The sequence below is a fragment of the Paenibacillus fonticola DSM 21315 genome, assembly GCF_000381905.1.
In the GTDB taxonomy this organism is placed as follows: Bacteria; Bacillota; Bacilli; order Paenibacillales; family Paenibacillaceae; genus Fontibacillus; species Fontibacillus fonticola.
The window spans coordinates 1-57,671 of record NZ_KB907277.1; the positions used below are offsets into that span (position 1 = coordinate 1).

Annotated in this window: 57 protein-coding genes, 1 rRNA gene and 1 riboswitch; of the genes, 3 read left to right on the top strand and 55 right to left on the bottom strand. The window is 49.7% G+C overall.

The features are described 5' to 3' along the window. From G358_RS0124940 to G358_RS0125095, 31 genes are all read right to left on the bottom strand, one after another. Positions 1–110: ribosomal RNA gene (locus G358_RS0124940) — 16S ribosomal RNA — on the bottom strand; the annotation flags it as partial. A 577-nt stretch (positions 111–687) separates the two neighbouring features. After that, positions 688–2,196 (bottom strand): lysine--tRNA ligase, encoded by a 1,509-nt coding sequence (gene lysS / locus G358_RS0124945; RefSeq protein ID WP_019639990.1) that lies wholly within the window; start codon positions 2,194–2,196, stop codon positions 688–690. 176 nt (positions 2,197–2,372) lie between these two features. Continuing rightward, the gene (gene greA, locus G358_RS0124950; RefSeq protein ID WP_019639991.1) at positions 2,373–2,849 is read right to left on the bottom strand and encodes a transcription elongation factor GreA; all 477 of its coding nucleotides are present in this window, start codon (positions 2,847–2,849) and stop codon (positions 2,373–2,375) included. A gap of 416 nt (positions 2,850–3,265) precedes the next feature. Then, on the bottom strand, positions 3,266–4,267 hold the full coding sequence (gene dusB, locus G358_RS0124955) for a tRNA dihydrouridine synthase DusB (protein ID WP_019639992.1): 1,002 nt from the start codon (positions 4,265–4,267) through the stop codon (positions 3,266–3,268). A 92-nt stretch (positions 4,268–4,359) separates the two neighbouring features. Next, positions 4,360–4,566: a helix-turn-helix domain-containing protein gene (locus G358_RS32665; RefSeq protein ID WP_026342451.1), complete on the bottom strand. Its 207-nt coding sequence runs from the start codon at positions 4,564–4,566 to the stop codon at positions 4,360–4,362. Beyond that, entirely contained in the window at positions 4,518–5,066 is a 549-nt protein-coding gene (gene folK / locus G358_RS0124965; protein ID WP_019639993.1) for a 2-amino-4-hydroxy-6-hydroxymethyldihydropteridine diphosphokinase, read from the bottom strand. Before folK ends, G358_RS32665 begins: the two co-directional genes overlap by 49 nt. Positions 5,067–5,074: 8 nt before the next feature. Then, positions 5,075–5,437 (bottom strand): dihydroneopterin aldolase, encoded by a 363-nt coding sequence (gene folB, locus G358_RS0124970; protein ID WP_019639994.1) that lies wholly within the window; start codon positions 5,435–5,437, stop codon positions 5,075–5,077. A 68-nt stretch (positions 5,438–5,505) separates the two neighbouring features. Then, complete coding sequence (folP, locus tag G358_RS0124975; RefSeq protein WP_019639995.1) at positions 5,506–6,342, bottom strand: dihydropteroate synthase; 837 nt, start codon at positions 6,340–6,342, stop codon at positions 5,506–5,508. A gap of 32 nt (positions 6,343–6,374) precedes the next feature. Continuing rightward, the gene (locus G358_RS0124980; protein ID WP_019639996.1) at positions 6,375–7,298 is read right to left on the bottom strand and encodes an aminotransferase class IV; all 924 of its coding nucleotides are present in this window, start codon (positions 7,296–7,298) and stop codon (positions 6,375–6,377) included. Next, on the bottom strand, positions 7,295–7,876 hold the full coding sequence (gene pabA, locus G358_RS0124985; RefSeq protein ID WP_019639997.1) for an aminodeoxychorismate/anthranilate synthase component II: 582 nt from the start codon (positions 7,874–7,876) through the stop codon (positions 7,295–7,297). The genes G358_RS0124980 and pabA overlap by 4 nt, the downstream gene beginning before the upstream one ends. Next, positions 7,876–9,459, bottom strand: a complete 1,584-nt coding sequence (locus G358_RS0124990; RefSeq protein ID WP_019639998.1) for an anthranilate synthase component I — start codon at positions 9,457–9,459, stop codon at positions 7,876–7,878. The genes pabA and G358_RS0124990 overlap by 1 nt, the downstream gene beginning before the upstream one ends. Before the next feature lie 159 nt (positions 9,460–9,618). Then, positions 9,619–10,557 carry a cysteine synthase A gene (gene cysK / locus G358_RS0124995; protein ID WP_019639999.1) on the bottom strand — a complete coding sequence of 313 codons (939 nt, stop codon included), beginning with the start codon at positions 10,555–10,557 and terminating at the stop codon, positions 9,619–9,621. Positions 10,558–10,806: 249 nt separating this feature from the next. Continuing rightward, positions 10,807–11,691 (bottom strand): Hsp33 family molecular chaperone HslO, encoded by an 885-nt coding sequence (hslO, locus tag G358_RS0125000; RefSeq protein WP_026342453.1) that lies wholly within the window; start codon positions 11,689–11,691, stop codon positions 10,807–10,809. A gap of 24 nt (positions 11,692–11,715) precedes the next feature. Next, entirely contained in the window at positions 11,716–12,486 is a 771-nt protein-coding gene (locus G358_RS0125005) for a type III pantothenate kinase (RefSeq protein ID WP_019640001.1), read from the bottom strand. Positions 12,487–12,492: 6 nt separating this feature from the next. Beyond that, complete coding sequence (nadC, locus tag G358_RS0125010) at positions 12,493–13,359, bottom strand: carboxylating nicotinate-nucleotide diphosphorylase (RefSeq protein ID WP_019640002.1); 867 nt, start codon at positions 13,357–13,359, stop codon at positions 12,493–12,495. Beyond that, positions 13,349–14,965 (bottom strand): L-aspartate oxidase, encoded by a 1,617-nt coding sequence (gene nadB / locus G358_RS0125015; RefSeq protein ID WP_019640003.1) that lies wholly within the window; start codon positions 14,963–14,965, stop codon positions 13,349–13,351. Before nadB ends, nadC begins: the two co-directional genes overlap by 11 nt. Before the next feature lie 39 nt (positions 14,966–15,004). Continuing rightward, positions 15,005–15,943 (bottom strand): quinolinate synthase NadA, encoded by a 939-nt coding sequence (gene nadA, locus G358_RS0125020; RefSeq protein WP_019640004.1) that lies wholly within the window; start codon positions 15,941–15,943, stop codon positions 15,005–15,007. A 431-nt stretch (positions 15,944–16,374) separates the two neighbouring features. Further along, positions 16,375–18,525, bottom strand: a complete 2,151-nt coding sequence (ftsH, locus tag G358_RS0125030) for an ATP-dependent zinc metalloprotease FtsH (RefSeq protein ID WP_019640006.1) — start codon at positions 18,523–18,525, stop codon at positions 16,375–16,377. Positions 18,526–18,627: 102 nt separating this feature from the next. Then, the gene (hpt, locus tag G358_RS0125035) at positions 18,628–19,167 is read right to left on the bottom strand and encodes a hypoxanthine phosphoribosyltransferase (protein ID WP_019640007.1); all 540 of its coding nucleotides are present in this window, start codon (positions 19,165–19,167) and stop codon (positions 18,628–18,630) included. A gap of 60 nt (positions 19,168–19,227) precedes the next feature. Further along, positions 19,228–20,664: a tRNA lysidine(34) synthetase TilS gene (tilS, locus tag G358_RS0125040; RefSeq protein ID WP_033404478.1), complete on the bottom strand. Its 1,437-nt coding sequence runs from the start codon at positions 20,662–20,664 to the stop codon at positions 19,228–19,230. Between the two features lie 84 nt (positions 20,665–20,748). Then, positions 20,749–21,687, bottom strand: a complete 939-nt coding sequence (locus G358_RS0125045) for a serine/threonine protein kinase (RefSeq protein WP_019640009.1) — start codon at positions 21,685–21,687, stop codon at positions 20,749–20,751. Further along, on the bottom strand, positions 21,671–22,414 hold the full coding sequence (locus tag G358_RS0125050; protein ID WP_019640010.1) for a vWA domain-containing protein: 744 nt from the start codon (positions 22,412–22,414) through the stop codon (positions 21,671–21,673). Before G358_RS0125050 ends, G358_RS0125045 begins: the two co-directional genes overlap by 17 nt. 93 nt (positions 22,415–22,507) lie before the next feature. Continuing rightward, positions 22,508–25,009 (bottom strand): stage II sporulation protein E, encoded by a 2,502-nt coding sequence (gene spoIIE / locus G358_RS0125055; protein ID WP_019640011.1) that lies wholly within the window; start codon positions 25,007–25,009, stop codon positions 22,508–22,510. A gap of 432 nt (positions 25,010–25,441) precedes the next feature. After that, a complete protein-coding gene (locus tag G358_RS0125060; RefSeq protein ID WP_019640012.1) occupies positions 25,442–25,921 on the bottom strand; it encodes a S1 domain-containing RNA-binding protein in 480 nt (159 codons plus the stop codon). A 116-nt stretch (positions 25,922–26,037) separates the two neighbouring features. Then, the gene (locus tag G358_RS0125065) at positions 26,038–26,385 is read right to left on the bottom strand and encodes an FtsB family cell division protein (RefSeq protein WP_019640013.1); all 348 of its coding nucleotides are present in this window, start codon (positions 26,383–26,385) and stop codon (positions 26,038–26,040) included. 17 nt (positions 26,386–26,402) lie between these two features. Further along, a complete protein-coding gene (yabQ, locus tag G358_RS0125070) occupies positions 26,403–26,972 on the bottom strand; it encodes a spore cortex biosynthesis protein YabQ (protein ID WP_019640014.1) in 570 nt (189 codons plus the stop codon). Then, on the bottom strand, positions 26,969–27,250 hold the full coding sequence (gene yabP / locus G358_RS0125075; RefSeq protein ID WP_019640015.1) for a sporulation protein YabP: 282 nt from the start codon (positions 27,248–27,250) through the stop codon (positions 26,969–26,971). The genes yabQ and yabP overlap by 4 nt, the downstream gene beginning before the upstream one ends. A gap of 190 nt (positions 27,251–27,440) precedes the next feature. Continuing rightward, positions 27,441–27,716, bottom strand: coding sequence for an RNA-binding S4 domain-containing protein (locus tag G358_RS0125080; protein WP_019640016.1), 276 nt, complete (start codon positions 27,714–27,716; stop codon positions 27,441–27,443). Beyond that, positions 27,716–27,988 (bottom strand): HU family DNA-binding protein, encoded by a 273-nt coding sequence (locus G358_RS0125085; RefSeq protein ID WP_019640017.1) that lies wholly within the window; start codon positions 27,986–27,988, stop codon positions 27,716–27,718. Before G358_RS0125085 ends, G358_RS0125080 begins: the two co-directional genes overlap by 1 nt. A 182-nt stretch (positions 27,989–28,170) precedes the next feature. After that, positions 28,171–29,673 (bottom strand): bifunctional methyltransferase/pyrophosphohydrolase YabN, encoded by a 1,503-nt coding sequence (yabN, locus tag G358_RS0125090; protein ID WP_019640018.1) that lies wholly within the window; start codon positions 29,671–29,673, stop codon positions 28,171–28,173. Between the two features lie 405 nt (positions 29,674–30,078). After that, positions 30,079–31,743, bottom strand: a complete 1,665-nt coding sequence (locus G358_RS0125095; protein ID WP_019640019.1) for a putative polysaccharide biosynthesis protein — start codon at positions 31,741–31,743, stop codon at positions 30,079–30,081. A 45-nt stretch (positions 31,744–31,788) separates the two neighbouring features. Between G358_RS0125095 and G358_RS33240 the strand changes: the two genes are divergently transcribed. Then, positions 31,789–32,016, top strand: coding sequence for a hypothetical protein (locus G358_RS33240; RefSeq protein ID WP_157274484.1), 228 nt, complete (start codon positions 31,789–31,791; stop codon positions 32,014–32,016). Between the two features lie 107 nt (positions 32,017–32,123). On the opposite strand, the gene spoVT is transcribed toward G358_RS33240, so the two are convergent. From spoVT to pth, 5 genes are all read right to left on the bottom strand, one after another. Further along, positions 32,124–32,666 carry a stage V sporulation protein T gene (gene spoVT / locus G358_RS0125105; RefSeq protein ID WP_019640021.1) on the bottom strand — a complete coding sequence of 181 codons (543 nt, stop codon included), beginning with the start codon at positions 32,664–32,666 and terminating at the stop codon, positions 32,124–32,126. Between the two features lie 341 nt (positions 32,667–33,007). Continuing rightward, positions 33,008–34,159: a peptidylprolyl isomerase gene (locus G358_RS0125110; protein ID WP_019640022.1), complete on the bottom strand. Its 1,152-nt coding sequence runs from the start codon at positions 34,157–34,159 to the stop codon at positions 33,008–33,010. Then, positions 34,146–37,670 carry a transcription-repair coupling factor gene (gene mfd / locus G358_RS0125115; protein ID WP_019640023.1) on the bottom strand — a complete coding sequence of 1,175 codons (3,525 nt, stop codon included), beginning with the start codon at positions 37,668–37,670 and terminating at the stop codon, positions 34,146–34,148. The genes G358_RS0125110 and mfd overlap by 14 nt, the downstream gene beginning before the upstream one ends. A gap of 159 nt (positions 37,671–37,829) precedes the next feature. After that, complete coding sequence (locus G358_RS0125120) at positions 37,830–38,060, bottom strand: anti-sigma-F factor Fin (RefSeq protein ID WP_019640024.1); 231 nt, start codon at positions 38,058–38,060, stop codon at positions 37,830–37,832. A gap of 209 nt (positions 38,061–38,269) precedes the next feature. Next, positions 38,270–38,830 carry an aminoacyl-tRNA hydrolase gene (gene pth, locus G358_RS0125125; protein ID WP_019640025.1) on the bottom strand — a complete coding sequence of 187 codons (561 nt, stop codon included), beginning with the start codon at positions 38,828–38,830 and terminating at the stop codon, positions 38,270–38,272. A gap of 332 nt (positions 38,831–39,162) precedes the next feature. On the opposite strand from pth, the gene G358_RS0125130 reads away from it, so the two are divergent. Then, complete coding sequence (locus G358_RS0125130) at positions 39,163–39,417, top strand: hypothetical protein (RefSeq protein WP_019640026.1); 255 nt, start codon at positions 39,163–39,165, stop codon at positions 39,415–39,417. Between the two features lie 233 nt (positions 39,418–39,650). Here the strand turns inward: G358_RS0125130 and G358_RS0125135 are convergent, their stop codons facing one another. From G358_RS0125135 to G358_RS0125195, 13 genes are all read right to left on the bottom strand, one after another. Further along, on the bottom strand, positions 39,651–40,604 hold the full coding sequence (locus tag G358_RS0125135) for a ribose-phosphate diphosphokinase (protein ID WP_019640027.1): 954 nt from the start codon (positions 40,602–40,604) through the stop codon (positions 39,651–39,653). 211 nt (positions 40,605–40,815) lie between these two features. Continuing rightward, positions 40,816–42,216 carry a bifunctional UDP-N-acetylglucosamine diphosphorylase/glucosamine-1-phosphate N-acetyltransferase GlmU gene (gene glmU / locus G358_RS0125140; protein WP_019640028.1) on the bottom strand — a complete coding sequence of 467 codons (1,401 nt, stop codon included), beginning with the start codon at positions 42,214–42,216 and terminating at the stop codon, positions 40,816–40,818. 122 nt (positions 42,217–42,338) lie between these two features. After that, the gene (gene spoVG, locus G358_RS0125145) at positions 42,339–42,623 is read right to left on the bottom strand and encodes a septation regulator SpoVG (RefSeq protein WP_019640029.1); all 285 of its coding nucleotides are present in this window, start codon (positions 42,621–42,623) and stop codon (positions 42,339–42,341) included. 183 nt (positions 42,624–42,806) lie between these two features. Then, positions 42,807–43,637 (bottom strand): pur operon repressor, encoded by an 831-nt coding sequence (purR, locus tag G358_RS0125150; RefSeq protein WP_026342455.1) that lies wholly within the window; start codon positions 43,635–43,637, stop codon positions 42,807–42,809. A gap of 91 nt (positions 43,638–43,728) precedes the next feature. After that, positions 43,729–44,583, bottom strand: a complete 855-nt coding sequence (ispE, locus tag G358_RS0125155; protein WP_019640031.1) for a 4-(cytidine 5'-diphospho)-2-C-methyl-D-erythritol kinase — start codon at positions 44,581–44,583, stop codon at positions 43,729–43,731. Between the two features lie 309 nt (positions 44,584–44,892). Then, positions 44,893–45,072 (bottom strand): small, acid-soluble spore protein, alpha/beta type, encoded by a 180-nt coding sequence (locus G358_RS0125160; protein WP_019640032.1) that lies wholly within the window; start codon positions 45,070–45,072, stop codon positions 44,893–44,895. A 190-nt stretch (positions 45,073–45,262) separates the two neighbouring features. Further along, complete coding sequence (veg, locus tag G358_RS0125165; protein ID WP_019640033.1) at positions 45,263–45,541, bottom strand: biofilm formation stimulator Veg; 279 nt, start codon at positions 45,539–45,541, stop codon at positions 45,263–45,265. A gap of 198 nt (positions 45,542–45,739) precedes the next feature. Beyond that, positions 45,740–46,636 carry a sporulation peptidase YabG gene (gene yabG / locus G358_RS0125170; RefSeq protein WP_019640034.1) on the bottom strand — a complete coding sequence of 299 codons (897 nt, stop codon included), beginning with the start codon at positions 46,634–46,636 and terminating at the stop codon, positions 45,740–45,742. Positions 46,637–46,753: 117 nt separating this feature from the next. Further along, entirely contained in the window at positions 46,754–47,638 is an 885-nt protein-coding gene (gene rsmA, locus G358_RS0125175) for a 16S rRNA (adenine(1518)-N(6)/adenine(1519)-N(6))-dimethyltransferase RsmA (RefSeq protein ID WP_026342457.1), read from the bottom strand. Between the two features lie 6 nt (positions 47,639–47,644). Next, positions 47,645–48,199 (bottom strand): ribonuclease M5, encoded by a 555-nt coding sequence (gene rnmV, locus G358_RS0125180; RefSeq protein ID WP_019640036.1) that lies wholly within the window; start codon positions 48,197–48,199, stop codon positions 47,645–47,647. A gap of 116 nt (positions 48,200–48,315) precedes the next feature. After that, a complete protein-coding gene (locus tag G358_RS0125185; protein ID WP_019640037.1) occupies positions 48,316–49,452 on the bottom strand; it encodes a 3D domain-containing protein in 1,137 nt (378 codons plus the stop codon). A 259-nt stretch (positions 49,453–49,711) separates the two neighbouring features. Then, positions 49,712–49,945: riboswitch (cyclic di-AMP (ydaO/yuaA leader) on the bottom strand. A 221-nt stretch (positions 49,946–50,166) separates the two neighbouring features. Next, positions 50,167–50,937, bottom strand: coding sequence for a TatD family hydrolase (locus G358_RS0125190; RefSeq protein ID WP_019640038.1), 771 nt, complete (start codon positions 50,935–50,937; stop codon positions 50,167–50,169). A 15-nt stretch (positions 50,938–50,952) separates the two neighbouring features. Further along, the gene (locus G358_RS0125195) at positions 50,953–52,239 is read right to left on the bottom strand and encodes an HD domain-containing protein (RefSeq protein WP_019640039.1); all 1,287 of its coding nucleotides are present in this window, start codon (positions 52,237–52,239) and stop codon (positions 50,953–50,955) included. A gap of 350 nt (positions 52,240–52,589) precedes the next feature. Here G358_RS0125195 and G358_RS0125200 point away from each other — a divergent pair, with 350 nt between their 5' ends. Next, positions 52,590–52,844 (top strand): AbrB/MazE/SpoVT family DNA-binding domain-containing protein, encoded by a 255-nt coding sequence (locus G358_RS0125200; RefSeq protein WP_019640040.1) that lies wholly within the window; start codon positions 52,590–52,592, stop codon positions 52,842–52,844. Positions 52,845–52,994: 150 nt separating this feature from the next. Here the strand turns inward: G358_RS0125200 and rsmI are convergent, their stop codons facing one another. The 6 genes from rsmI to G358_RS0125235 form a co-directional block, all read right to left on the bottom strand. After that, positions 52,995–53,885, bottom strand: a complete 891-nt coding sequence (gene rsmI, locus G358_RS0125205; protein ID WP_019640041.1) for a 16S rRNA (cytidine(1402)-2'-O)-methyltransferase — start codon at positions 53,883–53,885, stop codon at positions 52,995–52,997. A gap of 17 nt (positions 53,886–53,902) precedes the next feature. Then, positions 53,903–54,658 carry a tRNA1(Val) (adenine(37)-N6)-methyltransferase gene (locus G358_RS0125210; protein WP_019640042.1) on the bottom strand — a complete coding sequence of 252 codons (756 nt, stop codon included), beginning with the start codon at positions 54,656–54,658 and terminating at the stop codon, positions 53,903–53,905. Between the two features lie 76 nt (positions 54,659–54,734). Then, positions 54,735–55,112 carry an initiation-control protein YabA gene (locus G358_RS0125220; protein WP_019640043.1) on the bottom strand — a complete coding sequence of 126 codons (378 nt, stop codon included), beginning with the start codon at positions 55,110–55,112 and terminating at the stop codon, positions 54,735–54,737. Between the two features lie 45 nt (positions 55,113–55,157). Further along, on the bottom strand, positions 55,158–55,958 hold the full coding sequence (locus tag G358_RS0125225; protein WP_019640044.1) for a PSP1 domain-containing protein: 801 nt from the start codon (positions 55,956–55,958) through the stop codon (positions 55,158–55,160). A gap of 115 nt (positions 55,959–56,073) precedes the next feature. Next, a complete protein-coding gene (gene holB / locus G358_RS0125230) occupies positions 56,074–57,054 on the bottom strand; it encodes a DNA polymerase III subunit delta' (protein WP_019640045.1) in 981 nt (326 codons plus the stop codon). A gap of 61 nt (positions 57,055–57,115) precedes the next feature. Continuing rightward, a complete protein-coding gene (locus G358_RS0125235) occupies positions 57,116–57,559 on the bottom strand; it encodes a YaaR family protein (protein ID WP_019640046.1) in 444 nt (147 codons plus the stop codon). Positions 57,560–57,671: the final 112 nt, after the last annotated feature.

Below are 57,671 nucleotides of genomic sequence, written 5' to 3' on the forward strand. Positions count from 1 at the left end.
CCGCCGCTAGGTTATTTCGGAAGCAAGCTTCCAAAATAACCTCGCTCGACTTGCATGTATTAGGCACGCCGCCAGCGTTCGTCCTGAGCCAGGATCAAACTCTCCAATAAAGTTCGGATAAGTGCTCTTGCCCGAAAGCAAGAGGCCCTCCATCCGATTATCGAATAAGCTGATAGCTCATTTTGAATCTGACGAGATCAGATTTGCATCTGACTCTATTATTTAGATTTCACTTGCGTGAAACCCGCTCACTCGTTGTTCAGTTTTCAAAGATCAATTTCGTTTCTTGTGTGTCGCCGTTGTTTCATCGGCAACTTTCTTATCATATAACATCCGGTGTAGAAATGCAAGCTTTATTTTTAAAACTTTTTTTCAAACTGTTTAAAGTTTTTCGAAAAGCTTGTAGTTAACGACCGGAAATATAATATAACATCTTTTATAAACTTTCGCAAGCATTTGTACTAGTTTTTCTTCTTCCAAATTCCACCTGATTCCATAATAACAATTCCACACCTTCTACTCACATAATCCCGCACTAATTTATCGTACCCCGTTCTGCCATCTGCATCACGAAACTGCAAATAAAAAAACCGAGCCCGGCTGCCGGACAGCTGTCAAGCGACACCCTCCTGCGGCTCGACACCGCGCGCATCTCCCAGCGCGCAGTGCAGGCTCGGTTCTTCAATGCTATTCGTTGCGCATATGCGGGAACAGCAATACGTCACGGATCGAGGCGGAATCGGTCAACAGCATAACGAGACGATCGATGCCGATGCCCAGTCCGCCAGTTGGCGGCATGCCATATTCGAGCGCATGAATGAAATCATTGTCCATCTCATGGGCTTCATCATTGCCATGCTCTCGCTCCAGAAGCTGTGCTTCAAATCGCTGGCGCTGATCGATTGGATCATTTAACTCGGTAAACGCATTGGCATGCTCCCGGGCAACGATGAACAACTCGAAGCGATCGGTAAAGCGCGGATCCTCTTCGTTCTTCTTGGCGAGCGGCGAAATTTCTACCGGATGTCCGTATACAAAGGTAGGCTGAATGAGCGTCTCTTCTACAAACTCCTCGAAAAATGCGTTCAAAATATGTCCAAATGTCATATGAGGCTCGACCGGCACTTTATGCTCTTTCGCAAGGCGGTGCGCTTCTTCGTTGCTCATCTGTACACCAAAGTCGACTCCGGTAACCTCTTTAACCGCATCGACCATTGAAACGCGCCGCCATTGCGGCGTCAAGTCTACCTCATGGCCCTGATAATTCACTACCTTTGTGCCCAGTACCTCTTCAGCAATATGAGCGATCATATTCTCGGTGAGCGCCATGATGTCTTTATAGTCTGCATAAGCCTCATATAATTCAATCATAGTAAATTCCGGATTATGCCGAGTAGATACACCTTCATTCCGATAAACCCGCCCGATCTCATACACCTTCTCCAAGCCGCCTACAATTAGACGCTTTAGATGAAGCTCAATCGCAATACGCATAAACAACTCCATATCGAGCGCATTGTGATGAGTAATGAATGGGCGTGCCGCAGCACCTCCAGCAATACTATGCAGCGTCGGCGTCTCCACTTCCAAATATCCAAGCGAATCCAAATAACGGCGCATCGATTGGATAATGCGGGAACGCTTAATAAATGTCTGCTGCACCTCCGGGTTGACGATCAAGTCAACATACCGCTGGCGGTAGCGAAGCTCAACATCCTTTAGACCATGATATTTATCCGGCAATGGATAGAGCGATTTAGACAAAACCTCGAGGTCGGCAACCTTAATGGTCGTCTCGCCCGTTTTCGTCTTGAACACCTCTCCAGTAACACCGACGATATCCCCGAGATCAAGAAGACTGAATGCCTCATATTTCACTTCAGGCACACTATCCTGACGTACGTAAATCTGAATTTTACCGCTTAAATCCTGAATATGGGCGAAGCTCGCTTTACCCATCCCCCGCTTGGCCATAATGCGTCCGGCGATCGAAACTTGGATCTTCTTCTCCTCGAGCTCTTCCTTCGTCAGACTGTCATATTGCTGCAGAATCCCCCCTGCCGTGTGGGTACGGACATATTTTTTTCCGAAAGGATCAATGCCGAGCCCACGGAGCTCGTCCAATTTATCACGCCGGATTTGCAGCAGCTCACTTATTTCTACTTCTTGTTCCTGAGAGTTATGCTCCTCGCTCATTCTGCTCCACTCCTTCACTAACTTAATTTATCTGGATGTTGCCTCTACACACCTTTGAAAAAGCACTGATCAAATATAACAATGTAAAACAATTGAATACCATTAAACTAACACTGAAATAACAGTGAAAAAAGCCTCCCCAGGGGAAGCTCCTTCCATCAAAATCAAATACCGCCCTATTTCTTAATATCTACAATTTTATATTGAATCACACCAGCTGGTACAGTTACGTCTACAACGGCGCCCTTTTGCTTACCAAGAATCGCCTTACCTACTGGGCTTTCGTTCGAAATTTTATTCTGAAGCGGATCGGATTCAGCCGTTCCAACAATCGCGTATTCCATTGTATCACCGAATTCCAAATCCTCCACAGTTACCGTTGAGCCGATGCTGACCGTATCCGTGTCGATTTCATCATTGTTAATGATACGTGCATTGCGCAGCATTTTCTCGAGAGTAATAATTCGGCCTTCAATGAATGCCTGTTCATTTTTAGCATCCTCGTACTCCGAGTTCTCGCTAATATCGCCATAACCGATAGCAACCTTAATCCGTTCGGCCACCTCACGGCGCTTTACAGATTTCAAATTCTCAAGCTCTTCTTCCAGCTTCTTAAGACCATCTTGTGTAAGAATAACCTCTTTATCGCTCATCTCAACCGATTCTCCTGTCATGGAAATAATTTCCGCACTATGCGCGCGGTCATGGGCTCCTTCATATTAAATACCTTCCGCAACGGAGGGATCCAATTAGGTCATGGAATTATACCCACGAGGGCCCGAGTTGCCGTTATTTATCACGGCCGTGAAAATTCACGCATCATTTGAGAATATCATATGCAATCTCATGGAGCTCAGACCACCCCATGTTGTGGAAGTTATCTCCTGAGGCGAATTTATACTGAAAAATTATAGGTGAACCCTTTCGAAATGTCAATGACAGTACATTTTTCAAATGTAAACGTTTCATGACGGCTGTCTGATTTGAAAAAATACAGCTTACGCCACCACAAAATTTCATTTTGCTTTATGCAGTTCTCATTTTGAACCTTATGCAATTCAATGTAAGCTTATGCAGATTCCACTTCGTTAGAAGGCTCGCCGGAAACATTAGCGACAAAATTCTCGAGGATTCGAACCATCTCGTCTCGCTTGGTCTCCTCCATAATGACGTCTTTGATCCTCGCTGCCCCTTGCATCCCTTTCAAATACCAGGCCAAATGCTTGCGCATTTCACGGACAGCCACGTTCTCGCCTTTAAGGGCGGCAAGCCGGTCCATATGAAGAATGGCAATACGGATTTTCTCTTCCGCTTCAGGCTCAGGCAGCAGCTCCCCTGTCTTAAGATACTCCACAGTCCGATACAGCATCCACGGATTTCCTAGCGCCCCCCGGCCGATCATGACTCCGTCACATCCGGTTTGCTCCAGCATCCGTTTTGCATCCTCCGGCGTTGCTACGTCTCCGTTGCCGATGACCGGAATGGATACCGCTTCTTTAACCTGCTTTATATAGCTCCAGTCCGCCTTCCCAGTATAGAGCTGCTCCCGCGTCCGGCCGTGTACGCTGACTGCTTTACCCCCAGCCTGCTCCACCGCTTTGGCATTATCGACTACATAAATATGCTCAGAATCCCAGCCGATGCGCATCTTTACCGTAACCGGCTTGCTGACCGCCCCGACGACAGCAGAAACCATTTCATAAATTTTGTTTGGTTCAAGCAGCCAGCGCGCTCCTGCATCACACTTCGTCACCTTGGGCACAGGGCAGCCCATATTAATATCGATAATGTCTGCATTCGTCTCCTGATCAACTACTTTAGCTGCTTCTACTAAGGTTTCACGATCCCCGCCGAAAATTTGCAGGCTAAGCGGCTTCTCCCGCTCATCCACAAACAGCATTTCCTTCGTACGCTTATTGCCGTGAATGATCGCTTTATCGCTAACCATCTCCGCACAGACAAGACCGGTGCCAAACTCCTTGGCAATAAGCCGGAAGGCCGGATTACACACGCCCGCCATCGGCGCTAGCACGACCTGATTTTTCATTTCAATATCGCCGATTTTCAGCATAAGTTCTCCTCCTATAACGTAAATTTGTTGAATTTACGCGTTGCGGGCAAGTCACGATATAGTAAACTAGAGCACTTTTCCCGTTCAGCGATTTATTTTGATGATTTCAGTTCGGACATTGTTATGCCCAGAACATCCACAATTTTAGTTAAAATTTGATCTTCAGCACGTCGGTTCCCACGCTCTATAGCGCCAAGGACGGCCAGTGATACGCCGGTTTGCTCCGCAAGCTGCTGCTGCGTAAACCCCTTTAGTTTTCGAAATGCCCGGATTCGCTGCGCCAGTTGCAAGTTTTCCAAAAACGGACGCCTTCCTTTCCATCCATGATGTTCAATGCTTGCTGAATTTCCCGGTATAACCCGGAGATCTCCCCTTCAGGAACGATATCTGCCAAGGGAACAAGGACAAATGCCCTCTCCATCATCCGCGGATGCGGTAAGGTTAATAGCGGAGTATCGATTTGCTGGCCTTCTACCCATAGCAGATCCAAATCCACCGTTCGCGGTCCAAAACGGATTTTGCGCTCCCTTCCCAACTCCAGCTCAATGCGCTGCATCACGGTTAGCAGTTGTTCTGGACTCCATGTCGTTTGCAGCACGGCAGCCATATTTACAAAGCAAGGCTGATCCACATATCCGACCGGGTCTGTCTCATACATTCGGGAGCAGCGGAGAACCTTAATCTCCGGATAGACATCAAGCCGGCGCAGCGCCTCCAACAATGTCGCTTCCCGGTTGCCGAGGTTAGCCCCTAAAGCAATATAAGCCTCTGAGGTTCCAGAGGTTGCATGTGTCATCATCGCACGTCTCACTTTCTAGTCCGGTAGATTTCCACCGTCACACCTTCAAAATGAATATCAAATGGCGGATGCGGTTTTGTGACATGAACCGTTAACGCATCTACCATAGTATAAGTGTCCAGTAAGGAGGATGCAATATGCTCAGCAAGCGCCTCAATCAGCTTAAAACTCTTGCCTTCGACAATTCCTCGTACTAACTCATGTATTTCGGCATAATTTACCGTCTTTTGTAAATCATCGCTCTCCCCGGCTGCCCGTAGATCAAGCTCCAGCTCCAGGCTGATATAGAACCGCTGGCCCAATTTCCGCTCTTCTTCAAAAACGCCATGGTATCCGTAGTATTCCATGCGCCGCAGTACCATTTTATCCATGGATTTCTCACCCTTCCAGCATTATTACAGCACAAAACTTTAATTCATCAACTCTAAATTACGACCCGTTAAGCGTAAACGATAGCATCGCACATTTTAGCCAAACGCTTCATTTCCTTCACATCATGCACCCGCACAATCTGACAGCCTTGAGCGATGCCAAGCGCAACCGTCGCAGCGGTTCCCATTACCAGCTCATCCACCGGCAAATCCAATGTGGAGCGGATAAACCTCTTACGGGAGGTGCCCAGCAACAGCGGGAAGCCGAGCTCTGCCAGCTGGTCTAAAGACTTCATTACGCGCAAATTCTCATTATAATCTTTGGCGAAGCCGATTCCCGGATCAAGTATAATTTGCTCGTCCTTCACTCCGGCACGCCGGGCAATCTCCACACTGTTCAAAAGATCAGACACAACGTCCTGCATCAAATCTACATAATTCGGGTCACGCCGGTTATGCATTAAAATAACGGGGCATCCGTACTCGGCAGCAACGCCTGCCATTAACGGATCTGCCTGACAGCCCCAAATATCATTAATAATATGCGCGCCAGCCGCGAGCGACTGCCGTGCTACTTCTGATTTATAAGTGTCCACAGATATCGGGATATAAGGCGCCTCGCGATGGATCGCTTCCACGATCGGGATCACCCGCTCCAACTCGTCCTCTAAGGAGACGGGCTCATGTCCCGGACGGGTGGACTCCCCGCCAATATCAATGATATCGGCTCCATTCTGAACCATTTCCAGCGCATGGGCAATCGCCCGGTCAGTACGATTATATCGTCCGCCATCGGAGAACGAATCCGGGGTCACGTTCAAAATTCCCATAATTAGCGTGCGCTCGCCAAGCCTTAGCTCCACATCTCCCCATGTGTAAGCACGTTGATACAACTTAGGCTGCATATTAATTCCTTGTCCCCTTTCCGGGCATTTTTCTAATCCTGCTTAGTATAGCCTCTATACCTATCCAAAAGCATTTTCGTCATGGGACCTATCGTCCCGTTCCCTACGGAGTACCTCTTTCCCCCTGGCTTCGTTCCCCCAGGCTCGGCCAAAACAGTCGCGGGAACCAATTCCTGAATCGAATTCGTCAAAAACACCTCGTCCGCGGTCAGAAGCTCATCCCAAGTATAGCTCCCTTCCGCATACTGCAGTCCCTGCCCCGCAGCAAGCTCCAGCACAAACGCCCGGGTAATCCCCGGAAGAATGCCTGTTTCGATCGAGGGCGTGTATAGTTTGCCACCAAGTACAAAAAACAAATTACTGACGATCCCTTCGGCCAAATATCCTTCTGACGTTAATAGCAGCCCTTCAGGCGTTGCCGCCGAGCTTGAGGCCGGGGCAAGCGGGGCAAGTGGGGCAAGCGTCTCCAACTCCCGTTTTGCCAATATATTGTTCATATAGTGAAGCGATTTTTGTCTGACTTTGCCTTCAGGCGTATTGCGCGGTGTCACAAGACGCCATAGCTCCTTGCCTTGGGCATACAGCTTTGGATCGTGCTTTGGTAAAGGTTTAACGTATATAATAACGGACGGCTCCGCATAATCTCCCGAAGATAAGCCAAGGGGGCCGACTCCCGCCGAGACCGTAAGCCGGACATAGCCGTCCAGCAATTCATTCGCTGCCAGCAATTGCTTTATTTCATTGCGCAGCAGCTCTTCGCGAACGTCATAGCGTATGCCCAGCTCCAGGCATCCTTGCCGAAGCCGTTCTAAATGTCTGGACAGCAGGAATGGCTCTCCCTGATAAGTCCGGAACGTCTCGAACAGCCCCATTCCGTACATAAAGCCGTGATCCATTACGGATATCACGGCTTCAGCGGATGGGGTAATTATGCCATTTACCCCGATATAATTCATACCCCAACCCCCGCCTTGCGGCTTAAAAAGTTGCGGAGCAAATGATGGCCGTGCTCGGTAGTGATCGATTCTGGATGGAACTGAACCCCTTCCACGGCATATGTTTTATGACGAAGGCCCATGATTTCGCCTTCTTCCGTCTCGGCGGTAATCTCCAGGCAATCGGGAAGACTTTCCCGTTCTACGATCAATGAGTGATAGCGGGTTGCCGTAAACGGTGAAGGAAGCCCCGCAAATACAGACTCTCCCTTGTGATGGATCGGCGAGGTCTTGCCATGCATCAGCCGTTCCGCTCTAACTACCTTCCCGCCAAATGCCTGGCCGATGGCCTGATGGCCTAAACATACGCCAAAGATCGGAATGGACCCTTTGAAACGATCAATCACACCCAGTGTAATTCCAGCCTCATTCGGCGTGCACGGTCCTGGTGACAGCAAAATGTGGTCCGGTGACAGTTCCTCGATGCCCTGTAAATCAATTTCATCATTGCGGCGTACTACAATTTCTTCTCCAAGCTCACCTAAATACTGCACGAGGTTGTACGTAAATGAATCGTAATTGTCAATAACCAGTATCATCATTTCATCCCCTGTCCTTGGCCCTCCGCGGCGAATTCCTCACTGAGCTGAACCGCCATCGTAATAGCTCTGGCTTTATTATGGCACTCCCTGTATTCCCTGTAAGGTACCGAATCGATCACGATACCCGAACCTGCCTGGATATGCCCTACTCCATCTTTGACGACCAGTGTTCGTATAATTATATTTAATTCCATATTGCCATTGTAGTCAATCCATCCCATGGCACCGGTGTAGGGTCCGCGTGTCACGGGCTCCAGCTCTTCAATAATTTCCATCGTCCGCACTTTTGGCGCTCCGGTAATCGTGCCTCCGGGGAACACCGCGGCGATAACATCAAACGGTGTCTTCCCTTCTGCCACTTGTCCTTCCACTTGAGAAACGAGATGCATCACATGGGAATAATATTCGATCACCATCAGCTCGCTTGCTCTCACCGTGCCGTACTGAGATACGCGCCCTAAATCATTACGAAGCAGATCAACGAGCATAATATGCTCCGCCCGCTCCTTCTCGCTATCAAGCAGCTCACGCACCATCGCTTCATCCTCTTCCAAGGTGCTGCCGCGGCGCCGTGTACCGGCAATCGGACGGGTGGCCATCTTTCCCTGCTCCAGCTTCACCAAAAGCTCCGGAGATACCGAAACGAGCTGAAATTCAGGAAAACGAAACAGTCCCATATAAGGGGAAGGGTTAAGCAGCCTCAGCCATTCATAAATATCTTCCGGTGAAGCCGTAAGCGGAATTCCCCTGCGCAGAGACAAATTCACCTGAAATACGTCACCGGCTGCAATGTACTCCTGTACCCGGGACACCGCTGCCTCAAAATCCTCCTGAGCAAACGAAATAGAGGAGGAGCGCTCCAAAATGCCGTCCCATTCCGCCGAAGACGCTTCCCTCGCCGATAGCGCCGCCTTCCGCCGCATCGTTATTGCAGCCGTCTCTCCCCGCTCTGCTTCTTTTACAACACTTTTCCAGCGTTCCAGCATAAGAGCCGCGCGGTGCCCGGCTTTTTCATACAGCTCAGCCAGCGTTGAGGAGGACTCAGCTGCCGGGACCGGACAATGAACTATGGCGTACACCTCTTCGCGCTCATGGTCGAAGACCCACAATTCCTCCATACGCATCCATATATAATCATCTATCTGGAGGTCATCTTTTGCCACAACAGGTAGGCGCTCCAGCGAGCGGGCAACATCATAGCTAAGATATCCCACCCCGCCTCCGCTAAATTTAGGCAGCCCGGGTACAGCCGGGGATGTAAATGGCTTCAGCCAGTCATGCAGAACGTCTAGCGGACGTCCCTCCACCGCTGTATGCTGTCCCGTATTCACTTCCTCAATCCGCGCCAAATTGCCTTTCCCCCGGATAATCGATACCGGTTCCAATCCGAGAAAAGTATAACGGCCGCCTTTACCGCTCTCCAGCACAAAAGAGTAGGGCTGCGCTTCTTCCCACGCCTGCGACCAGTCGCTCGGCAACCCCGCACCCGCACTCATTTTGCCAGCGTAGGGCAGCAAGGTCCAGCTTCCTTCCACCGCCCACCTTTCCCAATGCTCCCACCGTGTAACGGTATCCATCATCGTCACTTCCTCCAGCGTTGTTACCTACTTGATGCTAGGTTGTTACTTGATGCTAGCTAGTATACTAAAACCTGAACGGGTTGAACATCCCCATTAAATACATAACCCCCACGTCGTCTTTGCAAACGGCGATGGGGGTTCATTATAAAGATGCGGATCTTAAGCTTCGAAATTGTAGAGCGGTGTGCTCAAGTAACGCTCTCCGTTACTTGGAACGACAGCTACTACGCGTTTGCCTTTGCCGAGCTGCTTCGCTACTTTAAGTGCGGCATAGATAGCGGCCCCCGAGGAAATTCCCGAAAGTATTCCTTCCTCTTTAGCCACTGTACGAGCTTGCTCGAACGCTTCATCATTCTCAACATGAATAATTTCATCATAAATTTCACGGTTCAGAATTTCAGGGATGAAGTTGGCGCCAAGACCTTGAATTTTGTGAGGTCCAGGTTTGCCTCCAGACAAGATCGGAGAAGCTGCAGGCTCAACCGCAAAAATCTTAATTTCAGGGAAACGCTTCTTCAACACTTCACCTGCACCCGTAATCGTTCCGCCTGTTCCGATCCCTGCAACAAATGCATCGAGCTTGCCGTCAAGGGAGTCGATCGCCTCAACGATTTCCGGCCCAGTCGTTTCGCGGTGAATTTTCACATTCGCCTGAGTTCTGAACTGATCAGCCAGGAAATAATCCGGGTTCTCTGACAAAATCTGCTCCGCCTTTTTCACGGCGCCGTTCATTCCTTCTGCACCAGGCGTCAGTACAAGCTCTGCTCCGTAAGCGCGTAATAAGTTGCGGCGTTCGATACTCATCGTTTCCGGCATAACGATAACCGCTTTGTATCCTTTAGCAGCAGCGACAAGTGCCAGCCCGATTCCGGTATTACCGCTAGTCGCTTCAATAATCGTTCCGCCTGGCTTTAATTTGCCCGCTTTCTCAGCTTCTTCTACAATGCTGATGGCGATGCGGTCTTTAACGCTTGCGCCAGGGTTTTGATACTCCAGCTTCACATAAATTTCAGCGCTATCTTCGGGTACGATGCGGTTCAAGCGAACAAGCGGTGTATCCCCGATCAGATCTGTTACGTTGTTAACGATTTTAGCCATGCAAAAAACCTCCCAGATTTAGTTAGATATAAGTGTCAAGACAATCTAATCTAGTTGCTAAAAAACGAAAGAGGAGTCGGATTTTCCACGTTTCTCCTGCCCTCATTTATTTCCGAGTAATTAAGTTGGTATTGTTCTTTCATTATCTTAACAACCATCGGTATATGTTGTCAAGAATCGTTACAAAAAAAACATTGCCATCCAGCCCTTTTCGCCTGGATGACAATGTCATTTAAAATTTCAAATACTTTAACTTTTAGTCAACTGCTGAAGCTCAGCAATTCTCTCCGGGCTGAATTTATAAGGCTCGTTGCAGAAGTCGCAGACAACTTCAATTTCTTTATCCTCTTGCAGCATCTCGGTAAGCTCATCATAGCCCAGGCTGATCAACGTTCGTTCTACGCGTTCAACCGAGCAGTTGCAGGCGAATACGACCTCCGATTCGTCCAGCAGGTTGAAATCAGGAACGATCCTGCGAAGCATTTCCTCCAGCTCCAACCCTTGATCCAGAAGCGAAGTAACCGGAGGAAGCTGGCCGATGGCCCCTTCAATCGCATCGATTTCCTGATCGCCTAGTCCCGGCAGCAGCTGAATGATAAAGCCCCCGGCTACAATAACCGATGAATCGGTATCCACGAGCACGCCCAATCCGACGGCTGACGGAGTTTGCTCCGATACGGCAAAATAGTACGTAAAATCCTCGCCAAGCTCGCCAGAAATAAGAGGAACACTGCCTCTATAAGGCTCTTTAAGCCCCAGGTCCTTCGTGACATGAATAAAGCCCGTCGTTCCGACAGCACCGGCAACATCCAGCTTGCCCTGACTGTTGCTTGGCAGCTGCACATGCGGATTCGTAACGTAACCGCGAACCTCACAGTTTGCATTGGCATCCGCAATAATCTGGCCGACCGGCCCATCGCCTTTAACTTGAACGGTCAGCTTCTCGCTGCCCTTCAGCATAGCGCCCATCATTGCAGCCGCAGTAACAGTGCGTCCCAGAGCTGCCGTCGTTGTTGGATAAGTATCATGGCGGCGGCGCAGCTCTTCCACGAGCGCAGTCGTGCGAACGGCAAATGCGCGCACCTTGCCGTTCATGGCCGTGCCCCGAATTAACCGGTCCTTTCCTTGTTCCATTTTCATAGATGTGAAGACCCCCCATTACTGATTACGCTCATATATAATGCGCAGCCCTTCCAAAGTAAGCAGTTGATTTACTTCCTGAATATATTCTGTCTCACTAGCAATTAACTCCGCAAGCCCTCCGGTTGCCACGACTTTAAGATTCGCCTCTGCTTTCATCTCACGGCGAATCCGGCTGACGATGCCATCCACTTGGCCGGCATAGCCAAAAATAATGCCCGCCTGCATCGCGTGAACCGTATTCCGGCCGATGACCTTCCTCGGCTTCTCCAGTTCAATCCGCGGCAGCTTCGAGGCTCGCTGATACAGCGCCTCCGTTGAAATGCCAATGCCCGGGACGATCGCACCGCCAAGGTAATTGCCGTCCCCGTCAATACAATCAAAAGTCGTAGCTGTCCCGAAGTCAACGACTACAAGCGGCCCGCCATATTGTTCCACCGCGGCCACCGCATTCACGATCCGGTCCGCACCGACCTCGCGCGGGTTTTCGTACCGAAGATTAAGCCCCGTCCGGATTCCGGGTCCGACAACTAACGGTTTTCGATGCAAATATTTCTCGCACAGCTCTTCCAGCACGTGCATTAGCGGAGGAACGACGGAAGAAATAATAACCCCTTCAATATCGCCTACAGCAATTTTAGACATTTGGAACAGATTATATATCTTTACGCCGTATTCATCTGCCGTCGACTGCCGGTTCGTACTCAGCCGAAAATGGTGAAGCAGCTCTCGCCCCCTGTAGATTCCCAGTACAATATTCGAGTTGCCTACATCTACCACAACGAACATGCAGCTTTACCCCTCTTTCCTCTCGTTCAAATCCAGACTGATATCCAAGCTGTCAAATGAATACGTCAGCCTGCCTACAGAAATAACGTCAACCCCGGTTTCCGCTATTTCATAGATCGTCTGGAGCGAGACGTTGCCCGAGGCCTCAACCGTAACATGCGGCGCTCTGGCCTTAATACGGCCTACTGCTTCCTTCATCAGGCCAGGAGCCATATTATCCAGCATAATAATATCTGCTCCGGCTGACAAGGCCTCGTCCACTTGCTGCAAATTCTCGGTTTCCACCTCGATTGTCATCGTGTGCGGAATAGCCGCACGGGCCCGCTGCACCGCTGGCGCAATGCCTCCGGCACCTTTTATATGATTGTCCTTAATCATGACCGCATCATATAACCCGAACCGGTGATTGGCCCCTCCGCCTACGCGCACGGCATACTTCTCCAGCATCCGGTGGCCCGGCGTCGTCTTCCGCGTGTCTACAAGCCGCACGGGCAGCCCTTGCAATGCGTCGACATATTTCCGCGTCCGCGTCGCCACGCCCGACAATCGCTGCAGTAAATTCAGAGCCAGCCGCTCGCCCGTAAGAATGCTGTGGGTGCTTCCTTCTACCTCAGCCAAAACCGTTCCCTTGGCAACCGGATCTCCATCCTTCACCAAAGCCTTAAACGTAAGGGCAGGATCAACCACCTCAAAGACGAGAGCAGCCACCGGCAGACCTGCCGCGACCCCCTCCTCTTTGGCATGAATAATCCCTTTGGACTGATGTCCGGCAGGAACCGTAACCGCTGCCGTAACATCGCCAGCGCCGACATCCTCTCTGAGCCATAGGCGGATGGACTCCACCAGCCCTTCGTTATATCCGTTAAACATCATCGTTAGACTCCTCCAGCATTCCTTTTTCCCGTTGCTGCAAAATATGCTTACGCCATCCTGCATCATCCCGCTGCGGGTAGTCCTCGCGGTAATGGCCACCGCGGCTCTCTTGCCGGGCCAACGCTGATTCCGTCAGCAGCAGGGCGCATGTCAGCATGTTGGCGTACTCCCACTGTTCCCGGGTATGCAGGGCAGTCCTGAACACAGGCAGCTGACGCCGCAAATCCTCCAGCCCCTTCCTAAGGCCTTCCTCGCTCCGGCGCAAGCCCACCTGGCGGACCATCACCTTCTGCAGCTTTAAACGACGCTCGACAATCGGCTGCATGATGGCTTCGTGGCGATCCTCTTGATATACGACGCTCCCGTTTTGCCTGGTCATAGGAGAAAGCTGTTGAATCCGCTCAACAATACGCCGGCCGAATACGACCGCCTCTGACAGCGAGTTACTCGCCAGCCGGTTAGCGCCATGGACGCCAGTCGATGACACTTCCCCGCATGCAAATAAACGTTGTACATTCGTTTCACCATGAACCCCGGTGCGGACGCCTCCCATCATATAATGCGCAGCCGGAGCTACGGGAATCCAATCCGCCGTCAAATCCAAACCATACCCGAGGCAGGTGTCATAAATAGTCGGAAACCGATGTTTGATCGTCTCAGGCGCTTCATGCGTAATGTCCAGATAGACGAAGCTGGACTTCGTCGCCTCCATTTCGCTTACGATCGCCCGGGCCACAATATCGCGGGGAGCGAGTTCCAGCAGGGGGTGATATTTCTCCATAAAACGCTCACCCTTGACATTGCGCAGCACTGCTCCTTCTCCCCGTACTGCTTCTGAGATCAGAAAACGCGGGGCGCCAGAGTAGCATAGGGACGTCGGATGGAACTGAATGAATTCCATATCCCGGACAATCGCTCCTGCCCGATACGCCATAGCGATGCCATCTCCTGTGGCCACATCGGGATTCGTCGTATAGCGATACAATTGGCCCGCTCCTCCCGAGCACAATATAGTAGCCATTCCGCGGAGGAATACCTGCTGTCCATCGGGACGCTGGACAAGAGCCCCGATGCATTCATCGTTCTCCGTAATCAGATCGATCGCAAAATGCTCGTTCCAAATCTCGATATTGGAATGACCCGCTACCTGCTCAGACAGAGCCCGGACGATTTCATAGCCTGTCGCGTCTCCATTAGCATGCAGTATACGGCGATGACTATGCGCGCCTTCCCGTGTTAAAGCCAGCTCCCCGTTTTCTATATCAAAGGCAGTGCCCAGTGTCATTAGTTCTTTAACTCCAGCAGGCCCCTCATTGACTAAAATGTCTACTGATGCCGGAGAACATAACCCAGCTCCAGCCATCAGCGTATCTTGCCTATGGTACTCAGGTGAATCCTCATCCGATATTACGGCAGCAATGCCTCCTTGGGCATATCTGGTATTGCTCTCAAGTAATGATTTCTTCGTAATTACGACGACGCGATGCTTCTCGCTTGCTTTAATGGCCGTAAACAGTCCGGCGATGCCTGATCCAATCACAATTATATCCGTATCGATCACCGGCAGCTCACTCAAATCGAAATCAACCAAATATCGTGGTATCATTACACAGGTCACCTATCTTGAACAAGAGAGTAGCGCATGCTACTTGACTTGTAACATGCGCTCTAAGGAAGTTCTGGCTTTGTCGGCTACAGCAGGCGGCACGTAAATTTGCGGCTGCATCGTTTCCAGACATTTCACCAATTTTTTCAAATTATTCACTTTCATATTTGGGCAGACGAGGAACTTCGTCGCGAAATGGAATGATTTGTCCGGGCTGTCTTTCCGGAGCTGATAGCCTGTTCCGTCTTCCGTCCCGACGATGAACTCCTTGCTGCTGGAATTTTTACAATATTCTAAAATGGCCGTCGTGCTTCCGACAAAATCACCCATAGCCACCACTTCAGGCCGGCATTCCGGGTGAACGACGAACTCCGCATTCGGGTATTTCGCTCTCATCTCTACAACGTCTTTCACCGTCAGCATATCGTGCGTGTTGCAGTAACCTTCCCAAATGATCAACTTCTTATCGGTATGCTGCTGCACGTAATGGCCCAAGTTTTTATCCGGTACCCAAATGATCTCATCGGAATCAACCGAATTAATCACTTTAACCGCGTTGGAAGAGGTACAGCAAATATCCGTCTCCGCTTTAATCTCGGCCGATGAATTAATATAAGTAACCACTTTGGCGTTCGGATGCTGCGCCTTCAACTTACGCAGACCGTCGACATTGACCATGTCCGCCATCGGGCATCCGGCACGTTCATCCGGAATTAACACCGTCTTGTTCGGGGCCAAAATTTTTGCGCTTTCCCCCATAAAATGAACGCCGCAAAATACGATCGTTTCTGCATCCGTCGAGGCGGCCTTCTGGGCGAGCAAAAACGAGTCCCCCCGAAAATCGGCAACCTCCTGAATTTCATCACGCTGGTAATAATGCGCTAAAATAATTGCGTTTCGTTCCTTCTTCAATCGCAACAATTTCTCCCGCAGCTCACGGTTCATTTCCGCCTTCCGCTCTAATGCCAGAGCTTCCACAGTGATCCTCCCCCTTAAATGTATTCATCCGCCATTTTCTCTCTCTTATAGCCGGATAACACGCTGTCTTATCCTTCCCATCCTTGACTATTCCATAGAACGTATATTTTTTCACGTTTCGGTGTACTAAAATTATTTCATTTTGCCGAGGATGTGAAATTCGGTACGTTCTTATCCATAAGCAAAGACCGGAGTTCCGTTTCATGGCCTCATTACGGTTCAACAACTAATTTACACAAGGTGGGTACCGCTGTCAATCAATCCGTATTCATATTTCTTAAAATTAAAGATAAATATTGTAATTAACCGCATATTCCCGCTGACGATCACCTGTTTCAACAAAAAAGGGCAACCCCTAGTAGAATAACTACATTAGGGTTGCCCTTGCTGAATGATCTGGCTTAATCCGGCTAATCTGCCGCCATAAGTCTTTAAACGATAGGGTTATTGTTGTTCCCACTGCCGTCCGATCCTTTGTCCGGATCGTCACCGCCAGGCTCATTCCCCTCCGGCAAGTCCTTGACTGTACCGTCTGGCGTATCTACAACAGGGTCGCTCGTAATATCGTTAGCTGAACCGTCTGGTACATCGTTAGGAATGTCGCCCACAGGAATATTCGGAACATGTGCGGAGCCATCCTCCGGCTTGCCCTGAATCCGGACGCGTACATCGCCGATGTTGTCCACGACAGGTTCACCCGACTCGGTCGGTCCATTATCGCCTTCGCTGCCCTTATCTTTCGGCTCAAGCAATTTGCCATGCTCGATCAATTGCTTGATTTGCTCCAGCTCCAATGTCTCTTCCTCGAGCAAGGTTTGCGCAATTAGGTGCACTTCTTTGGAATGCTTGGTCAAAAGCTCTTTACAGCGCTCATACATTTCGGTAATGAAGCGATGCATCTCCTGATCGATTTCATAAGCGATCTGATCACTGTAATTTTGTTCATGGCCGATATCGCGGCCCAGGAACACTTGACCTTGCGAGGTGCCGAATTGCATCGGTCCAAGCTTCTCACTCATACCGTATTCAACGATCATGCTGCGTACAATACTTGTCGCTTGCTGGAAGTCACTGTAAGCTCCTGTGCCGATCTCACCGATAAACAACTCTTCAGCGACACGGCCGCCAAGAAGACCTGTTACCTTGTCGAGCAGTTCCTGCTTGGTGACAAGCATCCGGTCTTCCTTCGGAAGCATAATGACATATCCGCCGGCACGCCCCCGTGGAATAATCGTAACCTTATGCACCATATCCGCATGCTCCAGGAAATAACCAACGATCGTATGCCCGGCTTCGTGATAAGCAACGATCCGCTTCTCGCGGTCACTGATCACGCGGCTGCGTTTCTCGGTACCAACAATCACGCGGTCGATGGCCTCATCCACTTCCCGCATTGAAATATCTTTACGGTTACGGCGCGCAGCAAGGAGCGCCGCTTCATTCAATAGGTTAGCCAGGTCTGCACCGGTAAACCCTGTCGTACGCTTCGCGATTATATCGAGCCGCACATCATTCGTCAGCGGCTTGTTGCGGGCGTGTACTTTGAGCACAGCCTCACGGCCTTTCACATCCGGACGATCCACCGTAATCTGGCGGTCAAAACGTCCCGGACGAAGCAGCGCCGGATCGAGAATATCCGGACGGTTCGTTGCCGCGATAATGATAATGCCTTCATTCGCGCCGAATCCATCCATCTCTACAAGCAACTGGTTGAGCGTCTGCTCGCGCTCATCATGCCCGCCGCCCAGTCCGGCGCCGCGCTGACGGCCGACAGCATCGATCTCATCAATAAATATAATACAGGAATTCGTCTTCTTCGCATTTTCGAACAAATCGCGTACCCGGGAAGCACCAACCCCGACGAACATTTCCACAAAGTCGGAACCGGATATACTAAAGAACGGAACGCCAGCTTCCCCGGCAACCGCACGAGCGAGCAGCGTCTTACCTGTACCCGGAGGTCCTACGAGCAGAACGCCCTTAGGAATACGCGCGCCAACGGCGGAAAATTTCCGCGGATCCTTCAAAAACTCAACTACCTCTACAAGCTCTTGCTTCTCTTCATCTGCCCCGGCTACGTCTTCAAACGTAACCTTCTTCTTCTCTTCGTTATACAAGCGGGCCCGGCTTTTGCCAAAGTTCATTACCTTGCCGCCGCCACCCTGAGCTTGATTAAACAGGAAGAAAAACAGAATAAACATAATTGCGAACGGTAACAGGGAGGTTAGGAACGTGAGCCAAATGCTCTGCTCCTGCATCTTCTTCCACTCCAGACTGAAACCGTTCTGGTCGCTAAAATCTGTGATTTCCTTCAATACATTTGGATCGTAAGGAACATAGGTCGTGAAATTTGTCGTCTTACTATCTCCAACGGCTTGATTATATTTACCGGTTATCAAGTAAGCATAACCGTCAAATTTTCCCGTAATTTCAGCGACATTATTGGCCTTCAATTGCTGACGCAATTGATCATATCTAGGGGTATCGGCCGCTTCATTTGGTCCATTAAGGAATTGGACGATGCCCACCACGACTAAGAAAAGTATCAAATAAAAACCAGAATTCCGGATGAACCGACTCATCCCCTGCCTCCTCTCAAAACAACTTAAGTTATTTTACCATAGTCCCTTACTCATTATCAAAAAAGTCGCAGGCGATGTTCGGCCAAAGAGCAGCAGTCGTATCTAGCTCTTATAAACTTCTGGCTTCAATACCCCGATATAAGGAAGATTACGGTATTTCTCTGCATAATCGAGTCCATATCCGACGACGAAAGCATCGGGGAGAACAAATCCCGACAAGTCGGCCTCGAGATCCACTGTCCGCCCTGCTGGCTTATCAAACAGCGTCACGATCTTTACGGAATTCACCTTGCGCCGCCCGAGAACGTCAACCAAGTAGCTCAGCGTCAGGCCGCTATCGATAATATCCTCTACAATCAAAACGTCGCGGCCTTCCACAGAAGTGTCCAGATCTTTCACGATTCTAACTTCCCCAGACGACTTGGTGGATGCCCCGTAACTGGATACAGCCATGAAATCAAGCTCAATCGGAACTGTAATTTCCTTTACGAGGTCTGCCATAAAAATAAAGGCGCCTTTCAAAATACAAATGACGAGCGGATTGCGTCCCTCATACTCTTTGCTTAGACGCTGTCCCAGCTCCGCCACTTTGTCTTGAATTTGTTCCCGGGTGATCAAAATTTCCTGAATATCGTTCTGCAAGTTAAGTAGACCTCCTACGTTATACTATGAATGCCTTATTCTGACGATTACCGGGTGTGATTACTCACCGGCCCTATCCATGGTCATCAATACTACAGAGGACGTACGGGGTCCAACTGGAGCGATTATTGATCTGCGAATGCCCGGAATCCATATAATCCGGCCCTTTCCATCCGTTACGATAGGAATGCGGGAACGAAGAGAGGGAGGTATTTTCTCATCGATGAAAATATCTTTAACCTTTTTAGTTCCATTTAGACCCATAATCTGCATCGCATCTCCCGGTTGACGGGAACGCACTGTAAGCGGATAAACCAACTCATCCGCATCAAACACCGCTTTGTCTTTACTCTCAGCCATTTCCTTCACGGCATCAAGCCCGGTTTCGGTCTGCGTAAACAACAGGTTCGTGCCTAACCCTTGAATAACAATTTCCGCAGGAATCGTATCCACGCGATATGTATAGCGAAGGCTATCGTCCTCCCCCGCTGCATTCGGTATAAACCTGATCGTGTCGTATTCACGAACACACTGCAGCCCACCCCCGAGATCAAGACGCCATGTCGTAGGGAATTCCCGAATGGCCCCTTGGCGAACATGCTCAATCTTGACAAAATCGCTTTCATCTGTGCCCGAAGGCAGATAATTTAATATTAGTTTAATCAACCTCCGTTGTAAAGCGGCATGTACGGAGGCAAACGGCCCAATTTGAAAGGCCAAACCTGGTCCGTCTGCAGTTACGAGCTCCCGGTAAGTCTGAAGCGCTGCTTGCTGCATATAATCATCTTCTTCGCCGGCAGTCTCGGCAAGACGGTTCAACGACTCCGCCAGTTGTACATTATATTGCCCCAAAAATGGCAGCACATCCAGCCTAATTGCATTTCGTGCATATTTATTCTGCAGATTACTGCTATCTATTCGATAAGGAATGCCCGCATCCTGACATGCCTTTACAATTTCCGCTTTATAGATATGCAGCAGCGGACGGATAAGGTTCACTTGCTCCACGCTTCGCTTCACTCTCATTCCAGCCAGCCCCGAAAGACCGCTTCCCCGTATAATCCGCATCAGAACCGTCTCGGCCTGATCATCCGCGTGATGCGCCAGGGCGATCGAGGAAGCTCCGTGTTTTCGGGCCACTGCGTGAAGAAATTCATATCTTTTCTCCCGGGCTGCCAGCTGAGGCCCTTTCCCGGACTCCTCCATATAAGCGGGAATATCCAAATGACCCAGCTCAAAAGGGATACCAAGCCGATCCGTAATCCCCTTCACAAATTCCGCTTCCTCCTGGGATTCTTCGGGGCGGAACCCGTGATTAATATGTGCGCAGACCAGCGACAGCCGCTGCTGTGGAGTACGGGTGGCAATGGTATGCAAAATATGCAGCAATGCCACGGAATCCGGCCCCCCGGATACGGCGACAACGATACAATCCCCGGGAGACCATAACCGATACTCCTCTCCAGCACGGCGGACCTGCTCCACCAGGCGGTACATGCTGTAATTGATCAATGTCTCCCCCTCCTTGCACTGCAGCTTTTCCTTCTAATTTTTAAAAGTATCTTATAAAGCCTGGCCCCATCAAAAACGAAGAGCCAGATAAAGCGAATAAATAAGCAAAGTAACCGAAACTGCAAACGCGCTGATGATCCAGACTGGAGTTGCAGCTTTCTTTTTTACCTCCGGCCGGGGTCTTAGCACGAGTTCCTTCCATAGTAAACAAGCCTCTGCGGTATCCTGGAACTCTCCCTCGACTGCTCTCCTTAACCATTCTCTATAACGCTCCAGAGCAGACTCCGTTCGAATCAGATTCAACAGATCGCTAGAGCTTCTCATCTGCGGGAGCTGGGTCGCCGCTTGTTTAAGAGGCTGCTCGGCAAGCAAATGGATGCAGACGACTGCGAAGCTGAACCAATCATACGACGCTTCAGCCGTCCGTCCGCCCGCATTCCAGAAACCGCGGTCATACCACTCGGTAAACTGCTTCACGCTGCGGCCCATTCCACTAACACCGCCGTAATCTATCAGTTCTACTTCACCGTAGGAACCGACGAGCACATTTTCCGGCTTCAAATCGCCGAACACCCAGCCGGATACATGCAGGCTCCGCAGCTGTCTCAGCAGATTCAATCCCGCCACATCCAGCCACTGGCTTCCCCGTCTGGACAAAAATACACGCAGCGGCTCTCCCTTAATGTATCGCATCACGTAGAAAGGAATCTCCCTGCCCTGGAGAGAGTAATCATCTACCTCAACCAGATAAGTGAGATCCCGTTTCGCGGAACCCAGCCGTTTTCCCTGACGCTGCAGGGCTTTCAGCACATTAATTTCAGACTGTATGTCGACCGTATCGAAGCCCATTTTAAGCGCGTACAGCCGGGCGCTATCCACCTGCTTCACCAGGTACACGACCCCATTCGCGCCTTGCCCGAGCAGCCGCTGGATGAGGTAGCGTCCCCCTTTCCAGCGCCCGGTAATGAGCGTTCCTTGCGGCAAATTCAGCTTAAACGACGTAGTCACCGAGCATTCCTTCTCCTTCATCGGATTCTTCCGGCCAGGCCTCTTTTTCGTTTCTATTCAGTGTACCATACCGGAAGAATTCCATCACCTGCTTGATCGCCGGACCGGTGGGCGTCGCTCCCCGCATTACAAGCCGTTGAAAAATCGCCTTCACGCTGCCCAGGTCTGTCGTCCAATTGACGTCCAGCACGGCATCTTCACTTCTTGGCCCGGGGAAGTGAAACACAGCCAGCTGGCTCTGTCCCTTCCTAGCTCCGAGACTAAGCATCATATCCCGGATTGCTTCCTCCACAGCGGCAAGCTTCGGCTTCATACTTGCACTGGCATCAATTAGCAGAGCTACCTGCAGAGGAGTACTCTCACTGAACTCATCAATGACTTCAACTACGCGCGAACGCTTATCGGGCGGCAAATCCTCAATCGTATCCCTTCCCAAAATTTGTCTTAGCTCTTTATTAACCGCCTGCTGCACTGTCTGAACCACCGTCTTGCGCGTTAGCATCTGCATGGTTTGAGCAAGCCGCTCTGTGCCCGTCAGCTGGCTCATTCCGCCCCCCGCCCTGGCGATTTCGTATATTTCCTGACTGCCCAGCTCACCGATTGCGCCATAATCGACAATTCCCACAACATTAACCGTAATCCCTTCCTGTCGCGCCAAAGCCGCAGCCATAACCGGGCTTTCACCCACATTCGAACAACCGTCAGTAATCAGCATGATTTGCCGCATTAGCAAGTCTCCTTCCATCTTCTCTCTTATCTATCATTTCCAGAGACGCTAATCTTCAAACCAAAAATACCGCTATATATTCTATATCTTGGGTTAACTGACGGTCCGGGGCCGCTCCAGACGGGAAATACCCGGGATATGCAGCGTAGACCACTGTGGACGTACATGCTCTATTTTGGCTACTACGACGGTCATATCATCTTGAATCACATTTTTCTGATAACGAATGACAGCTTCCAGCAAATGATCGGCCATTTCCTGCGGGTCCTCTGCGGGAATTTCCATAATTAGCCGCTTCATCCACAATTCCTTGTTAACGGCATATCCCGGGGCATCATAAATACCGTCGGTCATCATAATGAGTGTATCTCCGGGATACAATTGAACCGTCACGAGATCGACCTCAATTTCTTGAATAATACCGATAGGTAAATTGCTCGCCGATACGAGAATGACCTCGCTGCCCCGTTTTATAAAACTGGGAGAAGAACCGATCTTCATGAAAGTCGTTTTGGCCGTAAACTCGTCAATGAGCGCCATATCGACGGTAGCATATACCTCATCCGGGGAGCGAAGCATGAGGATCGAGTTCACAGACTTAATAGCAATAGTCTCATCCATTCCTGATTGCAGAAGCTGCTCCAATATATTAAGCGCCGTACTGCTCTCCTGCCGGGCCCTTTCCCCATTCCCCATCCCGTCGCTGATCGCCACCGCATAAGTTCCATTGCCAAGCTCCACCGCGCTGAAGCTGTCGCCAGACGTCAAATCCCCTCCTTTTGCTGTTCCGGCTACGCCCGTAACAATTTCATACGTCTTGGCCGAACCAAATGTAACTGTCGTCAGCCGCTCTCTCCCTCCCATTTCAGATTCACCGGTCACCGCGATATGCTCTCCCAAAATGTCGGATAACAGCGGCGCTATAATTTTCCGGCATTCATCATACCCCCGCGTGTAAGAATGGACAATTTCAATTTCCACATTCCCTTGATCGAGATTTACAATGTCGATGCTATATATGGATAAGCCTAGCTTCGCCAATGCCTCGCGAATTTGCTCCTCCTGATAATACATCGCTTGTCCTTCCCGCTTAATTTCCTTAGCCAGGTCTTCCATGACCTGAGAAACCCCGGACAATTGCTCAGCTACGAGCTGACGGCTGTCGTATAATTGCCGCTTCCACTGCATATCATGTTGGTACAGCTCGTATTCACGCTTCATCAGCTTCATCACCTGATCCGTCCTCGAACAAATTTTGCTCCAGACGGGCGGTAAATCCTGCTTGCTCAAATCCGGATTGTCCTCAATCGCGGTCATCATCTCCGTCATATATTTATAAGTTTGATAGAATTTCCCGTCCCAGCATGACTTCCGCCGGTGACACGACGCGCAAGCGCCCTCTGTTACCGCATTCATGAAATGATCGATTTCCTCATTGCGCTTTATCAGTTCCCCTGAGCTGGAAACTTGTCCAAAGCTGCGCGACAGCTGCTTGAATACCTGTGAAAACTGCGTAACCCGCTCGGCGGTAATATCACGAACTTTTTTGGCATATTCATGCTGTGTTTTAGTATAATCCTGCGTTCCCGGCACATACTTGGCGACGTGCTTCATGACGCTGCCCGGCGTCAGGAGAAATAGCATTACCGCTATACAGCTCTCCCAGGTCGAGGAGATGATATCTTTGGAGCCGGTCAAATAAATAGACAAAATTGAGGAACCCAGCAGCATCCCGAATCCGACGGCCCACTTTCTTCCTTCCCGCAGCATGCCGGCCAGCATGCCGGAAAACGCCAGCAGGCTCATTTGATATAACGCTGCCATATTGGCGAGGCTGAGGATAAGGCCGGTAATGACGCCTACGGAAGCGCCGAGGGAAGCACCGCCGACCAAGGCAAACACAAGGATTAAATACCGGGTCAAAATATGTTCAACAGATAGCCCATACAGTTCCCATCCGACTAATCCCGTCATCACCGAGGCAAGCATAATGACAAGACATAATATTTCTTCGTTCCGCAGCTGATAGGTTCGCTTGCGTAAGGTGAATATAGGAATGGCTTGCATAAATACAAGGGTAAGCACGAAACTTAAGACCGCATCCATGATAGTCATTGTCAAGGCATACCATGTCAGCGTAGGACCGATTATAGCGCCAAACAGCCCCACAAAGAAGGTAGATATAAAAACCATCAACGGTGCAAAAGAGATCTCCGCCCGTTCGAACGATTCCATTCCCCGATAGATGAAATAAAAGATCAGCAGTTCTGCGGCTATGCTCAAAACATGCTGACCTGATCCGATCCATGCCCCTGCTAAAATAGAAGAGGCGACTAGCATCATAATGTCGCGGCGAAGAAACACCATTACTCCAAAAAATGCAGCAGCGAAAGGAGACAGCTCGTCCAGAATGGTCGCTCTCCCCAGCAGAAAGCTCATCGTCATGATCAGCATGACCCAACGATTAGCCGCAAACCATTGACCGGCCTTATTCAATACAGGGACTTGCCCTAAGTTCCTCCACCACGACTCCCTTTCTAGCTCCTTCAATCTCTTTACTCCCGGGAAAGCGATGACATTCCATTTCTCCCTCATCCTGGCACCTCTCTTCTAAAATTTGTAAGGTATGTCCCATTATAGGGAGATAGAGTCGGAAAGTTTGTCACATACCGGAGCAGGGCAAAAGAAATTTCCGACAAATTGAGAGAGTTTTATAAAGCGGCGCGAACGTAAGCCCGCTCTATTATAGCGATTGAACAGGGGTTCCTATGTTCGCATGGAAATAGCCTGGAATGAGGATGTTTTTCTAGCGATTCGCCCTGAGATAACTGGAAAAGCGTAGTAACCTGTCGTTAAAAAAATGAAGACGACAAAAAAACACACTCTTGTTTCCGATCGGAAGAGGTGTTCTCGAAAAGATGCGAAATTTTGAAGTCCTTATTTTCTGCTCCTTTAAAAATTCTCTGCGTCCATTAAAAAACCGCAGGCTATAATTAGCCTGCGGTGTGCATCATTCATATTCAAAAATTACATGCGCTTGGCTCCGCGGCCGCCGCGTTTGCCCTCCGTGTTCTTCTTCAAAGAAGAAATGCGCTCTTCGCTATCTTTGAGGAAGCGGGACATTTTATCTTCAAAAGAAGCTTTGCCGGCTGGGGGCTTAAAAGAACGCCCACCCCGTTCACGGTTAAATCCGCCGCCGGGACGATCTCCCTCTCTACCGCCAGGACGATCCGAACGCGGTGCGCGAGGCGGTCTATCTGCCTCTACCGGTTTGTCCACGGCCTGTTTAATAGAAAGACCGATCTTACCGTCCTTATCGACGTTAATAACCTTGACAGTTACAGCGTCGCCTATCTTCAGGTGATCGTTAACATCCTTGACGTAATTGTCGGCGATTTCTGAGATGTGAACGAGACCCGTGACACCTCCTGACAGATCCACAAATGCTCCGAAATGCGTGATGCCTGTCACTTTTCCTTCTAACTTGGTGCCCACTTCAATTGCCATAAAATAAAATGATCCTCCCTTAAAAATATACAGCCAGGCCTCGAAATCATGACTGCGGTGATTTGATTATACCCAATGACTGAAACAAGGTCAACAGACGTATATCCTGCTTATGGTCAGTTATTTCCCGCCGGAGACTCCGTGACACGGACCGGAACTTCACCCGGCTTATAAAGCCCATACTTCTTCATGGCGATTTGTCCGATATACTCCGGATCTTGAAGCCGGCTAATTTCATATTCCAGCTGGCCCAGGCTCTGCTCGGCGGCCGTCATCTCGGTCCTCCGCTCATCGAGCTGCTGGGATTTGACACCGATCTCTCCCGATTGGGTTATAAAAGTATATCCTGCCCAACCGAGAAAAACGATCATGAACCCCGCCCACAGCCGAATACGCCGACGTGCCCCTGCACGTTGATTGGAAGCCTGACTTTTAGGATTGGATGATGATTTTGCTCCGTGCATAGGGCACCCCCTGTCCATCAATTTTTGTGGAACCAGCGCTTCCATACAGCCGCTATTTTGTCCCGTGTAGATTTCGTCATTTCATGAATTCTCAGCTTCACAAGTAAAGGCTTAACAGCCCAAACGAATATTTTCCATAACGGAACAAGCGAGATACGCCCTAAAAATAGCAGTATGATCCAGACAAAACCAAGAAGCAGCCTGAATACTTTCAATAACCATATTATCGGCGCGATAATTACAATCCTGAATACCCGCACCGATACCCGATAAATCTTTTTAACTATCCTCATTAACATTACCACAAAACGCGTTGTTATAACACTTAGGAGCAAAAAATAAATCCAAACGCCTATAAATAATCCAAAAAAAACATAGAAACGCAGTTCTCCCTGGTTGCTATGATACAGCATACGAAATACGAAGACGGAGGCGGCCATCCAATAAAGCAAATCAAGCCCGTGTATGCTCCATCGGGGAAAACGGAGCTGTCCTGATACAACGCGATAGCTGTCGAAGACGATCCCTAATATCCCCCCGGATGCAGCCATCCATAAAAGGGTCGCCCATTGAACCTCCAAATTCATCGGAACAGCTTGCCCAGCAGTCCTTTGCCGCCGGCTTGGGAACCGGGATCCAAATAAGAGAGTGAATTGACCTGACCCTCGATACTGACGAGCCCCTGCTCCAAATTTAAATTTTTAATATGTAAATTTTGGCCGCGAATCGTTAAATGCCCAAGCTCCGTCTGAAGCAGAAACTCCTCACTATCGAAACTCTCTACATTCAAGACACCTGTAATTTCCAGCAGCTTCCGCTGGAAGAGCCGGACTTCCTGCGCCTTCCCTTTATTATAATCCACCATGGCATGTACCCTCCTTCTTACTGATAGCTTATGGAGGGAGCCCTGACTTTAGAACCGTTACATCAGACAACGCTGAAGTTGACGCCATGCCTGGCGTATAAACCCCTTGCTTGCACATAGAAACTATACCTAGCACGTAAAAAGAAAACGGCGCCATAAGGCGCCGTAATTTCCTACAATCTAATCACGGTCATTCAAGAAAGTTGTCCTTCGGAATCGGCTCTTCCTTCACCAAGGTATATAGGGTGGATGCCTCCTCCTTGCGGGTTGTCTCGGCCAGTCTCTCAACGCGTACGGTTACCAGCTTTTGGCCAAATTGAATCGTGATTTCATCCCCAACCTTCACGGAGGTGCTCGGTTTAGATTCACGTCCATTGACGAGAACTCTGCCCTGCTCGGAGACATCCTTGGCCACTGTACGCCGCTTGATCAGCCGCGACACTTTCAAGAATTTATCGAGACGCATTATTTTACAGCTTCTTTAAGTTTGTTACCCGCTTTGAAAGCTGGAACGTTGGATGCGGGAATTTCAATCGTTTTTCCAGTTTGCGGGTTGCGGCCCGTACGGCCGGAACGTTTACGAGTCTCGAACGTGCCAAAGCCGATTAGCTGTACTTTGTCTCCGTTAGCGAGAGCATCTGTAATTTCACCAAGAAAACCGTTCAATACGGACTCAACGTCTTTCTTAGTTAAGCCGCTTTTGCTAGAAATGTTGTTGATCAGATCTGTTTTGTTCATCAATAATGCCTCCCAATAATAAAAGAAATGATGATATACGGCTCTGCCAAAGGCGTAATTACCTCAAGAAGTCGCCATACCTTTGTATGAGTATTCTTGCTTCATTTTAAAAATCCTGCCCAAAACCGATAATTTTTTTTGTTTTTTTAACCAAAACACCGTTTATAAGCCAAAAGGCCCATTTATGTCTGTCGTTCGGCCCCTTTCGCCTCGTCCCAATAAACGTCCATTTCGGAAAGTGAACTCGTAGCCAACGTCTTTCCAGATTCTTTAAGCCTTTTCTCGACATATTCGAAACGCCGGATAAATTTACGAATAGTCAGGGAGAGTGCTTCCTCGGGATCAGCGCCGATGAACCGGGCGGCATTGACGACGGAGAACAACACATCCCCGAGCTCCAAAGCCTGCTCCTTTGCGTCCTGCCCCTTCTCAACCGACTCCTTCAGCTCGGCTAGCTCCTCCTCGATTTTTGCCCAAACGCCGGAAATATCCTCCCAGTCAAACCCGGCTTTGGCCGCCTTTTTCTGCAGCTTATACGCCTTCATTAAGGCCGGCAAATCACGGGGTACGCCGCTAAGCGCCGACTGCTCCTCCGGCTGAATCCCTTTGCGGCGCTTTTCCTCCGCTTTCATCGCTTCCCAGTTGTTCAAGGCAGCTTCGGCGTCTTTAGCCCCAAGCTCGCCAAAAACATGGGGGTGACGATAGATCAATTTCTCATTGAGGCTCTGGATGACATCATAAGCGGTAAACGTCCCCGTCTCCTCTTCCATCTGCGAATGAAGCATGACCTGCAGGAGCAGGTCCCCGAGCTCTTCCTGCATATGATCTGGATCGTCCTCATCGATTGTTTCCAGCACCTCGTATGTTTCTTCAATGAGGTTTTTGCGGATCGACTGATGCGTTTGCTCGCGGTCCCATGGGCATCCGTCCGGGCTTCGCAGGATCGCCACGATTTCATGCAGCCGCTGGAAGCTGCGATTACGCAGCCCCTCGTCCTGACTGGCTGGAATGTAAATCAGGGACAAGTTGCCATAGCCAGCCACCCGGTCGAGCTCAAACAGCGGAACCCGGACAATGCTCTCCTGTCCTTTTACCCCAAGGGCGTGGCCAATAATCACTTCGTAGTCATCCGGATACATTTCCATGAGGCTCAGCTTGACCTCCGATGCCGTAAAGGCGTCGTATACTTGTCCAATGAGCGTGTGTACCCGCGGATCAACCATTGCAGCCGCCACATCGGAAGCGTCGAGCAATTGAAAGCCCTCGATCGGATCAAAGCCAAGCCGGACAAAGGCCTCGTCCAGGAAGCTCTCTCCACCGTACACCTGAAGCGCGATGCCTTCCTCCGGGCAGCGGCGCCGCAATATTTGTACCGTTGCTTCGGCTACCATCGGGTGTCCGGGAACCGCATATAGTATTTCTTGTCCATCCGGCCCAGCCAGCGCATGCGCAAGGAGCCTTGCAACAATTTCCTCATATACGGAAGGAAAATCTTCCTGCTGCTCGTACACTTCATCGAACGACTCGAAGCGGACGCCTTCCTCCGCCTCAAGCCACGATACGACCGGATGATCCTTCGTGCGGACGTACCGCGGTGCTGCCGTTTTTAGCCGCTTCATTATTCCCAGGGTCAATTGATCCGGATCCCCTGAACCCAGTCCAACGACCGTAATCGCTGCGCTCATCGCTTTGCTCACTCTCCTGTTCTATACAAGGGGTTGAAATCCATTAATCATTCTATAACTATACCACCGAAAGGCTGGAGATTAAAAATTTTCCAGCGGCCAGGCTGTTAGATCAGGACAGCGGATATGGCCGATAACAGGCCACCGCTTTATACTGAGGGCTCCGTGGACCGTATCCAACCTGCCTCCGTGGACAGACCCTTTCGCGACCTAGCGCTGGATAGCCTCTTCGCTGGCGTAGCGTTGTAGGGCAGACTGTAGTGGGCGCTGAGGCTGCAGGATAAATTCACCACGCTAGCGCGGTGTTGTAGAGCATACCTTTGGCGGGTGCTGGGGCTGCTGACTGGCCCCTTTTGCCAGGCGAGCGATCTGCTGCGGCGCAAGCCTCCTCGCAGGCGCGGCGCCTTATGCAAGCAGCCGCAGCCTGCGCAGCGCCTTATGCAGCCGCGGCATGGCGCGCAGCACCGCTGCCAGCTCGGCCGCGCTGAGCAGCCGCAGGCGCAGCACCGCCGCCGCGAACACGGCTGCGCCGCCCGCCACGCCGAGCAAGCTCTCGGCGGCGGCGGCAAGGCGGCCGTGGCCCAGCGGCAGCGCGCCAGCGGCGAGGCGCACGAGCAGCACGGCGCACGCCATGGCGAGCAGCGCTGCGACCGGGCGCAGCCATGCGCCGCGCGGGCGCCGGGCGAGGCCGCCGCGCCGCACGAGCAGCGCCAGGTTGAGCGCGGCGGCGGCGCTGTAAGCGGCGATGCCGGCGATGGCGGCGCCTGTGATGCCGAGCGGCGGCACGAGCAGCGCGTTCAGCGCGGTCTTGAGCGCGGCGGCGGCGAGCAGGTGCAGCGCAGGCGCGCGGACATGGCCGAGCCCTTGCAGCAGCGCCGCAGTCACGGCAACGAGTGCGCCGGGCGCCGCCGTCCAAGCGATCCACGCTAGCGTTGCGCTGCCGGTGGCATCCTCATACAGCATCACGTTAATCGGCTTTGCCAGCAGGGCAAGGCCGGCCGATGCGGCCAAACCGATCAGCCCGAACCAGCGGAGAGCCACAGTTATTTGCTGCTGTATCCCTTCCCCGTCACCCTTTATCTTCAGTTCCGTCAAAGCGGGGATAAACAGCACCGAGAGCGAAGAGGCCAGCATCGTAATGAGCTGAACGAGCGGAATCCCGCGATTATACACGCCCACCTCCACCATAGCCTGTAATTCATCCAAGGTTCGCATTTGCAGCAATCTGGGGAGTGTAAATGTATCGACCAGACTAATCAGCGGAATGGCCAAGGCTGCGAGACAAACCGGAATCGCATAAGCGAGCATCGAAAGCAGCAGCCTAGCTCCGCTATTCTCCTCCAAGGAGGAGATCCGGACTATGTGCTCCTGCCCAGTGCTGGCAGCTGTAGCTGCGTTGGATGTTGGTCTTGGTTTGAGACCGCGCCGCCAGTACAGCAGCATCACGAGGAGCCCGGCTGCTCCCCCCGCGGCTGAACCGGCAAAAGCTCCTCCCGCGATCACATCATCCGCGGCCCCCTGCCCGGTCAAATAAATGAGCAGCACAATCATGACCGCTACGCGTATGGCTTGCTCTGTAACTTGAGATACCGCCGTTGGCACCATATCCTGCAATCCCTGGTAATACCCGCGTATGGCCGCGCTAAGCGGAATGAACAGCAAGGCAGGAGCCGCGCTCTGTAGTGCAGGAATTAGCTGGCTGCTGCCGATCGCCTTCGATAATAACGGGGCGCCGAAATATAGCACGGCGAATCCAGCGAGCCCCAGCACCCCCATAACAAGGCTGGCCATGCGCAGCACAGCCCGCTTACCGGCTTCTTCTCCGCTTACATGGCGCTCAGCAACAAATTTGGAGATCGCCGTTGGAAATCCGGCCGTGGCCAGCGTAATGATCATCATATAAAACGGGTAGACGGTATTATAAATACCAAACACCCCGTCTCCTCCTATATTCTGCAAAGGGATTTTCTGCAGCGTTCCCAGCAGCTTGGTCACGACAGCCGCTATGGCCAGTACGGCCGCACCCTTAAGCAGTTTGGAGGAAGGGGATTCGTTTCTGTCATCCTTCATAAGCACCCTACTTTATTGTTGAAAATAAACATCAGGTACCATTATATGACGATTTCACGCCCGATTAAAGTCAGGCACAGTTCACCTGCTGGTCGACCGACCGCCGTCATGCAGCGAAGCACCGCGCGCTGGGAGCTGCGCGCAGTGACAGCAGCTGCCATAAAGCATCATGGCAATACTGCAGAGAAAGAGAAAGTCCCTCATATAACATACATGGGCAAAATCAAAAGACGGCAAAAGGCAATACTAGCAGTCGGCTTCCTGCCGGCTTGAGCCCCTTGTCCCTAACAAACAAACTCCCGCCTGCCCGTTAAACAGTTTGGACCGTTTTCGGCAGCGGGAGATTGATAAAATTTCATGGGAGGATGTTAGGGTGCTTACTATTGTTCCATTTGCTTGCCGAGAAACCCGGCAGCGGTCTCAGCCATTTTGGATTCAAGCTCTGACATTTTGACGCCCTCATCCTTATTCAGCAAGACGACCGTACCGATCGGGTCGCCGCTCGAAATGATCGGAGCGATAACAAAAGAAGAGATGGTTTCAGGGTGATCCTTATGAATTTCATAACTTCCGCTGTTCGTCTCCAGCAAAATTTTACGCCCATCCATACTGCCTTCCAGGAGTGAACTGATCTGCTTATCCAGGTACTCTTTCTTCGAAGCACCAGCTACAGCGATCATCGTGTCCCGATCGGAAATTAGGGTAATATGACCAGTGCTCTCATACAGCGATTCAGCATATTCTTTAGCGAAATCGCCTAACTCTCCGATCGGCGAATATTTCTTCAGAATCACTTCACCATCGCGATCCACAAAAATTTCCAGCGGATCTCCTTCTCTAATCCGCAAAGTGCGGCGAATTTCCTTTGGGATAACTACCCGTCCCAGATCATCAATACGGCGTACAATTCCAGTAGCTTTCATATCACATGTTGCCCCGCTTTCTTAAGAAGTTTTAACTACTGATTCCATAAATGTTCCTCTGCTCTGGTGAGCTTTATTACAAAAGTCTGCAGCTTGCAGACGATTTGCCTCCCCTTGCTTCTGTACGGCAGCCTGCGATGTTTGTCTATAATAAAGGGATGTCGGTGAAGTGATTCTGACCATAGTATTCATCCCTTTCCAGTACCTTATTCATACGATTTATGTGCATCATTCGCGGGAAATAGGAATTGGGAAAAGAAAGCAGCGCGAATAAATTCGCGCTGCCGCCTTCAGATATAGACTTGAGGAAACCTGATATAGACTTGGGAAACTGTACCAACCTACTTCGATTGGTTCCCTTCACCTTCCGTACTGTTGCTGCCGGCCGCTCCGGCATTGCCGCTGCTGCCAGTACCCGTATCTGATTCTTTCGAGTCTGTGCCTGCGTTGCCTTCACTTGCCGGTGGCGTCGCCGCTCCGTTGTCAGTATCCTTGTTGTCCTCGATCTTAGGCAGATCAATATTCTTAATGAGCTTCTCCAAATCGTTGGCCATGAACTCGTCCAGCTTGGTCATACCGGCGTAGTCCTTAAACATATCCTTCTCTTCCTGGGTTAAATCCTCATACTTCTTCTCGGTACGCGACTCCACCACCATAACATGGTAGCCATGGTCCGTCTCGAACGGTTCGCTGATTTCATTAATCTTCAGCGTCAGAGCCTTCTCCTGGAATTCCGGCACCCATTGACTAACTATTTGATCTTCATATAAGCCGCCGTTATCCTTGGAGCCCGGATCTTCGGAATACTGTTTAGCCAAAGCAGCAAAATCTTCCCCTTTGTCCAGCTTGGCCTTAATGTCCTGGGCCAGCTTCAACGCCTCTTCCTTACTGCGCTTCTCCTTGCCTTCGCCGTCTGTCAGCCGGATCAAAATATGCCGGACAGTGGCTTTCGTATATCTATCCTTAACCGCGTCAAATTCAGCCTTGATATCGTCCTCAGTAACGTTCGCCGTTTGGCTTGCCACCACCGTGAAAGCACGGATCAGGTAGTCCTTCAGTTCTTTCTCGGTTACGTTCTGGGCTTTGAGTATTTCTTTGAAATTAGCGTCTCCGCCAACTTGCTGCTTAATCGACTTGATCTGCTCTTCCCCGGACTTCTTGCCTTCTTTCTTGGCCTTGTCGTCCGCTTTATCAAACAAGTATTCGTAGCTGATTGCCTGTTTTACCAGAAACTCCTGAAAGCCTTCCATTTGCATGAGCTGTTCCATTTGCGGTTGAAGTACTTTTATGACACGCAGCTCGAGGTCGAATTCCTTCTCGGTGATCTCCCCGCCTTCGTATGTCGCAACCGCTGTCGCTGTACCTTCCCCACCATTTGCAGCGTTCTTATCCTTGTCTTCCTTTTTCCCGCATGCGGTTAACATGGAAAGCGTGAGCACCGCCACAACTGCGATTAACAGCGTCTTCCAGGATCGTGATTTACTTCGAGACATCTTGCAATTCCCCTTTCAGTTTGAACGAATCCTTCAGGGCCTCAAGGAATTGCTCCAACAAACCCATCAATTCTCTATCGTCCAATTCCTTGGTTTTAATCCGAATCAGCATCGCCGATCCCTGATTAAATTGTACACGCCTTCCGAACAGATTGCCAACTTCGGCGAGCTTGGCCGGAATGATATCCTTTTCGCGGCCATCATGAAACTTAATAGCCACCTCTTCTCCACGGCGACTAATAGATTCTATATTGTAGCGCCTGCCGTACAGCTTCACTCTCGCCACTGAGAGCAAGTTAGCAACAGCTTCGGGTAGTTCGCCAAACCGGTCAAGGAGCTCGTCCTCGAGTTCTGCAACGTCCTCAAAGGCAGCAACAGAAGCGGTTTTCTTATAGATTTCGATCTTTTGAATACTATCATAAATATAGTCAGATGGTAAATAGGCATCAATGCCAAGATCGATCGTTGTGTTCCATGTCTTCGCCTCAGGAACCTCTTCACCAAGCATCGTCACTTTTCGCTTCTGAATTTCCTCGGCCAGCATTTGGGAATACAGGTCGAATCCAACGGACGCGATAAATCCGTGCTGCTCCGCGCCGAGTAAATTCCCGGCCCCCCGTATGGACAGATCGCGCATGGCGATTTTAAATCCGGAGCCAAGCTCTGTAAACTCCTTGATCGACTGCAGCCGCTTCTCTGCCACCTCTGTCAAGGATTTATCCCGTTGATAAGTGAAATAGGCATACGCGATCCGATTGGAACGGCCTACCCGTCCACGCAATTGGTATAGCTGGGACAGCCCCATTTTATCGGCATCATGGACGATCAAAGTGTTCACGTTCGGGATGTCGACACCCGTCTCAATAATGCTTGTACTGACGAGCACATCGTACTCCCCGTCCAGAAAATCTAGAATCGTCTTCTCCAGCTCCTGCTCCGACATTTGGCCATGCCCGACTCCAACTCTAGCTTCCGGCACGAGCAGGGAAATTTGAGCCGCCATCTCTTGAATGCCCTGTACCCGGTTATAGAGGTAATAGATTTGTCCTCCCCGCGCCAATTCCCGTTCAATGGCCTCCCGAACCAATGCCTGACTATGCTCTACTACATAAGTTTGCACAGGGAAGCGGTTCTCAGGCGGCGTCTCGATGACCGATAGATCGCGTACGCCAAGCATGGACATATGGAGCGTCCTCGGTATCGGCGTAGCAGTTAAGGTCAGGACGTCCACATTCGTTTTTAGCTTTTTGAGCTTCTCCTTATGAGTGACGCCGAAACGCTGCTCTTCATCTACGATTAGGAGCCCAAGGTCTCTAAATATGACATCCTGAGACAAAAGGCGATGCGTACCGATAACGATGTCTACCGTCCCTTGCTTGATGCCTTTGATCGTTTCGTTCTGCTCTTTACGGCTGCGGAAACGGCTCAAAGTCTGGATGTTTATTGGATACCCTGCGAACCGTTCGCGGAAAGTCTCATAATGCTGCTGGGCCAAAATGGTGGTCGGCACGAGCACGGCAACCTGTTTTCCCTCGATCGCACTCTTGAATGCGGCGCGAATGGCCACCTCCGTTTTGCCATATCCCACATCGCCGCAAAGCAAACGGTCCATAGGCCGCGGCTGCTCCATATCCTTCTTGATTTCCTCGATGGCCCTGACCTGGTCGCGGGTTTCCTCATAAGGGAACATCGCTTCAAATTCCTGCTGCTCCGGTGTATCCTTCTCAAAGCCAAACCCTGGAGAGGCTTGCCGGTCCGCGTACAGCTTAATTAAATCATCGGCAATATCCTGGACCGAGGTCCGCACTTTATTTTTAACCCTCGTCCACTCGTTGCCGCCCAGCTTGTAAACTTTCGGCTCCTTATCCTCGGAGCCTACGTATTTCTGGATCAAATCGATCTGTTCGATCGGTACAGACAGCTTATCGCCAGCCGCATACATGATGTGCATATAATCTTTGTGGATGCCGCCGACTTCCAGCGTGCCGATTCCGAGATACTTGCCGATCCCGTGGTTTTGGTGCACCACATAATCGCCAACCTTCAGCTCGGTATAGCTCTTGATCCGCTCAGCATTGTCCATGTTTTTCGTAACTTTGCGAACCTTGCGCTGTTTTTTGGAGAACATCTCGCCTTCGGTTATGACGACCAGATGCACGGACGGCAGCTCAAACCCTGACTGCAGATTACCTTGCAGCAGGGTAGGCTCCTCAATGCCATAATCCAGCAAAACACGGCGCATCCGTTCCATGCGTTCCTCGCCGCTCGCCAGCATGACAACGTTCGCTCCGCTTTTTTTCCAGCGCTCCATTTCAGCCTTCAAAACATTCATTTGTCCGTGGAAATCCTGCATGGCCCGGCTGACGAAGTTTAGAATGTTCTGCGGTTGAACATGAGGGACCTGTCTTAGAAACAACGATAAGAACAAGGCCTGAAACGGCCGGCGGTACAGAACATGATCTGTATCCATTGCCAGCGGCAGCTCGGGAAGGCTCTTGCCATTCTGAAACAGATGCAAATTCCACTCCGCTTCGTCCCGCTCCAGCTGTTTGGCCGTCTCCAGCAGCCGGGCCGGTTCATCCAGAATGAGCAGTGTATCTGCGGCCATAAAGTCATACAACGTTTTATTCTCTGGATATATCAAGGAAATATACTTATAGATTTCCGGAAAATATACCTGTTCCCGCAGCAGCTCGATCTCCCGGGAAATCTCCTCTTTCAGTTTCTGTTTCGCCTGGCGGTCCGTCATCTTCTCCAGTTGTTGTTCCAGGCGCTCCGAGATGGACTGCGCCGCATTTACCAATCGTTCCCGGGAAGCGATAAGCTCTTTGCATGGCGGCACGGTGACGTGCTTCACCTGGTCGATCGAACGCTGGTCCGCGGGATCGAATGTACGAATCGAATCGATTTCATCGTCGAACAGCTCGATACGGTAAGCTAATTCAGCAGTCAATGGAAAAAAATCTATGATCCCCCCGCGGATGCTCATTTCCCCGCGTGATTCGACCCGTTCCACCCGCTCATAACCAAGTTCCACCATTTGATCCAAAAAACGCTCCAATTGCAGCGTGCCGCCAAGCGACAGCTCCAAATGGGCGGCAGCCATCGTTTCCGGCGAAGGGATATATCTGCGGATACCGGAATAAGGCACTACTACAATTCCCCGGAATCCTTGGGAACATTTCAGCAGTACCTCGATTCGCTGCGCCAATGTCTCCGGACTGGAAACAGCTGATTCGGCCGCCACCAGCTCATTAGCCGGGTATAGCAGCACTTCATCCGCTGAGAGCGCTTCCTGTAAATCTTCTGCAATTTTCTGAGCTGAGAACATGTTATGTGTAACGACGAGTAGCGGGCGATTAACTTCTTTGTACATCGCGGCTAACATAATTTGTTTGGACGATCCGGATAACCCGGAGATCAGTTGTTCTTTCATCCCGGAATTTACGCCGGCAACGGCAGAAGCAAAATCCGAGTCTTTGGAAAAAGCTTGTATAAGTGCTTGTAGCAAGTGAGGCACCTCTCTTAAAATACTTACTAAAAAATCTATACGACTCATGCCATGAATTCACGGCTTGCCCGAGTCGAAGCAAAAAGGAGCCTCAGCAACCGTGCCAAGGCTCTATTCCAACTCCATCGATGTAAAGCTCCGCTGTTTGTTCCGCCCTGGTCATTGGAGCGGGCTGTTAAGCAGTGTCAGCTCTGGATGATTCGAAAGCGCCTCTCTGCAATAATCACAGGTCATACGAACTGTCGTATCGCCGCTCGAATCATACGTTATTATATCTCTCCGCTCATCGGGGGTCAAGAAATGAAAGCCAAGCTGCGTCTCGGACACATTAGCGGCTTCAATCCTGCCGATGAGTGTACGGCAATGTCTGCAAACATAGTTTATTGCCATCTTATGCCTCCTGAAACCTCATTATACCTTCGGTATTGTTTAGTATGCCCCGAATGACCAGCGTTTAGCCCTGTTGGCCAAAGCTCCAAGTTCTAAGGAAAGCTCTGTGGGTTACCGACGGTATTTTCAGGCTTGCATGAATGGCTTGAACTGTTTGATTTAAGCTATGCCGCAAACTATGTCGCAAAAATTGCTTTAACTGCTCTGCATCAACGGTTAAATTTAGCCATCGTCTGTTCGAAGGTATGATCCAGGCTGAATTCCAAGGCATCGCATGCCTCCTGAATCGCCTGATCGAGCAAAGGCTTCTCCTTCCGTGCAAAGGAGGATAACACATAATCGACAACCGCATGTCCCGGCTCAGGCCTGGAGATCCCCATTCGGATCCGGTTGAACGTTTGCGTCCCCGTATGCTGGATGATCGACTTAATCCCGTTGTGGCCGCCGGCGCTGCCTTGGTAGCGAAGGCGATTCCGGCCTATTTCGGTATCCAGGTCGTCATATACGACGATCATATCCTCCAGGCTGACTTTATAGTAATCCATGAAAGCCCGAACCGCTTCCCCGGACAAGTTCATGTATGTCATCGGTTTGATGAGCGCAACTTTCTTCCCGCTGATGATTCCATCCCCTACAATGGCTTTGCACTTGCTTTGGCGGATTTCTATGCTATGTCTGTGAGCCAGTTCATCCAGAGCCATAAATCCGATATTATGTCTTGTTTTTGCATATTGGGCTCCCGGATTACCGAGGCCTACAATCCATTTCATTATGAATCCTCTCCTAAGAAAATCTCAACCCTCCCAAACCCTCCCTTACCGTAAGGGAGGGCCCCCGCAGGGCTTGCAGCCCTCGGGACTCCCGCAAACTGGAGTAACGTGGGAGGTACACAGGCGCTCCTGCTCGCTGTCCCCTTCGGGGATGCGCTTGACTGTTGTGCGTGGAACGCTTTTCGTCTGGTCTCAACCCTCCCAAACCCTCCCTTACCGTAAGGGAGGGCCCCCGCAGGGCCTGCAGCCCTCGGGACTCCCGCAAACTGGAGTAACGTGGGAGGTACACAGGCGCTCCTGCTCGCTGTCCCCTTCGGGGATGCGCTTGACTGTTGTGCGTGGAACGCTTTTCCCCCTTCGGGTACGTCTTACTTTTGGTGCACCCGGGCAACCTGGAAAACATGCTGCGGAATGGGGTTAGGCTCGAAGCTCCCGGGGCTGCATCGTGCCTGGAGTCGCTTGTCGCCCTGGCGGGCACGCTCTACGTTTTTGCTCCTGCGGAGGGAGGTGACTGCGACTTCGTGCTGTTTATGCGTGACTCCCTGCTGGGAGACGCTCTCCCTTCGGGACACGCTTTACTTCGGTGATTTCTTCATGCTGTTGATGCGTGGCTTCCTGCTGGGAGGCGCTCTCCCTCCGGGACACGCTTTACTTCGGTGATTTCTTCATGCTGTTTATACGTGACTTCCTGCTGGGAGGCACTCTCCCTTTGGGATCGCTTTGCTTCGTGATGTCTTCGTACGTCTATATAGACGTAAATACGCCGATAAGGGTTACATCTTCGCAGCGGAAGATGTAACCCCCAAATAGCAAGGAATCCTTATTCGATTTCAAACAGTTTACTGATCGAGAGCTCCTCATGGACGCGAATAATCGCTTCTCCCATCAACGGAGCGACAGACAACACTTTTAGCTTGCTCGTTGGATTCGGCTGGGTAATCGGAATCGTATCAGTAACCACAACTTCCTTAAGCGGAGAATTCTCCAGGCGTTCCATCGCCGGACCAGACAGCACAGGATGCGTACAGCAAGCGTATACCTCTTCGACGCCGCCTTCTTTCAAGGCGTTCGCGCCAAGCACGATCGTACCGGCCGTATCAATGATGTCATCAACGAGAATCGCTGTCTTGCCTTCGATGTTCCCGATGATATTCATCACTTCGCTGACGTTCGGCTCTGGACGGCGCTTGTCGATAATCGCGAGCGGCGCATTCAGGAAATCTGCCAATTTCCGGGCACGCACTACGCCGCCATGGTCTGGCGATACGACGACCGGATTCGGAATTTGTTTAGAGCGGAAATACTGGGCCAAAATCGGTACGCCGAGCATATGATCGACCGGAATATCGAAAAAGCCCTGGATTTGCATCGCGTGCAGGTCCATCGTGATCACACGATGTGCTCCCGCCTTCTCGATCAAATTAGCGACCAGCTTCGCCGTAATCGGGTCACGGGAACGGGCCTTCCGGTCCTGACGCGCATATCCGTAATACGGAATAACGACGTTAATGCTCTTGGCAGAAGCCCGCTTCAAAGCATCCACCATAACGAGCAGCTCCATCAAATTATCGTTCACCGGTGCGCAGGTCGATTGCACGATATAGACATGACAGCCGCGTACGCTCTCCGACAGCTTCACCTGGATCTCTCCGTCGCTGAAGCTTGTCGTATCCGAGTCTCCCATCGGAATGCCGATATAATCAGCAATTTGGTGCGCCAATTTGGGATTAGAGTTACAGGTGAATATCTTCAGTTTAGAATCACAATAAGTCATAAAATAAAAACCCTCCGTGCTGTATCGATAGTCAAATCGATCTGGTCATTAAAATGGTTACTGCATCTTCTTCATACCAACGCGATAGGTTGCCATGCATCACTGCCTCAAATCTAGGTTCCTTGGGACACGCAAATTGAACACTTACCTCTATATTACACTATCTTGTGGTAACAATACTATGAGAGTTATTATTCTGTGAACGCAAAGACTAAGATTGCTGCCCTCTATCATGCTTGGCCTTCGCCCGGGCACGAAGCTTCTCAGCATATCCCGCCTTGTTCTCCTGCCTGTTTCTGGCAATGGCCAGGTCATTATCGGGAACCGTATGCGTAATAGTTGACCCCGCAACGACATAGGCCCCTTTGCCGACCTTCACCGGTGCGATCAAATTGACATTGCTGCCCACAAAGGCATCATCTTCAATTTCCGTAATAGACTTATTATAACCATCATAGTTGACGGTTATCGCACCGCAGCCAATATTTACATTTTTGCCTACATTGGCGTCTCCGATGTAGCTCAGATGCGACACCTTGGAGCCCTCGCCAATCGAAGCGTTCTTAATCTCCACGAAATCTCCGACTTTAACGTGCGCCCCCAATTTTGCTCCTGGACGCAAATAAGCGAAAGGTCCAACGGTAGACTCGCTACCCACTTCGGCATCCATGAGTACCGAATGATTCACCTTCGCACCGCTTTGAATTTTACAATTATTCACTTCCGTGTTAGGCCCGATGACGCAGTCTTCGCCGATCACCGTATTCCCCGTTATCGTTGTTCCCGGATAAAGGACAGTATCCGCTCCGATTTGAACATCTGCACCGATATAAGTCGAGTTAGGGTCAATGATGGTTACGCCATTCAACATATGTTTCCGATTAATTCTCTCCCGCATATATTGCTCGGCTTCGGAGAGCGCAAGCCGATCATTAACTCCGATCGATTCTGCATAATCATCTGTCATATACCCTTCCACAATTTCGCCGGAATTCACAAGAATACCGATTACATCGGTCAAATAGTATTCCTGCTGGGCATTGTTGTTCGTTACCTTTTCCAGGGCGGCAAACAGTTTCGCATTATCAAAACAATAAGTGCCTGTGTTGAATTCCTGTACGGCATCTTCTTCCGGAGAACAATCCTTCTGTTCTACGATGCGCACAACAGAACCATTCTCCCCCCGGATAATTCGTCCATACCCCTGCGGGTGTTCCATCCAGGCAGACAGGACGGTAGCGGCTGCTCTGCTCTTCGTATGCAGGGCGATAAGCTCCTCCAGTGTCTCTGGCTTCACAAGCGGAGTATCTCCGCAAATGACAATGGTGATTCCTTCCTCACTGCCGAGCAGCGGTCCCGCTTGCTTTACAGCATGACCTGTACCTAACTGCTGCTCTTGCAGCACGTATTCCGCTGACGTTCCGAGATAAGACTGTACTGCATCTGCACCGTGGCCTACAACCACTATGCTTCGCTCACAATCGATTTGCTTCACCGTGTCCAGAACATGCCCGACCATCGGCTTGCCGCAAACGGGATGGAGCACTTTATAAAGCTTGGACTTCATGCGCTTCCCTTGTCCTGCAGCAAGAATTATCGCTAATCTTTTCAAGGCCCCGGCCTCCTCTCTTGAACTCATTACTGAATATATCTTATTTAAGCCAAAAAGAAAAGAGAGCCATATTACATGGCTCCCTTTTCTTCGAACCCCAATTGGTTAGACAAAACCAGTACTTAAGCCCCTTCTTCAATAACTTCTTCTTGATCGGCAGCGCGTTCGTACTCAGCCAATACTGCGGCCTGAATCTTCTCGCGTGTGCCGGAAGAAATCGGATGCGCAATGTCCCGGAACTCCCCGTCCGGTGTGCGCTTACTTGGCATTGCTACAAACATTCCATTATTACCATCGATGACGCGAATGTCATGAACAACAAATTCGTTATCGATGGTTATGGATGCAATTTCCTTCATTCTGCCTTCCGAGCTGACTCGGCGGAGCCTTACATCCGTAATTTGCATATGTGTTCACCACCTTTTTCCATCAGGGACTTGGTGTAATATTCCACATAGCCAACGGAAATCCTCCTTTTTTATGGAACAAAATACCCTAAATTCAGGAATTTTTTTGAATTCATGTGCTTTTCGACAGGATTCGGCTTGAACATAGTAGATTTTTTATGAATCGACAGAAGGGCTGACAAATTATTCATTAGAGAAATAGTTGCCCGGTTCCACCTTAATTTCCTTGCCCTTCGCATCGACTACGGTAAGCGTCGCCAAGGACACATAATCCTGCAGCAGCCGCTGCTCCGATTCCACCTCGCCCGATTCCACCAATACGCCTACCCCAGCGACCTTCGCATCAAATTCGGCGAGCAGGTCCACCATTCCCTGAATCGTCCCCCCGGCCTTCATAAAATCGTCCATAATGAGGACTCTTGACTTCTCTTTCAGCGCACGGCGCGATAAGGTCATCGTGTGCAGGCTTTTATGGGATCCGGACACATAATTAATGCTGACGGCAGACCCTTCAGTAACCTGATGATCCCGCCTTACCAGGACGACTGGTAAATTCAGCTCAGCTCCTGTGGCATAGGCAAGGGGAATTCCCTTCGTCTCCACGGTCATGATACAGTCGATTTCGCGCCCGGCAAATCGAGTGGCAAACAGTTTGCCCGCTTCGTTCATCAGTGCTGGTTGTCCCAGCAAGTCGGACATGTATAAATAACCGCCCGGTAAAATCCGATCCGGCTGCGCCAGCTTCTCACAAAGCTGATGAATAAAAGCAAGAGCGTGCTCGCGGCTCACCATGGGAATGTATTTCACGCCCCCAGCAGCCCCGGCCAATGTATGCAGCTCGCCCATGCCTTCACTTTCGAATACTTCTTTAATAATGGCCAAGTCCTCGCTAATCGAAGATTTGGCCGCCCCATACCGCTGCGCAAAAGTCGTAAGTGGAATTAAATGATGAGGACGAGATAAGAGAAATCGAGTCATTTCCACTAATCTAGCGCTTCTTTTTAATTTTTTCACGAGCTACCCCTCGCTAAATCCGAATATTTTACTGAAAATATTACACTTTTGTACGCCTTTATTCAAGTCTCTATTGTGGTAAAGCAACTGTTTATGTAAGCAGGCGAACAGCAAAAACATCTTTGCAAAAACCGCGCAGCCCATTATAAATTCTCGATATCTTAGCTTCTTTGGAGACGAGTCCGAACACGGTTGGGCCACTGCCGGACATCAATACGCCGTCAGCCCCGAGCCTAAGCATCGTTTCTTTCAGGTGAGCGACTTCAGGATACAGCTTCAGCGTCACGTCCTCCAGCACGTTGCCTAGTTCACCGCAGATCCCCTGGAATGACGATCGTTCAATCTCACGGCGCATGCGGTCAGCGGAAGGATGGACGGATATTTCATTGCTGCGGAACTTTCCGTATATTTCCGCTGTCGATACATTGATGGGGAGTTTGGCTAATACAACCCAACATTGCGGCGGGTTAGGAAGGGCAGTCAGGAGCTCGCCCCGCCCGGTCGCAAGTGCCGTTCCGCCCGTGATGCAGAAGGGGACGTCTGACCCGAGTTCAGCACCAAGCCGCTTCAGCTCGTCAACCGGGATTTTCAAATCCCATAGCCGATTCAAGCCGCGAAGCGTCGCTGCGGCATCACTGCTCCCTCCAGCCAAGCCTGCAGCTACCGGAATATACTTATCCAAATGAATATATACGCCACTTTGGACGTTGTAACGTTCTTTAATCAGTTTGGCTGCCTGGAACGCCAAGTTTTTCTCATCCAGCGGAATATAGCCAGCCTGGCTTGAAATAATAATCGTATCGCGTGAAAGAGCCTCCATTTCCAACCGGTCCGCAAGATCGACCATGGTCATGATCATTTCTACCTCATGATAGCCATCCGGCCGTTTGTACAATACATCCAGCATTAAATTAATTTTGGCTGGCGCTTTCTCGTAAATTTTCAAGGCGAACACCACCCTCAGCATGTCCATGGAATCAATACATTATATTGCTTTAGCAAGCTTACCATATTATAAAATTAACTGCTGTCTTTCGTCTATTATAGTCCGTTAACAATTATTTTTTGTTCTCGGATTGTTACCCGGATTGTTGCCGGATTACCATCCTGCTTGACGCCCATATTGTTCCCCGGTCAGGTGCTGTTCTTTTTATGTTACTGCATCTTTGAACAATTCCACATACGGAATCGTGTGTAGATTATGTAAAGCTTTCATTTACGAAGAGAGGCCTCCTGATCAGGAAGCCCCCCATGTTCATTGCTGCCGCGCCGCCGCACGCTCTGCCAGTTCAATTGCCCTTTTTACCATATTTCCTGCATCCTTCGCCTTAATGCCTCCCCAGCCTTCCTGCTGAACTGTGTCATAGAACCCTAGATCCTTTGCAAGCTCCATCTTCAGTTCCTCCGACATTACGCTACGCCTTCTTCGCGACATGGCATGTCCTCCTTACGAATGATGGATGTAGGAACATTCGATAGTATGAGGCGTTTCCCTTGCCTTCATACGGCGAAAAACATTCCAATGCCGGTGCAATGCAGCAAAGAAAAGCTGCAACAAAAATTAAAAAGAAAAAAACGACCCCGCATAAATGCGGAAGGTCGTTTACGTACTCACTTGATGCTCACTATTTAATATACGTAATCCGCATCTCGTTGTCGCTATTATCGTCATAAATCATCACTTCAACGGATTCGGTAAGTATATCGGCATAACTGTAAGACACTCGCTTAAACGTCTGCTGCTCTTCATCCAATTTCACGATAAAGACAGAAGGATATGTCTCCTCCAATACGCCGGTGCGTTCGACGGTCTTACGGCGACCACCGTTTGCACGCAGCATAATTTTCTGTCCTACGTAAGCGTCGAGACTATGCTTAATTTCCGACAGCGTATTTTTAGCCATTGCCTGTGACCACCTTCTTTCTTTGTCCATTATACATTAAGGACAGTCACATGTCAAATCAAATAAATAATTATATCAGTATGAAAAAAGAATTGTCAACGATTTTTTTTCGAAACTTTTATAATTGCCTATAATCCATGCTTACACCAGCAAAAAACCGCCCGAAAATCATTCGGACGGCTGCCATACCGGTTGTATTTACATCGATGGCACAACCTTCAGGGCAGATAAATCCTTCATCTTCGGCAATCCGATCCGGTAGCTTCCACGCGTCTCAATTCCGCCTACGCCTTGGGTACCGCTGATGGTGTTATTTAATATTTCTGCCATATTAATCGTATCCCGGATAGAAGTAAAGGATATCTTTGCAGCGATATACACCGGATCAAGCGCATGGATGAGCACCCGGGCCGGAGAACTGGCAAAATTGGCTCCAGCTTGCAGCAAAGCTTCAAAATGAGACTGGCACGCTCCAGCAACGATCGTCAGCGCATCGAAATTTCGCTCATACTGCCTTGCCGCCTGAATCGCCTCTACAAAATGCCTGGAGTTTTTATAACTGCTCAAGTTGTATAAATCCCCGCTCGGGCGATTCTTGAGCACACCATCATGGCCGGTTATAACGACAATGTCCGGACGGACGCTAGGAAGCAAACGATACAAGGCTGTCCCCATTTGCGCCTCCGTGACATAATATCCACTTGCCGGAACCCTCAGCTTCTCGTACAGGGCCAGGCTTTTCTTCAAATACTGCTCATCTCCGTCCAAATGAAGTACCTTGCCTGGCACTTCAAAGTAGGATGGCTCGTTATGAGCGTACAACAGCTGGCTTAAAGCGGCCTGATTCCGTTCGGTTTGCTCCTGCCGGTCCCGGTGCAGCCGCTGCAGCGACTCCGTGGCCTTAATGCGGGCTCTCTGTGCTTTCTCTGTTGGAGAAGCCGGGTCAACCTTTACGAGATCATGCAATGGGGCGTCAGCGAGCAGCCGAAATTCCGTCCCTTTAATCATAGCTTCATTATGCTGTATGCTCTCTACCCGGAAAGTGACGTCTCCTCCATACGATTTCCGGACGACTAAGTCTCCCAATTTCGTCAAGTCAATCACCTCTACCCCATGGTATGGGCAAATGCGGGGATTGGTTACAAGACTTTGAATAGCTTAAACTGCCCTACCGGAAAACCAAGTGCCGGGCTTGAAGATTCAAAACTCCGGCTACTTTAAGCCAGCATGAAGCAGTACATTGCTCAATACGGCATATTCTTGAAGAGACAGCGTCTCCGCCCGGCGGCTCGGTTCTATGCCTGCTTCGGTAAGAAGCTGCTGCAATCGTTCACGGCCTTCCTTCGGAAAGAAGCGGCTCTTCAGGTTATTCGCAATCGTCTTCCTTCTTTGAGCAAAAGAAGCATGTACAACATCAAAAAAGAAGGCCTCATCCTCTACCGATACCGGCGGCTCCTTGCGAACGCTTAAGCGGATCACGGCAGACTCCACGTTCGGCTGGGGAATAAATACGGTGTGCGGCACGACACAAACCAGCTCAGGCTCGCTGTAATATTGCACGGCAATGCTGAGGCTGCCATATTCTTTACCGCCTGGGGCGGCAGCCATCCGCTCTGCGACCTCCTTCTGAATCATGACGACGATATGCTCGAGCGGCAGCCCTTCCTCCAGCAGCTTCATCAATATAGGCGTCGTGACATAATAGGGCAAATTGGCTACGACACTGACGCCGGTCACGTCTGTAAACTGCCTCTCGAACAGCTCCCGCAAATCAAGCTTAAGCACGTCACCGTGAACGACGCTGACATGCGGGTAAGGCTCCAGCACTTCCTCCAAAATGGGAAGAAGCCGCTGGTCAATTTCCACAGCGGTTACTTTACCGGCTTGCTGCGCCAGCTTCTCCGTCAAGGCACCGATCCCCGGACCAATCTCGAGAGCACCCTTGGTTTTGTCCAAGCTGGCAGCCTCTATAATTTTGGACAAAATATTTTGATCGATCAGAAAATTCTGACCGAGACTTTTCTTAAAAGAAAATCCATGCCGCTGGATCAGTTCCTTCGTCCGTCGCGGTGTTGAAACCTCTTCTCTCCTGCTCATCATACGTTAAACCCCTTTATCCTCCAATTGAGCGAGTGCGGCCGCGAACTCTTCCCTGCTGATCCTGAATACGGTGAGGCGCTTATAAAGCTGCTTTCCGTTGCAATAGCCGATGCCGAGCAACTCGCCGATGATTCGCCTTCTGGCTGCCGCTGACGGATGAACGATCAGACCGGCTTCCATTAAGTCTTCCCAATCGATGAGCTTATCATCGGTATCCGCAGCCTCGGCTTCAGTACGCACCCGTGCCAGTGCTTGGCGGATCGTTTCCGGGGCAGCATTCTCTACACCGATATCTCCCCGCCGGGTCGCATCAGCTTCCCGGAGGAAAGCATGCTTGCAGCCAGGCACCCGGTTTGCGACTATTTTGCGGATGCGCTCGCCGGCATGATCCGGGTCAGTCAGAATGATGACGCCGCGCCGCTCTTGAGCTAGGGCTATTTTACGCAGCACAGCCTCATTTATAGCTGAGCCGCCTGTTTCGATCGTATCCGCCTCTACAGCCCGTTTCACAGCGACGGTATCATCCCGCCCTTCCACGACAATGACCTCTTTGATCATGACCTGCTACCCTCTTCCTTATAATCAAAAAGAAGAGGACTTCTCCTCTTCTTTATATACACCTTTTTCATTTATCTATAGTATCTTATTCTTTTTATAAAGTAAAACAGCTTATATTAGTTTAGTTCCGGCTTGTTTGGTCCGATAACATAAACGGTACGGCCTTTCTTGCGTCCGAAATTTTTCGCTGCTTTCAGGCTGTCGTAGTAAACGTCCATTTTGTTGCCCTTAATGGAACCGCCTGTATCTTCAGCTTTCCGGAAGCCGATCCCCTCGATATAAACCCACCAGCCCATAGGGACGACGCTTTTATCGACAGCGATCGTTCTGCCTTCCGTTACACGTGTCCCGGAAGCTGTCCTCGTGCCAATACCGTCTTCTTCTGCGGAATATGCCGTTAATGTAACATTTTTGAGCACTTTTTTATATTTAAACGAGACGCCGCCTTTGGTTGTCGTTCCACTGATATCCACTTTATCCCCAGTGCGGGTAATATTAGCGGCAAGCACAGCCTCTGGCTTGGGCTTCGTACCTACAGCGACTACTTTGTCTTGAGCCTTCGTCTCAACCTCTTTGCTCAGCCAACGCTTGGATACGAAATTTCCGTCTTCATACAGTTTTTCAACGTGATGTACAACTACTCCTTCGCTGCCTTGCTGCAGCACCTTCGTCTGCCCCTTCTCCAAATTAGGATCCGAGGTTTTGACGACGGTAAAAGGAACCGTCTCTTTAGTCTGCACCGTATGCTTCGCGACACGTACTACTTGGATTTCGAGATCCGAAGTTACCTTGCTGCTCAGATCCGGGATCACTTTATCTTCCGAATTCAAAGTCAAGCCAATCTCTTTAACTATACCTTGCACGCTGGATTGCGTTGTAAAATGGGTCTTTGATACACCGTCTGCCGTTACCTTCACCGGAACCGCCCTTACGATAACGATCCGGTCTCCTGCTTGCAGCGAACTAGCGAGCGGCCGTGATATTTTATCCCCTTGGCTCAGCACGATAGAATGTTCATCCAGTACTTGATTCACTAAAGACTTGCGAGTTTCCACCGATTGAACCTCGCCGTCCATCACTAAATATATTTTTTTGCTACTGCCGTTCAGCCAAATTAGAATGACAACGATCGCCGCGAGCGCCAACAAACTAATAACTAAAATCTGACGCAGGTTCTCATGCTTCCATCGTAATGCGTAAGACATACTGGATGAGCGCGATTCATGGGTCTCTTCTTTCTGGAAAATGCCCACTTTCCGTCCTCCTTCATAGTCCCGCCGCCCTAGGTTAATGCATGATTAGATGTTGACGTGACTATTTCCGTTTTTTACGAAATGCTAGAAGTGCGGCATTTCGCATCCTGCCCCAGTCCGGTCGGCAATTGTCACCTCCTGTTATACAACAGTATGATGACCCTATTACAATTATTCAAAACAAAAGAAGCCGTAAGAAAGAGTTAGAGCAACCCTTTCGTGGCTCCTGAAGGTCTTGGTGTAATAGGATGCACGAAGTTGCCTCTCTTAAACACGCTTACGAGGTTAGCTGTCGGGTTCGGACGAAGAGAGCCGCCCTTTCTTGGTTCATTCGCTCATGGCGCAATGACCTTGAATTCACCCCAAAGATCCTGCAAAGAAATCAAATACGGTATGACCACGCTGTCCCTGGCATTTAACCAAGGATAGCTGCAGATCAAAGCCGTATCCGGTTCCCCCGTTCTCCGAATCGGAGACTCAGCGAGACTGGTTCATGGAACAAATGATCAAATTTGAAGCTTTTTGCACTCTGGCAAACTCGGCCAAATCGATCACTGAAAAGATTCTATCCTGTTTCCATCCATGTTGTAAAGGACGAATCAAGAACGTTTTCGTAAGAAAAGGGTTAAAAAAATGTAATAAACTCGGTGTTTTAAATTAAAATGTATTAATCTTTCCCGAAAGCTCTTCTTTTCGCCGCTTTTCCTCTCGTTTTCATCGAATGCCAAATCGTTCCAGTGAATTGTGCGTTGTAATTTCTGCCAATTCATGAAAATCCATCCCTTTTAATTCAGCGGCAGCTTCCGCTACAAAGCGAACATAGGCAGACTCATTTCTCTTTCCCCGATAGGGATGCGGTGTCAAGTAAGGAGCATCCGTTTCCAGCAATAAACGATCCAGCGGTGTCTGCCTCAGAACCTCTTTAGGCTGCTTCGCATTTTTGAACGTAATCGGCCCGCCAAAGGACAAATGAAACCCCATATTTAGACATAATTTAGCCGTTTCCCAGCTGCCGGAGAAAGCATGCATTACGCCGCCAACCTCATGAGCCTTCTCCTCGCGCAAAATTCGCACGGTATCTTCATGAGCGTCCCGGTTATGAATAACGATCGGCATACCAAGCTCTCGGGCCAAGCCAATTTGCTTACGGAACACCGCGTGCTGAATATCCCTTGGCGAGGTGTCCCAGTAATAATCAAGCCCGATTTCACCGATAGCTACGACCTTCTCGTGACGACATAATTCAGCAATCCAGTCCAAATCTTCTTCCTTCATCGTCACCGCATCCTGAGGATGCCAGCCAACGGCCGCATAAATAAAGTCATAACGCTCAGCGAGCTCCATTGTAGAAGGGATCGTCTCCCGGTTAAAGCCGATATTGATCATGCGCGTAATTCCTTGTTCTACGGCCCGGGCAATCGTTTCCTCCCGGTCCTCGTCAAACTGTTCCGCATCCAAATGCGTATGTGTATCCACCAGCATCATGCTGTTCCTCCTAAGTTAAAGTTTCCGCTCAAAAATCTGGGCGATTTCCGGCGGCAAATGATGCCAAACTGCCTGCAATTTATTATCCGGATAGTACAAAAAGAATTTACCCCGCTGGATTCCGCTAATCGAGCGGACAATTTCCGATACTTCGGAAATTTCCAATAAGCGGTCCTGCTTGTCCAGCAGCAAAATTTGTTTTCCGCGCAGTTCTTCGTCAGGACGAGATACATCATACGGCAGGTCCGTCGGAAAATCAATTTCCAGATCGTATTCCGGATGTAAGCCCAAATCTTTAAATATTTCACGAATTTCTTCTATTTTCCCCAAATCCAGCGATTCAAGTTCAACATATTTGTACAATTTCCGATCCATAAAACGAGTGCAAAGATCGCGAATGACAGGGTCCTTTTCATTTTCCCATTGCATAAAGGACGTTTGAATCAGCGCTTCATCCAGCAGCAAATATTCCTGCACCGTTAAATCCGAATTGAACAAGCCCGGCAACGGATTCGGCAGAAAGGCAAACGAATATCCGCTCGTGTACAATTCCTTCGCCCGGCGGAAAATTTGCCGTAAAATAATTTCTGAACTGCGGGTAACGGGATGAAAATAAACTTGCCAGTACATTTGATAACGGGACATTAAATAATCCTCAACCGCATGCATCCCCGTTTCTTTTACGACAATTCGCCCCTGGTAAGGCCGCAGCATCCGCAATATGCGATCCATGTCGATCGTTCCATAGTTCACACCGGTAAAATAAGCATCCCGCAGCAAATAATCCATGCGATCCGCATCAAGCGGACTTGTGACCAAATTAACGACAATTTCATTTTCGTAGTCTTTACGTATGACCGATGCTACTTTAGCCGGAAAATCCTCGTCCATTTGTTTCAGTACACGACCTACCTCCGTATCCCCAAGCAAAATACGGCAGGTCCAATCCTCATGGTTCATTTGAAAGGCCTGTTCAATTGAATGTGAAAAAGGACCATGGCCTAAATCATGAAGCAGCGCAGCACAGAGAGCTACAAGACGTTCTTCCCGGGGCCAGTCCGGATACGCATTTCGCTCAAATTGCGAAATGATTCGGCGGGTAATTTCATATACTCCTAAAGAATGAGAGAATCGGCTGTGCTCAGCACCATGAAATGTCAAGTAAGATGTACCAAGCTGGCGGATTCGGCGGAGCCGCTGGAATTCCTTCGTATTAATAAGTAACCAGATCAATTGATCCTGAACATGAATATAATTATGAACAGGATCTTTGAATACCTTTTCTTCGCGAAGATGATTCATGACTCATTCCTCCTTGTTCCGATGAATTTATAGCATTAAGAATGCAATGAAGCTGTTGCTGAATTCCTGCGATTGTCGAGAATATCAACAATTTTGTCGAATATTGTCTAATTGTGTCGTATTTGATATAAATATTATGTCGATGCAAAAAAAGCCCGGTATAAAAGCAATTTTTAGCTATCAGCAGTGCATTATTATCATTTTTTTAGTAAATTAACTGAACTCTACCATAAATAGGTTGACTGTTTTGGGAAACGTTGGTATTATAAATATCATAAAAGATAGAAGTTTGTCGAAATATGACACTTTTAATTTAACTCAAAATTTTGCGAGAGGGGTAATCATCAGTTATGATGAAATCAACAGGTATTGTAAGAAAAGTAGATGAGCTAGGTCGCGTAGTTATTCCTATCGAATTACGTCGTACGCTCGGTATTGGAGAGAAGGATGCGCTTGAAATTTATGTAGATGGTGAGCGTATCATGCTTAAAAAATACGAGCCTGCTTGCATCTTCTGCGGCAATGCAGAGAACGTCACTTACTTCAAAGGCAAAATTGTTTGCCACGAATGCCTCACAGAAATTCCAACACCTGTGACAAATTAAGAATTATAGTATATAATAGACTTACTGAATCTGTTAATTCTAACCTTTTTCATATCTCCTTGGTGCCTTCTTCGGCTTGAACCCGGCCGAATGAAGGCTCCCTTTTTTTTGTTGCGCCTTTATTTTAACTATAACCGCGATACATTAACGCTATATCAAAGCCTGATAAATATCCCTCTTCGATACCCCTCGATCGTTCGCCGCCCTCTTCATAGCTTCCTTGCGCGGCAATCCTTCTTGTTCATAATGAGCAACATGCTCCAATATAGACAACGGCTTCCACCAAGCATTCCGTTTCTCCTGAAGCTGCTGCGGATCAGCTCCTTCCACAACAATACAATATTCTCCGACAGGCGGATGGGCTTCTAGCCATTCCAGACAAGCTTGAACCGTACCCCTGGCCATTTCCTCATAACGTTTCGTTAATTCACGGGCCAACACGATTTGACGATTCCCCCAAGCATCAAGCAACGATTCCAACGTTCTCGTCAGGCGGTGCGGCGACTCATACATAAGCAAGGTACTCTCCTCCTCTTGCTGCGATTGCAGCAATCGATCCCGGCTCTGCTGGTCCCGGGGGAGAAAGCCGATAAATTTAAATTGTTCCGTAGATAAACCGGATACAATCAGGGCCGACAACGCGGCATTCGCTCCCGGGATAGGTACGACGTCAATTTCCGCCTCAAGGGCCTGCTTCACCAAATCGCTTCCGGGATCGGAGACCGCCGGCAGACCGGCATCGCTGACGAGCGCCAAATTTTTTCCTTCCATTATAAGACGTATCAGCTCGGGACCGCTAGAAAGCCGATTATGCTCGTGATAGCTGACCAGTTTGCCCGGCGTAATTTCAAAGTGCGATAACAGCTTTCTCGTCTGCCGGGTATCTTCTGCCGCAATGATGTCTGCTTCCCGCAAAATGCGAACTGCTCGAAATGTCATATCCTCCAAATTGCCGATGGGCGTGGCCACAAGATAGAGTTTGCCCATTTTAGCATTCCCGTTCTCGGTATCTGTAAAGCTCTTTTGGATCTTTACATTCATAATCATCCCTCTTCTGATCACTCTGATCTATAGTATATGTCATAAATTTCCTTACTGTATTCTCCATTGTCCTGATATACGATAAGCGGCGGCAATACGCGAATATCTGGTTTACCATCCCGATGAGCTTCAATCAGCACCATATTGGCTTCCATTCCCGCTCTTGGATGAACAAAACGGATCACTTTCGGCTCCAGGCGGTACTGGCGCAGTATGGTCATAATTTCGCCCAGCCGCTGCGGCTTATGCACCATCGACATCTTGCCTCCGGTTCGCAGCAGTCTCATGGAGGAGCTTATGACTTCCTCCAAGGTACAATGGATCTCATGTCTTGCGATCGCTTGATGCGGATTCAGCTTAAGATCCCCGCCCGTCAGCGGCATATAAGGCGGATTCACCGTTAAAGCATCGTATACTCCGTGTCCTGTCTCCTGAACCAATTGCCGCAAATCTCCCTCCCGTATCGTAATCTGATGCTGCAGATGATTCAGCTCCGTACTGCGGCGCGCCATATCGGCAAGCCTTGGCTGGATTTCAATTCCTTCTATTAAAGCTTCCGTACGGGTAGATAGCAGGAGGGGAATAACCCCATTGCCGGTACAAAGATCAAGGATCTTCCCCCGCTTCGGTACGGCCGCAAATCGGGCCAGCAGCACGGCATCCATCGAAAAGCTGAACACCTCATCACTTTGGATAATCCGTAATTGATGCGTCAAAAGGTCGTCCAGCCGCTCCTCTGCATATAGGGGGACTTCTATTGGAAATTGGCTCATCGTCTTTTGCCTTCCTTTTCACCTATAATAATATCCCAATATTGAAAAAAACCGTAGGAAAATCCTACGGCTTGACTCATTTATTCAAAAAAGACAAACAGAACAAGCAATCCCCTTCTGTTCGCAAATGTCCGTAATACACATTACAAATATGGAATCCTTCGTGATACAGACGGGCGAGATTATCATAACCTTCACCGACGATATCCATTGCTTCCCGTGAATCCTTGCCTTCAGCCAGTGAATGATCCCCTTGATCTGAAGACGGCAATGGTTGGCGGCCTTCGGTAGTCTCCCGCAATATTTTGCGCAATTGTTCGTTTTCCAGAAGCAGCTGCTGATTTTCCTCCACCAGCTTCTTCACCTCTAGCACCAGTTTGCTTAATTCGCCATGAACGGTACCCATTTGTATGTCCAGCGCCTGCATATGTTTAAAAATATCTTTATTCTCCAAGTTCCCACCCCAGAGTCATCTCTAAAGTCTATCTTGAACAATCCATTATTTAACTACAACATCATCCAAGGAAAGTTCCCTGACTTTGCCCATATCAAATAATTGTACATGAACCGAACGCGAGCCCGCATTCAGTCCGACGACTTTACCTTCACCCATTGAAGTAATGACTAACTTGCCTACCGCCGGTAACTCTTCCTTTACGCTCTCATAGTTATCATGTTCAAATTTCAAGCAGCACATCAGCCGCCCGCAAAGGCCGGAAATTTTGGTCGGATTCAGCGATAAGCTTTGATCCTTGGCCATCTTGATCGATACAGGCTCAAAATCCCCTAACCAGGATGAACAGCAGAGCACCCGTCCGCATGGACCGATCCCGCCAAGCATCTTGGCTTCGTCCCGCACGCCAATTTGGCGAAGCTCGATACGCGTACGGAAGATGCTGGCTAAATCCTTAACGAGTTCCCGGAAATCAACCCGTCCTTCCGCCGTGAAATAAAAAATGATCTTGTTGCGGTCAAAAGTAAATTCCACATCGACCAGCTTCATTTTGAGATCGTGATCTTTAATTTTATTTAAACAAGTGGCAAAAGCGTTCTTTGCCGCAAGCTTGTTCTCTTCGACAACACGGGCATCGGTATCATCAGCAATCCGAATCACCTTCTTCAGCGGAAGGACAACATCAGATTCTCCAACCTGCTTCTTCCCGACAACAACTTTTCCATATTCGATCCCGCGCGCCGTCTCAACGATGACGCTCTGTTCCTTCTCAACCGGAAGGTCCAGGGGATCGAAATAATATATTTTGCCCGCTTTCTTGAAACGGACACCTACTACAGTGTACAAAAACTTACCCCCTCGTCCAGCACTAAAAGCTATGTGACCCTCAAAATAAATCCCTTGTTTTTCATGGGAGAAAGTTTGCTGCAAATACTTGTGTCATGACATCGTTCTATCTGTTTCATGGATGTCCTGCCACACCGATCAAAAACTGCTCAACACAGAGCTGTCCGTTCATATGCTGCCTAAGCTTCTTTCGGCTGTCCGCTGCCAGAGCCATGGCGTCAATCCAATGCTCCTGACTGCGGCTTGAGGCATGTCTGGTGATGAAATCGAGCTCGTCTATGAAAACGATTTGGTCATGTCTATAATAGAGCGCATGGAGCATGTCCTTGAACCACAAATGAAAAAGATTAAACAACATGTCCAAATGGTCGCTGAGGCCTGCCTTGAAAATAATCTGCTGCGCTGTTATTAAAGGAGTCCCGCCGCGTCCTGCGGATTCCTTCCCTAATTGTAACACTACGTTTCTAATTTCTGCAAACCAATTCTGTTGTAATAATTCCCGGCACGGACCCAGTCCTGCCGCCAAATGCACGGCACACCTTGCAAGGGTGGACGGAAATCCTTCCTTCGCCAAAATATGGAGCATTTGTTCTGGATCAAGCGGGGTAAAAGGAACCCACTGCGCTCGCGATTGAATGGTCGGGAGCAAGGCTCGTCCATTATCCGACAAAAGAATGGCTACCGCCGGAGTCGGCGGCTCTTCCAAAAACTTCAGCAAGCTATTGGCTGCCTGCACAGTCATTTTCTCTGATTCATCAATAATATATGCCTTCGGATTTCCACTCTTCGAGCGATATGAGAAAATCCGCTGCAAGTCGCGGATTTGATCAATTTTGATGGTAGAGCCTTCCGGGGCGATCATATGAAGGTCAGGGTGATTGCCGTGCATGATTTTACGGCATTCCAGACATTCCCCACAAGCATCGTCCTCCTTCTCTGTACAGAACAGCGCCTGAACGAATGCCATGGCCATTTCCTTCTGTCCGCTCCCCGGAGGGCCGCTAAATATATAAGCATGCGACAATTGATTCCGGCGAAGCCCGCTTTGCAGCAGTCCCTTTGCCGTCTCTTGCCCAACAATTTGTTGAAATGACATCAATATTCTCATTCCTTCTTAATGATGGTACCGTTCAGCAAGCCCGCTTGATGAACAACCATTAAAAGCTAAAATTAATCAGCAAGCCGCGGATTTCTCCCATTTTCTGCAGAAGATCAATCTTGCCCTGCTCGGTCTCCAGCAATTCGTCAGCCATCTCCAGCAGCTTGGCATCCACTTCATCCAACAGCTTATAGCGCTTCCCCCGCCCTCGGCGGTCCCATCCCCGGGAATCCTTCATACTCACGCCGCGCCGGACCGTATCTTCCAAAAATCTTTTGACCAGAAGACGATACGCTTTCAGCTCGCGAATTGTCATGGAACGGGCCAGACGGTCGCCTTGAAGCTGGATTTCTTTAAAACGGCGATTGAGCTCTTCCTGGGAAGCACGCTCCCCCTGCTGCTGCATCACATCGGAGAATGTTTTGGATTGAACTGGTTTGGCCGCATTATCGTTGACCCCCAGCCCGCTATTCAGCGGCCTAAACCCTGGATCTATCTTCATTGCATTCACAGCCTATCATAAAATATTGTGAACCTTGGTCCAGCACAAGCTGGATCATATCAAATTTATGCTTTATAAAGAAAAACGTCTATCGGTGTATTTTCCTAGGAAG

What these genes read in the sequence shown, in the direction of transcription:
- lysS (WP_019639990.1), bottom strand. Translation starts at nt 2,196, where the DNA reads ATGAGCGAGGAGCATAACTCTCAGGAACAAGAAGTAGAAATAAGTGAG.
- greA (WP_019639991.1), bottom strand. Translation starts at nt 2,849, where the DNA reads ATGAGCGATAAAGAGGTTATTCTTACACAAGATGGTCTTAAGAAGCTG.
- dusB (WP_019639992.1), bottom strand. Translation starts at nt 4,267, where the DNA reads ATGCTGAAAATCGGCGATATTGAAATGAAAAATCAGGTCGTGCTAGCG.
- folK (WP_019639993.1), bottom strand. Translation starts at nt 5,066, where the DNA reads ATGATGACACATGCAACCTCTGGAACCTCAGAGGCTTATATTGCTTTA.
- folB (WP_019639994.1), bottom strand. Translation starts at nt 5,437, where the DNA reads ATGGATAAAATGGTACTGCGGCGCATGGAATACTACGGATACCATGGC.
- folP (WP_019639995.1), bottom strand. Translation starts at nt 6,342, where the DNA reads ATGCAGCCTAAGTTGTATCAACGTGCTTACACATGGGGAGATGTGGAG.
- G358_RS0124980 (WP_019639996.1), bottom strand. Translation starts at nt 7,298, where the DNA reads ATGAATTATATCGGGGTAAATGGCATAATTACCCCATCCGCTGAAGCC.
- pabA (WP_019639997.1), bottom strand. Translation starts at nt 7,876, where the DNA reads ATGATACTGGTTATTGACAATTACGATTCATTTACGTACAACCTCGTG.
- G358_RS0124990 (WP_019639998.1), bottom strand. Translation starts at nt 9,459, where the DNA reads ATGATGGATACCGTTACACGGTGGGAGCATTGGGAAAGGTGGGCGGTG.
- cysK (WP_019639999.1), bottom strand. Translation starts at nt 10,557, where the DNA reads ATGGCTAAAATCGTTAACAACGTAACAGATCTGATCGGGGATACACCG.
- hslO (WP_026342453.1), bottom strand. Translation starts at nt 11,691, where the DNA reads ATGGAACAAGGAAAGGACCGGTTAATTCGGGGCACGGCCATGAACGGC.
- G358_RS0125005 (WP_019640001.1), bottom strand. Translation starts at nt 12,486, where the DNA reads ATGTTCGTTGTGGTAGATGTAGGCAACTCGAATATTGTACTGGGAATC.
- nadC (WP_019640002.1), bottom strand. Translation starts at nt 13,359, where the DNA reads ATGATGTTTAACGGATATAACGAAGGGCTGGTGGAGTCCATCCGCCTA.
- nadB (WP_019640003.1), bottom strand. Translation starts at nt 14,965, where the DNA reads ATGATACCACGATATTTGGTTGATTTCGATTTGAGTGAGCTGCCGGTG.
- ftsH (WP_019640006.1), bottom strand. Translation starts at nt 18,525, where the DNA reads ATGAGTCGGTTCATCCGGAATTCTGGTTTTTATTTGATACTTTTCTTA.
- tilS (WP_033404478.1), bottom strand. Translation starts at nt 20,664, where the DNA reads ATGTACCGCCTGGTGGAGCAGGTCCGCCGTGCTGGAGAGGAGTATCGG.
- G358_RS0125050 (WP_019640010.1), bottom strand. Translation starts at nt 22,414, where the DNA reads ATGCGGCAAATCATGCTGATTACTGACGGTTGTTCGAATGTGGGTGAA.
- spoIIE (WP_019640011.1), bottom strand. Translation starts at nt 25,009, where the DNA reads ATGAGGGAGAAATGGAATGTCATCGCTTTCCCGGGAGTAAAGAGATTG.
- G358_RS0125060 (WP_019640012.1), bottom strand. Translation starts at nt 25,921, where the DNA reads ATGGCAATTGAAGTGGGCACCAAGTTAGAAGGAAAAGTGACAGGCATC.
- G358_RS0125065 (WP_019640013.1), bottom strand. Translation starts at nt 26,385, where the DNA reads ATGCACGGAGCAAAATCATCATCCAATCCTAAAAGTCAGGCTTCCAAT.
- yabQ (WP_019640014.1), bottom strand. Translation starts at nt 26,972, where the DNA reads ATGAATTTGGAGGTTCAATGGGCGACCCTTTTATGGATGGCTGCATCC.
- yabP (WP_019640015.1), bottom strand. Translation starts at nt 27,250, where the DNA reads ATGGTGGATTATAATAAAGGGAAGGCGCAGGAAGTCCGGCTCTTCCAG.
- G358_RS0125080 (WP_019640016.1), bottom strand. Translation starts at nt 27,716, where the DNA reads ATGCGTCTCGATAAATTCTTGAAAGTGTCGCGGCTGATCAAGCGGCGT.
- G358_RS0125085 (WP_019640017.1), bottom strand. Translation starts at nt 27,988, where the DNA reads ATGAACAAAACAGATCTGATCAACAACATTTCTAGCAAAAGCGGCTTA.
- yabN (WP_019640018.1), bottom strand. Translation starts at nt 29,673, where the DNA reads ATGAGCGCAGCGATTACGGTCGTTGGACTGGGTTCAGGGGATCCGGAT.
- G358_RS0125095 (WP_019640019.1), bottom strand. Translation starts at nt 31,743, where the DNA reads ATGAAGGATGACAGAAACGAATCCCCTTCCTCCAAACTGCTTAAGGGT.
- G358_RS33240 (WP_157274484.1), top strand. Translation starts at nt 31,789, where the DNA reads ATGACGATTTCACGCCCGATTAAAGTCAGGCACAGTTCACCTGCTGGT.
- spoVT (WP_019640021.1), bottom strand. Translation starts at nt 32,666, where the DNA reads ATGAAAGCTACTGGAATTGTACGCCGTATTGATGATCTGGGACGGGTA.
- G358_RS0125110 (WP_019640022.1), bottom strand. Translation starts at nt 34,159, where the DNA reads ATGTCTCGAAGTAAATCACGATCCTGGAAGACGCTGTTAATCGCAGTT.
- G358_RS0125120 (WP_019640024.1), bottom strand. Translation starts at nt 38,060, where the DNA reads ATGGCAATAAACTATGTTTGCAGACATTGCCGTACACTCATCGGCAGG.
- pth (WP_019640025.1), bottom strand. Translation starts at nt 38,830, where the DNA reads ATGAAATGGATTGTAGGCCTCGGTAATCCGGGAGCCCAATATGCAAAA.
- G358_RS0125135 (WP_019640027.1), bottom strand. Translation starts at nt 40,604, where the DNA reads ATGACTTATTGTGATTCTAAACTGAAGATATTCACCTGTAACTCTAAT.
- spoVG (WP_019640029.1), bottom strand. Translation starts at nt 42,623, where the DNA reads ATGCAAATTACGGATGTAAGGCTCCGCCGAGTCAGCTCGGAAGGCAGA.
- G358_RS0125160 (WP_019640032.1), bottom strand. Translation starts at nt 45,072, where the DNA reads ATGTCGCGAAGAAGGCGTAGCGTAATGTCGGAGGAACTGAAGATGGAG.
- veg (WP_019640033.1), bottom strand. Translation starts at nt 45,541, where the DNA reads ATGGCTAAAAATACGCTGTCGGAAATTAAGCATAGTCTCGACGCTTAC.
- rsmA (WP_026342457.1), bottom strand. Translation starts at nt 47,638, where the DNA reads ATGAGCAGGAGAGAAGAGGTTTCAACACCGCGACGGACGAAGGAACTG.
- rnmV (WP_019640036.1), bottom strand. Translation starts at nt 48,199, where the DNA reads ATGATCAAAGAGGTCATTGTCGTGGAAGGGCGGGATGATACCGTCGCT.
- G358_RS0125190 (WP_019640038.1), bottom strand. Translation starts at nt 50,937, where the DNA reads ATGATGCTGGTGGATACACATACGCATTTGGATGCGGAACAGTTTGAC.
- G358_RS0125195 (WP_019640039.1), bottom strand. Translation starts at nt 52,239, where the DNA reads ATGAATCATCTTCGCGAAGAAAAGGTATTCAAAGATCCTGTTCATAAT.
- G358_RS0125200 (WP_019640040.1), top strand. Translation starts at nt 52,590, where the DNA reads ATGATGAAATCAACAGGTATTGTAAGAAAAGTAGATGAGCTAGGTCGC.
- rsmI (WP_019640041.1), bottom strand. Translation starts at nt 53,885, where the DNA reads ATGAATGTAAAGATCCAAAAGAGCTTTACAGATACCGAGAACGGGAAT.
- G358_RS0125210 (WP_019640042.1), bottom strand. Translation starts at nt 54,658, where the DNA reads ATGAGCCAATTTCCAATAGAAGTCCCCCTATATGCAGAGGAGCGGCTG.
- holB (WP_019640045.1), bottom strand. Translation starts at nt 57,054, where the DNA reads ATGTCATTTCAACAAATTGTTGGGCAAGAGACGGCAAAGGGACTGCTG.
- G358_RS0125235 (WP_019640046.1), bottom strand. Translation starts at nt 57,559, where the DNA reads ATGAAGATAGATCCAGGGTTTAGGCCGCTGAATAGCGGGCTGGGGGTC.